Annotated in this window: 50 protein-coding genes, 1 tRNA gene and 2 pseudogenes (2 of these 53 only partly in view); 26 read left to right on the top strand and 27 right to left on the bottom strand. The window is 70.7% G+C overall.

Annotation, left to right across the window (positions count from 1 at the left end):
- Together A3Q37_RS21890 and A3Q37_RS21885 are read left to right on the top strand one after the other, a co-directional pair.
- Positions 1–687 carry the 3' portion of a peptidoglycan-binding protein gene (locus A3Q37_RS21890; RefSeq protein WP_065487271.1) on the top strand. It extends 372 nt beyond the left edge of the window, so the window shows 687 of its 1059 coding nt (coding positions 373–1059); the start codon falls outside the window, past its left edge; its stop codon occupies positions 685–687.
- Positions 688–879: 192 nt separating this feature from the next.
- Positions 880–1542: an HAD-IA family hydrolase gene (locus tag A3Q37_RS21885; protein ID WP_065487269.1), complete on the top strand. Its 663-nt coding sequence runs from the start codon at positions 880–882 to the stop codon at positions 1540–1542.
- Between the two features lie 120 nt (positions 1543–1662).
- On the opposite strand, the gene A3Q37_RS21880 is transcribed toward A3Q37_RS21885, so the two are convergent.
- On the bottom strand, positions 1663–2397 hold the full coding sequence (locus A3Q37_RS21880; RefSeq protein ID WP_065487267.1) for an ABC transporter permease: 735 nt from the start codon (positions 2395–2397) through the stop codon (positions 1663–1665).
- 263 nt (positions 2398–2660) lie between these two features.
- Here A3Q37_RS21880 and A3Q37_RS21875 point away from each other — a divergent pair, with 263 nt between their 5' ends.
- From A3Q37_RS21875 to A3Q37_RS21865, 3 genes are all read left to right on the top strand, one after another.
- Positions 2661–3305: an HNH endonuclease family protein gene (locus A3Q37_RS21875; protein WP_065487265.1), complete on the top strand. Its 645-nt coding sequence runs from the start codon at positions 2661–2663 to the stop codon at positions 3303–3305.
- 106 nt (positions 3306–3411) lie between these two features.
- Positions 3412–5202 (top strand): alkaline phosphatase D family protein, encoded by a 1791-nt coding sequence (locus A3Q37_RS21870; RefSeq protein ID WP_065487263.1) that lies wholly within the window; start codon positions 3412–3414, stop codon positions 5200–5202.
- A gap of 114 nt (positions 5203–5316) precedes the next feature.
- Positions 5317–5766, top strand: a complete 450-nt coding sequence (locus A3Q37_RS21865) for a DoxX family protein (protein WP_065487261.1) — start codon at positions 5317–5319, stop codon at positions 5764–5766.
- Positions 5767–5918: 152 nt separating this feature from the next.
- Here A3Q37_RS21865 and A3Q37_RS21860 read toward each other — a convergent pair whose 3' ends face one another.
- Positions 5919–6776, bottom strand: a complete 858-nt coding sequence (locus tag A3Q37_RS21860) for a superoxide dismutase family protein (protein ID WP_079137916.1) — start codon at positions 6774–6776, stop codon at positions 5919–5921.
- Between the two features lie 198 nt (positions 6777–6974).
- Here A3Q37_RS21860 and A3Q37_RS21855 point away from each other — a divergent pair.
- A pseudogene (locus tag A3Q37_RS21855) lies at positions 6975–7589 on the top strand (DedA family protein); the annotation flags it as partial.
- On the opposite strand, the gene A3Q37_RS21850 reads toward A3Q37_RS21855, so the two are convergent.
- The 4 genes from A3Q37_RS21850 to A3Q37_RS21835 all read right to left on the bottom strand — a co-directional run bounded on the left by A3Q37_RS21850 (position 7576) and on the right by A3Q37_RS21835 (position 9068).
- Positions 7576–7800, bottom strand: coding sequence for a DUF2277 domain-containing protein (locus tag A3Q37_RS21850; protein WP_006124165.1), 225 nt, complete (start codon positions 7798–7800; stop codon positions 7576–7578). The pseudogene A3Q37_RS21855 and the gene A3Q37_RS21850 overlap by 14 nt on opposite strands.
- A 70-nt stretch (positions 7801–7870) precedes the next feature.
- Positions 7871–8338 carry a hypothetical protein gene (locus tag A3Q37_RS21845; RefSeq protein ID WP_065487255.1) on the bottom strand — a complete coding sequence of 156 codons (468 nt, stop codon included), beginning with the start codon at positions 8336–8338 and terminating at the stop codon, positions 7871–7873.
- Between the two features lie 162 nt (positions 8339–8500).
- Positions 8501–8845: a hypothetical protein gene (locus A3Q37_RS21840; RefSeq protein WP_065487253.1), complete on the bottom strand. Its 345-nt coding sequence runs from the start codon at positions 8843–8845 to the stop codon at positions 8501–8503.
- A gap of 4 nt (positions 8846–8849) precedes the next feature.
- Complete coding sequence (locus A3Q37_RS21835) at positions 8850–9068, bottom strand: hypothetical protein (protein WP_030584114.1); 219 nt, start codon at positions 9066–9068, stop codon at positions 8850–8852.
- 173 nt (positions 9069–9241) lie between these two features.
- Here A3Q37_RS21835 and A3Q37_RS21830 point away from each other — a divergent pair, with 173 nt between their 5' ends.
- Entirely contained in the window at positions 9242–9865 is a 624-nt protein-coding gene (locus tag A3Q37_RS21830) for a histidine phosphatase family protein (RefSeq protein WP_065487251.1), read from the top strand.
- A gap of 46 nt (positions 9866–9911) precedes the next feature.
- Here A3Q37_RS21830 and A3Q37_RS21825 read toward each other — a convergent pair whose 3' ends face one another.
- From A3Q37_RS21825 to A3Q37_RS21815, 3 genes are all read right to left on the bottom strand, one after another.
- Entirely contained in the window at positions 9912–10733 is an 822-nt protein-coding gene (locus A3Q37_RS21825) for an inositol monophosphatase family protein (RefSeq protein WP_065487249.1), read from the bottom strand.
- Positions 10734–10848: 115 nt separating this feature from the next.
- Positions 10849–11502 carry an N-acetyltransferase gene (locus A3Q37_RS21820; RefSeq protein ID WP_065487247.1) on the bottom strand — a complete coding sequence of 218 codons (654 nt, stop codon included), beginning with the start codon at positions 11500–11502 and terminating at the stop codon, positions 10849–10851.
- A 289-nt stretch (positions 11503–11791) separates the two neighbouring features.
- Positions 11792–11866 (bottom strand) — tRNA-Val (locus A3Q37_RS21815).
- Between the two features lie 194 nt (positions 11867–12060).
- On the opposite strand from A3Q37_RS21815, the gene A3Q37_RS21810 reads away from it, so the two are divergent.
- The 3 genes from A3Q37_RS21810 (at position 12061) to A3Q37_RS35875 (ending at position 14560) form a co-directional block, all read left to right on the top strand.
- Positions 12061–12870 (top strand): DUF4097 family beta strand repeat-containing protein, encoded by an 810-nt coding sequence (locus tag A3Q37_RS21810; RefSeq protein ID WP_065487244.1) that lies wholly within the window; start codon positions 12061–12063, stop codon positions 12868–12870.
- A gap of 71 nt (positions 12871–12941) precedes the next feature.
- Positions 12942–14321 (top strand): hypothetical protein, encoded by a 1380-nt coding sequence (locus A3Q37_RS21805; protein WP_065487243.1) that lies wholly within the window; start codon positions 12942–12944, stop codon positions 14319–14321.
- A gap of 23 nt (positions 14322–14344) precedes the next feature.
- Positions 14345–14560, top strand: coding sequence for a zinc ribbon domain-containing protein (locus A3Q37_RS35875; protein WP_079137915.1), 216 nt, complete (start codon positions 14345–14347; stop codon positions 14558–14560).
- An 8-nt stretch (positions 14561–14568) separates the two neighbouring features.
- Here the strand turns inward: A3Q37_RS35875 and A3Q37_RS21800 are convergent, their stop codons facing one another.
- Genes A3Q37_RS21800 through A3Q37_RS21785 form a run of 4 tightly spaced genes read right to left on the bottom strand, consistent with a single transcriptional unit; the run spans position 14569 to position 19808 of the window.
- Complete coding sequence (locus A3Q37_RS21800) at positions 14569–15228, bottom strand: O-methyltransferase (protein WP_065487241.1); 660 nt, start codon at positions 15226–15228, stop codon at positions 14569–14571.
- Positions 15229–15269: 41 nt separating this feature from the next.
- Complete coding sequence (locus A3Q37_RS21795; RefSeq protein ID WP_065487239.1) at positions 15270–16094, bottom strand: HAD family hydrolase; 825 nt, start codon at positions 16092–16094, stop codon at positions 15270–15272.
- Positions 16091–18580: a phosphoribosyltransferase gene (locus A3Q37_RS21790; RefSeq protein ID WP_065487237.1), complete on the bottom strand. Its 2490-nt coding sequence runs from the start codon at positions 18578–18580 to the stop codon at positions 16091–16093. The genes A3Q37_RS21795 and A3Q37_RS21790 overlap by 4 nt, the downstream gene beginning before the upstream one ends.
- Before the next feature lie 10 nt (positions 18581–18590).
- A complete protein-coding gene (locus A3Q37_RS21785; RefSeq protein WP_065487235.1) occupies positions 18591–19808 on the bottom strand; it encodes an HpcH/HpaI aldolase/citrate lyase family protein in 1218 nt (405 codons plus the stop codon).
- Positions 19809–20029: 221 nt separating this feature from the next.
- Between A3Q37_RS21785 and A3Q37_RS21780 the strand changes: the two genes are divergently transcribed.
- Positions 20030–20932 (top strand): TerD family protein, encoded by a 903-nt coding sequence (locus A3Q37_RS21780; protein WP_065487233.1) that lies wholly within the window; start codon positions 20030–20032, stop codon positions 20930–20932.
- 38 nt (positions 20933–20970) lie between these two features.
- Here the strand turns inward: A3Q37_RS21780 and A3Q37_RS21775 are convergent, their stop codons facing one another.
- The 6 genes from A3Q37_RS21775 to A3Q37_RS21750 all read right to left on the bottom strand — a co-directional run bounded on the left by A3Q37_RS21775 (position 20971) and on the right by A3Q37_RS21750 (position 25607).
- Positions 20971–21705 carry a Tellurium resistance gene (locus tag A3Q37_RS21775; RefSeq protein WP_065487231.1) on the bottom strand — a complete coding sequence of 245 codons (735 nt, stop codon included), beginning with the start codon at positions 21703–21705 and terminating at the stop codon, positions 20971–20973.
- A 191-nt stretch (positions 21706–21896) separates the two neighbouring features.
- The gene (locus A3Q37_RS21770) at positions 21897–23048 is read right to left on the bottom strand and encodes a DUF475 domain-containing protein (RefSeq protein WP_065487229.1); all 1152 of its coding nucleotides are present in this window, start codon (positions 23046–23048) and stop codon (positions 21897–21899) included.
- A gap of 70 nt (positions 23049–23118) precedes the next feature.
- Positions 23119–23694, bottom strand: coding sequence for a TerD family protein (locus A3Q37_RS21765; protein WP_065487227.1), 576 nt, complete (start codon positions 23692–23694; stop codon positions 23119–23121).
- Between the two features lie 146 nt (positions 23695–23840).
- A complete protein-coding gene (locus A3Q37_RS21760; protein WP_065487225.1) occupies positions 23841–24416 on the bottom strand; it encodes a TerD family protein in 576 nt (191 codons plus the stop codon).
- Between the two features lie 138 nt (positions 24417–24554).
- Positions 24555–25013, bottom strand: coding sequence for a peroxiredoxin (locus tag A3Q37_RS21755; RefSeq protein ID WP_065487223.1), 459 nt, complete (start codon positions 25011–25013; stop codon positions 24555–24557).
- Positions 25014–25169: 156 nt separating this feature from the next.
- Positions 25170–25607: a DUF3052 domain-containing protein gene (locus tag A3Q37_RS21750; RefSeq protein ID WP_065487217.1), complete on the bottom strand. Its 438-nt coding sequence runs from the start codon at positions 25605–25607 to the stop codon at positions 25170–25172.
- A gap of 506 nt (positions 25608–26113) precedes the next feature.
- Between A3Q37_RS21750 and aceE the strand changes: the two genes are divergently transcribed.
- Positions 26114–28846: a pyruvate dehydrogenase (acetyl-transferring), homodimeric type gene (gene aceE, locus A3Q37_RS21745; protein WP_065487215.1), complete on the top strand. Its 2733-nt coding sequence runs from the start codon at positions 26114–26116 to the stop codon at positions 28844–28846.
- A gap of 71 nt (positions 28847–28917) precedes the next feature.
- Here aceE and A3Q37_RS21740 read toward each other — a convergent pair whose 3' ends face one another.
- Complete coding sequence (locus A3Q37_RS21740; protein WP_065487213.1) at positions 28918–29340, bottom strand: peptidase inhibitor family I36 protein; 423 nt, start codon at positions 29338–29340, stop codon at positions 28918–28920.
- Between the two features lie 179 nt (positions 29341–29519).
- On the bottom strand, positions 29520–31139 hold the full coding sequence (locus tag A3Q37_RS21735; protein WP_065487211.1) for an MFS transporter: 1620 nt from the start codon (positions 31137–31139) through the stop codon (positions 29520–29522).
- 128 nt (positions 31140–31267) lie between these two features.
- Here A3Q37_RS21735 and A3Q37_RS21730 point away from each other — a divergent pair, with 128 nt between their 5' ends.
- The 7 genes from A3Q37_RS21730 (at position 31268) to A3Q37_RS21700 (ending at position 39184) form a co-directional block, all read left to right on the top strand.
- Positions 31268–31921 carry a TetR/AcrR family transcriptional regulator gene (locus tag A3Q37_RS21730; RefSeq protein ID WP_065487209.1) on the top strand — a complete coding sequence of 218 codons (654 nt, stop codon included), beginning with the start codon at positions 31268–31270 and terminating at the stop codon, positions 31919–31921.
- A 165-nt stretch (positions 31922–32086) separates the two neighbouring features.
- A complete protein-coding gene (locus A3Q37_RS21725) occupies positions 32087–33295 on the top strand; it encodes an alpha/beta hydrolase (RefSeq protein ID WP_065487206.1) in 1209 nt (402 codons plus the stop codon).
- An 86-nt stretch (positions 33296–33381) separates the two neighbouring features.
- Positions 33382–34350: a DUF4429 domain-containing protein gene (locus A3Q37_RS21720; RefSeq protein WP_065487204.1), complete on the top strand. Its 969-nt coding sequence runs from the start codon at positions 33382–33384 to the stop codon at positions 34348–34350.
- A gap of 223 nt (positions 34351–34573) precedes the next feature.
- Entirely contained in the window at positions 34574–35947 is a 1374-nt protein-coding gene (locus tag A3Q37_RS21715; protein WP_065487202.1) for a sensor histidine kinase, read from the top strand.
- Entirely contained in the window at positions 35944–36633 is a 690-nt protein-coding gene (locus A3Q37_RS21710; protein WP_065487200.1) for a response regulator transcription factor, read from the top strand. Before A3Q37_RS21715 ends, A3Q37_RS21710 begins: the two co-directional genes overlap by 4 nt.
- Positions 36634–36773: 140 nt before the next feature.
- Positions 36774–37955, top strand: coding sequence for an alpha/beta hydrolase (locus tag A3Q37_RS21705; protein ID WP_079137914.1), 1182 nt, complete (start codon positions 36774–36776; stop codon positions 37953–37955).
- Positions 37952–39184: an acyltransferase gene (locus tag A3Q37_RS21700; RefSeq protein WP_065487198.1), complete on the top strand. Its 1233-nt coding sequence runs from the start codon at positions 37952–37954 to the stop codon at positions 39182–39184. Before A3Q37_RS21705 ends, A3Q37_RS21700 begins: the two co-directional genes overlap by 4 nt.
- A 122-nt stretch (positions 39185–39306) precedes the next feature.
- Here A3Q37_RS21700 and A3Q37_RS21695 read toward each other — a convergent pair whose 3' ends face one another.
- The 3 genes from A3Q37_RS21695 to A3Q37_RS38355 form a co-directional block, all read right to left on the bottom strand.
- Positions 39307–40323 (bottom strand): aldo/keto reductase, encoded by a 1017-nt coding sequence (locus tag A3Q37_RS21695; protein ID WP_065487196.1) that lies wholly within the window; start codon positions 40321–40323, stop codon positions 39307–39309.
- Positions 40323–40739: a MerR family transcriptional regulator gene (locus A3Q37_RS21690; protein ID WP_065487194.1), complete on the bottom strand. Its 417-nt coding sequence runs from the start codon at positions 40737–40739 to the stop codon at positions 40323–40325. The genes A3Q37_RS21695 and A3Q37_RS21690 overlap by 1 nt, the downstream gene beginning before the upstream one ends.
- Positions 40740–41128: 389 nt before the next feature.
- Positions 41129–41635: a hypothetical protein gene (locus tag A3Q37_RS38355; RefSeq protein WP_369691464.1), complete on the bottom strand. Its 507-nt coding sequence runs from the start codon at positions 41633–41635 to the stop codon at positions 41129–41131.
- 47 nt (positions 41636–41682) lie between these two features.
- Here A3Q37_RS38355 and A3Q37_RS21680 point away from each other — a divergent pair, with 47 nt between their 5' ends.
- Both A3Q37_RS21680 and A3Q37_RS21675 read left to right on the top strand, forming a co-directional pair.
- Entirely contained in the window at positions 41683–42591 is a 909-nt protein-coding gene (locus A3Q37_RS21680) for an aldo/keto reductase (RefSeq protein ID WP_065487192.1), read from the top strand.
- Positions 42592–42685: 94 nt separating this feature from the next.
- Positions 42686–43498 carry a serine hydrolase gene (locus A3Q37_RS21675; RefSeq protein WP_065487190.1) on the top strand — a complete coding sequence of 271 codons (813 nt, stop codon included), beginning with the start codon at positions 42686–42688 and terminating at the stop codon, positions 43496–43498.
- On the opposite strand, the gene A3Q37_RS21670 is transcribed toward A3Q37_RS21675, so the two are convergent.
- Entirely contained in the window at positions 43467–43940 is a 474-nt protein-coding gene (locus tag A3Q37_RS21670; RefSeq protein WP_065487188.1) for an ATP-binding protein, read from the bottom strand. The two genes, A3Q37_RS21675 and A3Q37_RS21670, sit on opposite strands and share 32 nt — an antisense overlap.
- An 84-nt stretch (positions 43941–44024) precedes the next feature.
- Between A3Q37_RS21670 and A3Q37_RS21665 the strand changes: the two genes are divergently transcribed.
- Positions 44025–44849, top strand: coding sequence for a helix-turn-helix transcriptional regulator (locus tag A3Q37_RS21665; RefSeq protein ID WP_065487187.1), 825 nt, complete (start codon positions 44025–44027; stop codon positions 44847–44849).
- Positions 44833–45102 carry a DUF397 domain-containing protein gene (locus A3Q37_RS21660; protein ID WP_065487185.1) on the top strand — a complete coding sequence of 90 codons (270 nt, stop codon included), beginning with the start codon at positions 44833–44835 and terminating at the stop codon, positions 45100–45102. The genes A3Q37_RS21665 and A3Q37_RS21660 overlap by 17 nt, the downstream gene beginning before the upstream one ends.
- An 89-nt stretch (positions 45103–45191) precedes the next feature.
- Here the strand turns inward: A3Q37_RS21660 and A3Q37_RS21655 are convergent, their stop codons facing one another.
- Positions 45192–45587, bottom strand: coding sequence for an FG-GAP repeat domain-containing protein (locus tag A3Q37_RS21655; RefSeq protein ID WP_369691463.1), 396 nt, complete (start codon positions 45585–45587; stop codon positions 45192–45194).
- Entirely contained in the window at positions 45505–48525 is a 3021-nt protein-coding gene (locus A3Q37_RS21650) for a VCBS repeat-containing protein (RefSeq protein WP_065487181.1), read from the bottom strand. Before A3Q37_RS21650 ends, A3Q37_RS21655 begins: the two co-directional genes overlap by 83 nt.
- Positions 48526–48948: 423 nt before the next feature.
- Between A3Q37_RS21650 and A3Q37_RS21645 the strand changes: the two genes are divergently transcribed.
- The 3 genes and pseudogenes from A3Q37_RS21645 to A3Q37_RS37930 form a co-directional block, all read left to right on the top strand.
- Positions 48949–55266 (top strand): RHS repeat domain-containing protein, encoded by a 6318-nt coding sequence (locus A3Q37_RS21645; RefSeq protein WP_255311894.1) that lies wholly within the window; start codon positions 48949–48951, stop codon positions 55264–55266.
- Between the two features lie 33 nt (positions 55267–55299).
- Positions 55300–55755, top strand: coding sequence for a PH domain-containing protein (locus A3Q37_RS36525; RefSeq protein WP_107471576.1), 456 nt, complete (start codon positions 55300–55302; stop codon positions 55753–55755).
- Positions 55756–55957: 202 nt separating this feature from the next.
- Positions 55958–56406: pseudogene (locus tag A3Q37_RS37930) on the top strand (IS200/IS605 family accessory protein TnpB-related protein) (its annotated part continues 184 nt past the right edge of the window); the annotation flags it as partial.

Here is a 56406-nt window from a genome sequence, read left to right as displayed (position 1 = left end):
GACCGGAACCGCCGGCGGACCGCCGCCGCGAGCCCCGCCTTCGCCCCCGACCCCGTGCAGCCGCGCCGCAGGCGGCCCTTCGGGGCGCTGGCCGTGGGGGCGGCCGTGGCCGCGGTGGTCGGCACGGCGGCCTTCGCCGGAGGACTGTTCGGCGGCGACGACAGCGAGAACGAAGCGCTGCCGGAGGCGACCACGAGCGTCCCGGACCTGGAGGACGAACCGGCCGCGTCGGTGGCCCCGTCCCCCTCCGCGTCGGCCACTCCGCAACGTACGCCCTCCCACTCCGCCACACCGTCGGCCTCGCCGTCCGCGTCCGCCTCGCCGACGAAGAGCCAGGAGCCCTCGCCGACCGCCACCGCGTCCGCGTCGCCGACGGCGAGCGCGTCGCCCACCCCGGAGGACGGCGACGCGCCCACGTCCTCGCCGCCCGCCGCCCCGCCCGCGGAGTTCGCCGGCCCCTCGCTGCGGCCGGGCGACCGCGGCCCGGAGGTCGGGGTGCTCCAGAACCGGCTCAGGGAAGTGTGGCTCTACTCGGGGCCGTCCGACCAGAACTACAACGACCGGGTGGAGAACGCGGTGGCGGTCTACCAGTCGTACAAGGCGATCCAGGGCGACCCGATGGGCGTGTACGGGCCGAACACCCGGCGCGCACTGGAGGCGGAGACGAGGGGAGACGGACGCCGCTGAGACCGGACGCCGGGCGGGGCGGTGCGCGGCGAGCGGCGGGATTGGCGTTCCGGGCCCGGTTTTTGTATCGTGATGGAACAAAGTAGCTCCCGCCCGCACTCCCTGACCGGCGGGCGGGGGTTGCTCTGGTACCGCCCCGCGGCACGCGCGCCCGGGCCGTTCGTACACCTCCCCGCGTTTCTGGAGCAGCCGATGCCGGCCACCGTCCTCACCGCTCACGCCCTCCTGCTCGACATGGACGGCACCCTCGTGAACTCCGACGCGGTGGTGGAGCGCTGCTGGCGGCGCTGGGCGGTCGAGCACGGGCTGGACCCCGAGGCCGCCCTCAAGGTGGTGCACGGCCGGCAGGGGTACGCCACGATGGCCGTCCTGCTCCCGGACCGCCCGATGGAGGAGAACTACGCGGACAACCGCGTGATGCTCGCCGAGGAGACCGCCGACGTCGAGGGCGTCGTGCCGATCGGCGGGGCGCCCGCCTTCATGGCCGCGATCGCCGAGCTGCCGCACGCCCTGGTGACCTCCGCGGACAGCGCGCTCGCGACGGCCCGGATGGGTGCGGCCGCGCTGCCGATGCCCGCCGTCCGCGTCACCGCCGAGCAGGTCGGCGCCAGCAAGCCGGACCCCGAGGGCTTCCTCAAGGGCGCGGCGGAGCTGGGCTTCGACGCGGCGGACTGCATCGTGTTCGAGGACTCCGAGGCGGGCATCGCGGCGGGCCGGGCGGCGGGCATGCGCGTCGTGGGCGTCGGCCCGCGCGCGGCGGCCCTGGCGCCGGACGCGCATGTGGCGGACCTGACGCGGGTGCGGGTGGAGGCGGCCGAGGACGGCTCGATCCGCCTGCACATCGACGAGTCCTGAGGCGCCGTCCGGGAAAACCCGGGGCCCCTGGCCGGGAAACCTCGGGACCCCGGGCCTCAGCCCCGGAGGGAACCCCGGCCCCCGGGCCTCAGCCCCGGAGGGAACCCCGGCCCCCGGGCCTCAGTCCCGGTACAGCAGCCCGCGCGCGACCAGCTCCAGGACCGTCGCGACGGCCACCACCTGAACCGCCATCAGCGCCACCAGGACGAACAGCTGCACGGCGCCCGCCTCCACGGGTGAGGCGCCGCCCAGCAGCATGCCCACGAACGCCCCCGGCAGGGTGACGAGCCCGACCGTCCGGGTCTGATCGAGCCCGGGCAGCAGCGCGTCCGACGCCGCCGGCCGTACGATCTCCAGCCGGGCGTCCCGGTCGAGCAGCCCGAGGGCCATGGCCGCCTCCACCTCCCCGCGCCGGGCGGCGAGTTCGTCCAGGGCCCGCCGCCCGCTGAGTACGGTCGCGGTGAGCGCCCCGCCGATGAGGATGCCCGCGACGGGGATGAGCGCGATGCCCCGGAGCGGTACAAGTCCCGTGAGCAGCAACGCCCCCACGACGGGCAGCACCCCCGCCCCGATCGGCGCGGCCGCCCAGCGCCAGGTGCGGTTGCCGGTGATGCGGCGGCCGGCGGTCCATACGGCCACGGCGAACATCAGCGCCACGAACCCGAGAAGCGGGGCCACCGAGCGGACGACCCAGCCGATGAGCAGGGAGACGGCGGCGAGTTGGGCCGCCGCCCGCACCCCGGCGACGAGGATCTCGCGCGACCGGCCCAGTGAGGCCCACGCGGCGACGGCGGCGGCGAGGACCAGCAGGACGGCGAGGACGACGCCGAGGGTGACGGAGACCGGAAGCAGCACCCGGCAACGATAGATCCGCACCACGCCGCGCCAAACCCCCAGCCCGCACGGCCCGCACGCCCCCCCGTGACGGACCGACGCGCCCCCGCGATCCGTCACTCCCCTCGCACTCCCCTTGCACACCCCTTGATGTGACGTGCACATGTCGCCACTCTGTTACCTGACGCCCACCCCACAGAAACCTGGCGTCGCCACGATGGCCGGGATCCGCCCAAAGCCCGATCGTCGCCCACCCACGCACCCCCCACATCAAGGGAGTTCGCATGTCCGGTGTCTACGCGCGTCGCCTCTCCGTCGTCGCCGCAACCGCAGCGCTCGCCGCCACGTCCGCCCTGTTCAGCGCCCCCAGTGCCCAGGCCGCCATGCCCACCCCGGTGAGCGCGGCGACCGCACGGACCTATCTCGGCCAGCTCACCGTCAGCGCGGAGGGCTCGTCCAGCGGCTACAGCCGTGACAAGTTCCCGCACTGGATCACCCAGTCGGGAACCTGCAACACCCGCGAGGTCGTCCTCAAGCGCGACGGTACGAACGTCCAGCAGGACGCCTCCTGCGCCGCGGTCAGCGGCAGTTGGTACTCGCCCTACGACGGCGCGACCTGGAGCGCCGCCTCCGACGTGGACATCGACCACATGGTCCCGCTGGCCGAGGCCTGGCGCTCCGGCGCGAGCGGCTGGACCACCGCCCAGCGCCAGTCGTTCGCCAACGACCTGACCCGCCCCCAGCTCATCGCGGTCACCGACAACGTGAACCAGTCCAAGGGCGACAAGGACCCGGCCAAGTGGCTGCCGCCGAGCTCCTCGTACAAGTGCACTTACGTCCGCGCCTGGGTCCACGTCAAGAAGCACTACAACCTGAGCGTCGACTCCGCCGAGAAGAGCGCCCTCCAGTCGGCCCTCAACGGCTGCTGACCCCGCCGCGGGTCCGCTGACGCCCCGGCCTGAACCCCGTGCGCCCTCTCCGCGCGTTCTGTACGTTACGGAGCCGATCCGTACCGGCGTCGCGAGGAGGCACCACATGGCCGGGCTGCGCCTGGGACCACTACTGCGGTACGTCGACTGGGAGTCCGGGTCCACCGCGACCGTCTGGGTCGAGGCGAGCCGTCCGTGCACCGTGCAAGTCCGGTGCGCGGACGGCGCTTCGGGGACCTCGCCCACCTTCTCGGTGGCCGGGCACCACTACGCCCTGGTCGTGGTGGAGGGGCTGACGCCCGGCTCCACGACGGCGTACGAGGTACTGATCGGCTCACAGCGCGTCTGGCCGCCCGACGGCAGCCGTCTCCCGCCGAGCACCATCACCACGCCGTCGGTGGCGGCACCGGCAGGCCGGACGGAAGGCGCGGCGGAAGGCACGACGGAGGACGCGGTCGAGGGCGCGACGGGGAGCGTCCGGGTGGCGTCCGACGGCGTGCGGATCTCGTTCGGGTCGTGCCGCTGGGCGGCCGCCCCGGGTGGCGGGCACGATCCCGCGGGGCCGGACGCCCTGGTCACTCTGGCCACGCATCTCGCCGCGGACCCGGCGGCCGAACGGCCCGACGTCCTGCTGCTCCTGGGCGACCAGGTGTACGCGGACGAGACCTCCGCCGCGACCCGGCGCAGGCTCGCCACCCGCCGGGACCTGAAGGAGCCGCCGGGGACGGAGATCGCGGACTACGAGGAGTACACCTGCCTCTACGACGAATCGTGGCGCGATCCGGAGGTCCGCTGGCTGCTCTCCACGGTTCCCAGTTGCATGATCTTCGACGACCACGACGTGATCGACGACTGGAACACCAGCGCCGCCTGGCAGCGGGACCTGCGCGCCACGCCCTGGTGGCACGAACGGATCGTCAGCGGGCTGATGTCGTACTGGGTCTACCAGCACCTGGGCAACCTCTCCCCCGCCGCCCTGGCCGCCGATCCCGCGTACGCGGCGGTCAGGGCCTCGCCCGACGGCACGGAGGCGCTGCGCCGCTTCGCCGCCGAGACCGACGCGGATCCCGCCCGTACCCGGTGGAGCTACCGGCGTGTTTTCGGCCGAGTACGGCTGGTGATGGCCGACACGCGTGCGGCCCGCGTCCTGGCCGAGGACCAGCGGGCGATGCTCGACCCCGGGGAGGCCGACTGGCTGCGGGAAGCGGTCCTGGACGACCCCGCTTCGTATGACCATCTGCTCATCGGCAGCTCTCTGCCGTGGCTGCTGCCCCCGCTCGTCCATGACGCCGAGCGCTGGAACGCCTCCATGTGCGCCGGCGTACGCGGGCCGCGCTGGGCACGCTTCGGCGAGAAGCTGCGCCGCGCCGGTGACCTGGAACATTGGGCCGCCTTCCCCGAATCCTTCGACCGGTTCACGGAGTTGCTGCGGGAGGCGGCGAGCGGTCCGGACGCCCCGGCGACGGTATGCGTCCTCTCGGGCGATGTGCACCACGCCTATATCGCCGAGCCCCGGTGGCCGGACACCCCGCCGGGGACCGGATCCGCTTCCGGTTCCTCCTCCGGCCCCACCCCCGGGCCCGCCCCGGCGTCCCGCGTCCTCCAGCTGACCTGCTCGCCCGTGCACAACTCGATCCCCCGGTGGATCCGGGCGGGGTTCCGTTTCGGCTGGAGCCGGGCGGGCCGGCGGATCGGCCGGTTCCTTGCGCGCCACGGCCGTACCGGAGCGTCGCCGGTCACCTGGGACAGGCAGGGCGGCCCCTGGTTCGGTAACCAGCTCATGACGCTCACTTTGCTTGGCCGGAAGTCTGCGCTGTCATTGGTACAGGCCAGAGCGAGTAAGCGAGGAGACCAGCTCGAAGCGGTTCTTGAGCGTTCACTCACCCCTGAAAGTTAGGCGCTTTTCAGCCACTCAATGAAATGTTGAAGTTGCAAGCACTGGTGAGGTTTCCCTAACCTGATGCGCCCAGTCGGTTCACGTCCCCACCCCGACCGAAGGAGCCCACCCCCCATGCTCATCCGCTTGAACCAGGCGCAGCCCTATGTGCTCAGCCTCTTCCGCTTCGTCGTCGGCCTGCTCTTCGCCTTCCACGGCGTCGCCACCCTCTTCGGAGTGCTCGGCGGCAACGAGGCCGAGACCGGTGCCTGGCCCGGCTGGTACGCCGCGCTGATCCAGCTGGTCTGCGGATCTCTGGTCGCCCTCGGTCTCGGCACCCGTGCCGCGGCGTTCCTCGCCTCGGGCTCGATGGCCTACGCGTACTTCAAGGTGCACCAGCCGGAGGCGTTCCTGCCGATCGAGAACGGCGGCGAGGCGTCGGCGATGTTCTGCTGGGCGTTCCTGCTGCTGGTCTTCACCGGCCCGGGGGCCGTCGCCCTGGACCGCTTCTTCGGTTCGCGCGACACGGCCGCCACGGCCGAGACCACGACGCGCCAGGACAAGGCCCCGGCCGTCTCGGTCTGACCGGCCGCACCTGGGTCCCGGCCCTTCCCGGCCTCCCCGGCCCCCGCGTTCCGGCGCCGACCCGGCGCGCGGTGAGACCGTGACGGTGCCCCGCTCCCCTCCCGAGTCCGCGGAGGGGGCGGGGCACCGTGCCGTACGCGGCGTTACCCGGGTCAGGTCCTGCCGTCGGTGTCATCCGGCCCGAACGGCACCGTGAAGCAGGCTGCCCGCTCCCCCGCACCACCCTGCCGGTCGTGGATGATCACCGACCGGGCCCCGCCCGCCCGGAAGTTCCAGTCGTGCACGGCCTCCGCGCGCCCGTCGCCGTCCTCGTCCGTCCGGAAGTCCAGCCACACCTCGTTGACCGGGTCCGCGGTCGCCGACGGGCGGTGCTGGTAGTGCGGCCCTGCGGCGGCGGGGTCGGCCCCGCAGGGCGAGGTGTGCACATGCATCCCGTACGCCCGGCCGGGCACGAGCCCGTGCAGACGTGCCCCGACCCGGGTGCCGGACGGGCCGGTGAACTGCGTGATCTCGATCCGCGCGCCCGCCGGCACCAGCCGGGTGTCGTACGTCAGCGCGTCGGACTGCACGAACGAACCGGGCGGGGAGAACACCCCCGCGGCCCGCATCCACGAGCCGCCGCCCACGGCGGCGACGTCGTCGGCGCGGCTCGGGTCGGCCGCAGAAGTATCGACGCGGCTCGGGTCGGCCGCAGAAGTGCTGGAGGCACCGGAGCCGCCGTGCCCGCTGTGGCCACCGGAGGCACCGGGAGCGTCGTGCGCGCTGTGGCCACCGGAGGCCCCATGTCCGCCGTGCCCGCTGGGCCCGCCGTGGGCCGGCCCCTGGGCGGCGACGCCGACGCCCGCGCCGTACGCCAGCGTCAGCAGGGCCGCCGCGCCCGCCAGCACGCCCGGGACCCGCGAGGCCCCCCGGCCGCGCACCCTCGTTGCGCCCTCAGGTCCCGCCGTCGGCCGCTGCCCCGAATTCGGGTGCGCCGGACCGTGGCCCGTCCGTACCATCCATGCCGTCATGCGCTGCTCCTCGCTCGTGCCGGTCGTTCTCCCCGCCTAACGGGCACATGGCCGCCAGGTATACGTGACCTGCACAACATCACCCGCCCTGGGCGATCTCGGGAGAGGCCCCACGCGTACGCTGTACAGCTGAACCTGCCGCCCCTGCCGCTCCCCTGCGACCGTCGCGGCGTTGACACGATCGGGGAGTCGTAGACGGTGTTGGAGAGTGTGGCCGAGCTGACCAGCAGCCCATGGATCTACGTGGTGGTCGCGGTCTCCGTTCTCCTGGACGTCTTCCTGCCCCTCCTGCCCAGCGGCGTTCTCGTCATCACGGCGGCCACGGCGGCGGCAGCGGGCTCGACGACCGTCAGCGGTGCCGGTGGAGGCACCGCCGGGGAGGTCCCCTCGCTCGTCGTCCTGATCCTGTGCGCGGCCACCGCCTCGGTGCTCGGCGACCTCGTCGCGTACCGGCTCGCCTGGCGCGGGGGCGACCGGCTGGACCGGGCCATCGCCCGCTCCCGGCGTCTGACCACCGCGCAGGAACGTCTCGGCGCCGCGCTGAGCCGGGGCGGCGGCGCGCTGGTGGTCATCGCCCGGTTCGCTCCGGCGGGCCGCTCCGTGGTCTCGCTCGGCGCGGGCGCGGCACACCGCAGGAAGCGGGACTTCCTCCCCTGGTCCGCGCTGGCGGGCCTGGCCTGGGCCGGTTACAGCGTGGGGCTCGGCTACTTCGGCGGCCGGTGGCTGGGCTCGACGTGGTTCGGCACGGCCGTGTCGGTGCTGGCCCTGTTCGTGGCGGGCGCCCTGGCCGCGTTCGTGGTCAAGCGCCCCGCGACGCGCCCCGTATCTCCAGCCCGTCGAGCAGCTTCATCGTCGCTGCGGTGATCTCGTCGACGGCCCGGTCGAACACCTCCCGGTTGTGCGCGGCGGGCGCGCGGAACCCGGAGACCTTGCGTACGTACTGAAGGGCGGCGGCCCGCATGTCCTCCTCGGTGGCCTCTTCGGGGAGGGCGGGCGGGCGGAGAGTCTTGATGCTGCGGCACATGACTCCAGTGTGGACCGCCCCACTGACAACGGACACCCGTCGCCGCCCGTCGTCCGCCGTCCTGGTCGGTTCAGCTCCGTACCAGGTCGCTCGGGTTCGACCGGTCGGTGCACAGGGCCCAGATGACGAAGACGTCGATCGCGATGGTGACGATGGCCCAGACCGGGGTGTACGGGAGCCACATGAAGTTGGCGATGAGGTTCAGGGAGGCGAGGGCGATACCCGCGACGCGGGCCCAGGTGGCGCCCGAGAGGATGCCCCAGCCGACCAGGATGAGGATCACGCCGAGGACGAGGTGGATCCAGCCCCACGAGGTGACGCTGAACTTGAAGACGTAGTCGTTGATCCGCGTGTAGACGTCGTTCGAGGCGACCCCCGCGATGCCCTTGAGCACTCCGAGGACGCCGTCCACGAAGAGCAGGACACCCGCGAACACCGTTCCTCCGGCCGCCCACGGGCTGCCGGACCCGCCGCCCGGACGGGGATCGGCGGGGCGCGAGGCGCCGGGCTGGGGCGGGGGCGTGCTGGACTGCGACATGAGGACTCCTTAGCCGAAACAGGCGCCGGTTCAGCCGTGACGGATGGCGGATGCCGGGCGTCTGCTGCCCTGACCTGCCCCGGTCGGTGCGGGCGGATCAGCTCCGACGTTCCTCGCGGCTTCCGGGCACAGCCAGCGGGACACACCCGTTCGAGTGAAGGGTCAGGGTGCGCTGACGGTGACGATGCGCCCCTGGGCATCGACGGTCAGGGCCACGCGCTCGACCCGGTTGACGAGGGCGACACCGGCCCACACGACGCCCCACACCAGGCACGAGAAGACGGTGAGAAAGGCGTGCAGCACATGGTTCACCGGCTGCCCGCGCACCAGCACCACCTGGCTCCCGGAGCGGGACTCGACGCGCCAGCCGCTCGCGATGCGCCGGCTCACGACCCAGTCCAGGATCAGCGCGCGCTGCGCCGCGTCGGGAGGCTCGGCCCCGGCCACGTAATACCCGGGCGGCGGTTCGATCGAGGCGCTTTCGCGTACCGCTCGACGACGCTTCACGGGATCACCCCCAGGTGTCGAGATCGCCGCCGCGCCATTCGATCAGCCCGGGCCGGTCCAGCTCGACGATCTTGTCGGGCCCGGGGGCGAACCCCGCGGCCCGCAGCAGCGCGGCCACCTCGCCCCGCCCGTGCGCCAGGCCGACGATCTGCCCGTGCACGGTGACCCGCCGTCCTCCGGTCGCGGAAGGCGGATAGACGATCACGGGCGGGTGCTCGGCCATGCCTCCACGGTGCCCCGAGCACTGCCCCCGCGCATCCCGGGAGGGCGAGCCACCCTCATGGCCCGGACCAGGTCCTTCCCCTCCCTCCTCTCCCTCCCTGGAACCGCCCGGCGCGGCCCGGACGTCCCCACAGATGTTCGAACGATCATGAACCGCGACGGAGGACCCCGCCCATGACGGAAACGGCTGCCCGCTACCTGTACGTGGCCCGGCACGGTCAGGCCTCCGAGGACGAGAGCACGCTGACGGAGGCCGGCCGCCGTCAGGCCGCCCTGCTCGGGGAGCGGCTGCGCGGGGCCCCGATCACGGCGATCCACCACGGCCCGCTCCCCCGCGCCGAACAGACGGCGCGGCTGGTGGGCGAGCAGCTGCCGGGCGTTCCCCTGCTGCGGTCCGAACCGGCCGGTGACTACCTCCCGTACCTGCCGTCACGGGAGGAGCTGCCGGCGGAGTCGGCCGACCGGACGCTCGCACGGCTGGCGGAGTTCCCCGCGGCGGAGCGCGAGCTGGGCCCCGGGCTCGCGGAGGAGGCGCTCGCACGGTTCACGGGAACGGTCGAGGGCGACGAGCCCCGCCATGAACTCCTCGTCACCCACAACTTCCTCGTCGGCTGGCTCGTCCGGGACGCGCTGGACGCCCCGAAATCGCGCTGGCTGGGCCTCAACCACGCCAACGCCGGTCTGACCGTGATCCGTTACGCGCCCGGCCGTCCCGCCGCACTGCTCCTGTTCAACGACACCGGCCATCTGCCCGCCGACCTCCGCTGGACCGACTTCCCGCCCGAACTGCACGTCTGAGGGGATTCCGGACATCTGAGGGGACTCCGAGGGGCGTCTGAGGGATTCAGCCGTTGCCGTCGGTCCGCCCGCGCGTGCCGATCATCGACATGAGCAGCTCGTGCGTCCCGGCGTCCGCGGCCACGACGAGCCCCCGGCCGCCGGGTCCGACCGGGGCGCCGTCGACGCCGGTGACGACGCAGCCGGCGGCCCGGCACAGGGCGATCCCGGCGGCGAAGTGCACGCTGCCGCTGAGGTCGCCGCCGTCCGTGACATAGGCGGCCCGCCTGCCCGCCGCGACCCAGGCCAGCGCCAGCGTCGTGGAGACGACGCGCGGGCGGAAGTGCTCGACGAACCCGGGGTGGGCAAGCAGGTCGACGGCCCGGAATCCAGGCGCGCTCGGGAAGGGCGGGTCCAGGTTCACGTCCACGAGCCGGGTGTCCGCCGTCGGCACCAACGGCCGCTCGTCGCCCTCCGCGCCGGACCGGACCCGGGCGGTCTCGCCGTCGGTGAGGAACACCTCGCCGCTGAACGGATCGGCCACCGCGGCCGGGCCGTCGCGCAACACCACGTTGACGGCGACGAGTTGGGAGCCGACGGCGTAGTTGAGCGTCCCGCACAAGGGATCCACCAGCCACTCCCGCTCCGCGTCGGCCGCTCCCTGCCGGCCGCCCTCCTCGCCGTGCACCGCGTCCCCGGGCCGGGCGTTGCGGATGACGTCGAGGATCGCCTCCTCGGCGGCCAGGTCGGCGTCGGTGGCAAAGTCCCCGGAGCCCTTGTCGATACGGGAGTGGAGCCGCCCGTAACGGGCCCGCGCGACCTCCGCCCCGGCCAGCGCGGCGGCGGCCGCGACCTCGGTGTCCGTCTGGATCGCGGATGATTGGATCATGACAAGCAGAGTAACGGGAGGCCGCGGCAGCCGTACGGGAAACCCGGCGCGGCCGTCACGCGCTCGCCCCCGGCCTCACGCGCTCCTCCCTCGCCGTCACGCACGCTCCCCGGCGTCACGCCACCTCCCGGCGGCCGAGCAGCAGCGCCTCCGAGCCGACCGGCCGGAAACCGGCGGCCTGGAACGCCCGGATGCTGCGCGCGTTGCCCGCGGCCTGCTGCGACCAGAGCGGTTCGCCCGGGGGCACCAGATGCCGTGCGGCAGTGGCGAGGGCACGCCCGAGCCCCCGGTGCCGGGCGTTCTCGTCCAGTTCGACGGCCACCTCCCAACGCCCGGCCACACCGCGCCCGAGCACCAGCACGCCCCCGTCGACCTCCCACATCCGCACCCCGTCCCGGCGCCGACGGGCGCTGATCACCCGCGGGTGCACGGGATCGGTGACCTCCCGCAGCTCCAGGCCGGGTTCACCGGGCAGCGAGGACGCCACGGTCAGGAGGTCGATCGTGTCGGTGGTCCGCCCGGTACGTTCCAGGAAGGCCGACAGGAAGCGCGGATGCATGGTCGCTGCCAGCGCATCGCAGTCCAGGGCGGCCAGCGTCGCACGGACCCACTCGGGGTCCTCGTCGGTGAACACGACCGAGTGCGCGGTGAAGGCGATCACTCCCGTGTCGCGGTCACTGGGCGCGGCGACCACGGTCGTCCGCCCGTCGGGCTCCGGAAACCGCCCGCACGCCGCCCTGTCCAGGATCTCCGCCAGCGTCCGCCCCATGAACTGCCCCCTCGTCCCTCGCCGTGCCTCTCGTCGCGCACCGGCTCAGGGTAGGGCCGCGCCCGGGAGAAGCGCGGATCGGCCTCCAACAGCCCGCGGCAGAGGGGACGATGACCCCATGACCGATCATGAACTGTTCGAGCCCGACCCCTTCGACCGAAGCGAGACCGACGAGGATCACGCCTGATGTGGGAGAGCGCCATCGCCGTCAGCGGATTTCCGGCATGAGAAGGCCCCCCGATCGATCACGACTGGGGGGCCGAAACAGGCTCTCACCTGCTACTACTGCTGGTGGGCGCGGACGGTTTCGAACCGCCGACATCTGCTTTGTAAGAGCAGCGCTCTACCCCTGAGCTACGCACCCGTGGATGAGGCAACAGCGTACATGGACCGGAGCCCTGCTCATAAACCGTTCGGGACCGGGGGATAACCCCACCCCCGAGACGGTGGTGGGCCGGATCCCGCCGGGAGCCGTCGGTGCATACGGTTTGAATGCACCGGCAACGACGCCCGGTGGCACGTACCGCACGCACCGCACGCACTGGGGGACCGATCACCGTGGACATCGTTACGAGCGCACCGACCCGCACCCGTTCCGGGGCGCGCCTCGGGGGCACCGGGCGGGCCCTCGCTCTCGGGGGCGGGGTGGTACTGCTGGCGCTGGCTCTCACCGGGTGCGGGAGCACGGACGTGGACGGCGCTCCCGTCGAGCGCAAGTCGTTCGCCCTGGAGGGGAAGACGCTGACCATCAACGCCGAGAACGGAGTCGTGGACCTCGTGCCGGCCGACGTGAAGCAGGTCGAGGTGGAGCGGCAGTTCGACGGGTGGACCGTGTTCGGCAGCGGGCCCGACGCCGTCTGGAGGATGGAGGACGACACCCTCACGCTCCGGGTGAAGTGCGGAGGCATCGCCAACTGCGACTCCCGGCACCGGGTGAAGGTGCCGCGTGGAGTCGACGTGACGGCCGCGACGGACAACGGGACCATCACCGCCACCGGCTTCGACCGTACGTTGGATCTGACGTCCGACAACGGCGAGATCAAGGTCCGGGACGCGAGCGGGACACTGAAGCTGAAGAGCGACAACGGGGAGGTGCGGGCCGAGCGGATATCCGGCCCGTCCGTGACCGCCCGCGCCGACAACGGGGAGATCCGGCTGGGCTTCGCCTCCGTGCCCGACCTCGTGGACACCGTCAGTGACAACGGGAGCATCACCATCGATCTGCCGCCGGGCGGGCAGAAGTACAAGGTCGATGCCTCCGCGGACAACGGGGAGGTCTCTGTGAACGTGCCGCGCGGCGACGACAGTGCCCATGTGGTGAAGGCCTACAGCGACAACGGGGAAGTCACCGTGCGAAGCGCGAACTAACCGGCCCGTGTGTTCGTCCTTACCTGGTGGGAGAATGTACCGGGCAGGGCGAATCGGCACGGGAGAGGGATGTGACGGCGACCAACGCGCGGCCGGAGGCAGGAGCGGGTGCGAGTTCCGCCGTTCGGGGTGGCCGGGATCTTCTGGCGCTGATGCTGCTGCCCGTGCCCCTTGTGCTGGCCGCGCTGCCCGCCGCCTTCGCCGGTGGCGGTACGCGCCGGTGGTTCGGCGGGCGCGGCGGGGAGAGCCAGCGGGCCGACGCGCAGGCCGCGAAGGACGCCGCCGCCGAGGCCTTCTACGAGCTGGACAGCGCCCAGCGGGATCTGCGGATCTCCATCGAGACCATCAACGCCGTGGACAGCTCCCCGCGCGGTCGCAAGGCGGCCGAGGACTTCGCCGCGCTCGGGCGGCGCATCGACGAGGTCAGCCACGCCTACATCACCGCCGTCGACAGCCATGACCTGGACCGGGACGACCTGGAGCCCGCCGTCGCCTCCCGGGCCCGTACGGAGCTGACCCGGGCCAAGGACGACCTCGTACGGGTCAAGGGCGAGCTGGACCGCTTCGCCCAGGGGCTCGGGCCGCTGCTGGGCAGCGCGGAGACCCAGCTCGCCCGGCTCGCCCCCGCCGTCGAGCGGGCCCGGCAGGCACTCCTCGCGGCGAGCAACGCCCTCGACACCGTGCGGGCCGCGGGGCTGCGGGCCGACGAGCTCGCCGCCCGGCTCGCCGCGCTCGCCCCCGAGCTGACCAAGCTGAACCAGGGCGCGGGACAGCACGGCGTCCCGGAGACGCTCCAGCGCGCCGATGTGGTGCTCCGCGACGCCGAGGCCGTGCGCGCCGAGGCGGAGCGGCTGCCCGAGCGGGCCGCCGAGATCGACCGGCGGCTGGTGTCCCTGCGGACCCGGGCCCAGGCGCTGACGACCCGGGCAGGCTCGGTGGAGCCGGTGCTCAGCGAGTTGCGGCGGCGGTTCTCGGCCGCCTGCTGGCAGGACCTCCAGCCGGTCCCGGAGCAGGCCGCCGTCAACGTACGGCAGGCGGAGGACAAGCTCGCCGAGGCGGCGAAGGCCCGCGAGGAGCAGCGCTGGGCGGACGCCACGTCCCGGCTGTCCACGGTCCGCGCCCTGCTCAACGCGGTGGACGAGGCAGTCTCCGCCGCCGGGGACCGGTTGCAGCGGCTGAACGCCGTGGCGAAGGACCCGCAGCAGGAGATCGAGCGGACCCGGTTCGCGGTGCGGGACGCCCAGCGCCTCGCCATGGCCGGCCGGCACACGCCCGATCCCCGGCACGCGCGGCCGCTCGACGACTCCGTCGCCCGGCTGGATCGGGCCATCGCCGGGCTCGAAGGCCGCCACCCCGACTACTGGCACTTCCTGACCGAGACCGAGGCCGTGCGGCAGACCGCCGCCCGGGTCGTCTCCGAGATCCGCGAGGAACGCGGCGGCGGCGCCTAGGGCCTGTGCTCTAGCCTGAGCCCATGCCCCGTTACGAATTCCGCTGCCGCACCTGCGGAGACTCCTTCGAAGTCAGCCGTCCCATGGCGCAGTCCTCGGACCCCGCCTCCTGCCCCGCGGGCCACGACGACACCGTCAAGCTGTTGTCCGCCGTGGCCGTGGGCGGCGCTGCCGGGTCCGCTCCCGCACCGTCCGCCGGTGGCGGCGGTGGCTGCTGCGGGGGCGGCTGCTGCGGCTGAGCCCCGGCCTACCTCTTGCGGGACAGCGTCAGGCCGTCCGCGACCGTCAGCAGGACGCTGTCCATCCGGACGTCCCCGCTCACATGGTCGTTGAACTCCTTGATCGCCGCCGCCGGGCCCGTCGCCTCCGGGTCCGTCACCCCGCCGTGGAAGAGCACGTTGTCCGTGGCGATGACCCCGCCCTGCCGCATCCTGGGCACCAGCTCCTCCCAGTACGCGATGTAGCCGCCCTTGTCCGCGTCCAGGTAGGCGAGGTCGATGTGCGGTTCGGCGGGCATCGCGCGCAGGGTGTCCAGGGCGGGGGCGATCCGCAGGTCGATCCGGTCCGCGACGCCCGCCTTCTCCCAGGCCGCACGGCCGTACGCCGTCCACTCCGCCGAGATGTCACAGGCGATCAGCGTGCCGTCGGCGGGCAGCGCCTGGGCCATCGCCAGGGCGCTGAACCCGGTGAACGTGCCGACCTCCACCACATGCCGGGCGCCCACCAGCCGGACGAGGAAAGCCAGCAGCGGGGCCTGCTCCTCGGCCGACACCATGCCCGCGTGGTCGGGGAATTGTGCGTACGTGGTGTCCACCAGCTCCCGCTGGACCGGGTCCAGCGGCGGGTTGTGGGCCAGCATGTAGGCGTACAGCTCGTTGGTGATCGTGGTCTCGTTGCCCTTGGTCATGACCCCAGCCTCGCGCAACGGGCGCCCGCGCGCAGCCGAAATCACCCGGCCGCGGCCGCCAGGAAGCGGCGCAGGATCTCCTCCCCCGCCGCCCCGCCCCGCTCCTCCAGGGCCACCACGTGCGGGGCCCGCCAGCCCTCGTCGGCCAGTTCGCCGTGGCCGGGGCGCCAGCCGAGATCGGCGGCGAGCAGCAGGTCGGCGTCGAGGAGGGAGTCCCCGGCGGCGAGCGTGCGCGTGGCTCCCGTGCGGCGGGCGACCTCGTGCATCGCGGCGCTTTTGGTGAGCGGCGCCGGGACCGCGTAGATCTTGCGGCCCTGGAGGGAGACCGTCCAGCCGCGCGGGCGGGCCCAGGCCGCCAGCTCCTTCACCCACTCCTCGGGCAGCAGCGACCGTTCGACGACGAGATAGGCGAAGAGGTCCTCGGCGACCCGTTCCTTCAGCAGCCAGGCCGGGTCGGCGGTGGTCGCGAGGTGGGCGCGGACCTCGGTGAGCGGCGCGCACTCGGCCGCGATCCGGGACTCCACCTGCCGCTGCCAGTCACGGTCGGAGACGCCGTCGACCAGGATGTGGCCGCCGTTGGCGCAGATCGCGTATCGGGGGGCGGGGCCGGGGAGGTGGATGCGCCGGTACTGCTCGCGGGTGCGGGTGGTGGTCGGCACGAAGACCGTGGTGCCCGCCACCTCGGTGAGGAGCGCGGCGGCCGTCTCCGTCATGTACGAGAGGGGCTTGTGGCCGTACACCTCGACGCACAGGAGCCGGGGGGCCTCCGCGTCCGGCATGGCCAGGTCGAGCGAGGCCGCCGAGTAGATCAGCGTACGGTCGAGGTCGCTCGCGACCAGCGTGGTGGCCGAAGAAGTCACGCTCATGCGCCCTTCACCGCCTTGCCGTCCGCGCCCGTCGCGCCGCGCGTGTACCGGGGGTGGATCAGACCGACGCAGCTGTACGGGAGGTCGTCGACCTCCTCCACCGGGACGCCGCGCTGCTGGGCCAGCAGCCGGATGTGCTCCAGGTCCGTGCCCGCGCCGCGCCTGGCGAGGATCTTCCAGGGGACCCGGCGGAGCAGCACCCGGGTGGTCTCGCCGACGCCCGGCTTGACCAGGTTGACGTCGTGGATGCCGTACTCCTCGCTGATCCGCTCGACAGCCGCCCAGCCCTCCCAGGTCGGGGCGCGGTCGGCGGCGAGCAGTTCCTTGGCCTCGTCCTCGACCTGGCCCGCCACCTCGTCGAAGCGGGCGGTCACCGCGGTCAGGAAGTCACCCGAGACGTCGGAGTCCGCCAGCTCCCGGTAGAACTTCCCGCCGTGGAAGTCGTTCGGTCCGACCAGGTCGGCGCGGAGCACCGTACGGGAAATGAGGCCGGAGACCGTGGAGTTGAGGCAGGCCGAGGGGATGAGGAAGTCCTCGCGGGTGCCGTACGTCCGCACGCAGCCGCCCGGGTCCGCGAGCACCGCGATCTCCGGGTCGAAGCCCGCCGGTCCGCCCGATGCCTCGAACTCCTCCATCGCCGCCGCCAGTTCGCGGGTGATCGCGCCCTTCCCCGTCCAGCCGTCGACGAACACCACGTCGGCCGGGTCGTGATGGGCGGCCAGCCAGCGCAGCGCGGTGGCGTCGATGCCCCGGCCCCGGACGATGGAGATGGCGTAGTGCGGCAGGTCCAGGCCGTGCCGGTGCTGGGCCCAGCGGCGCATCAGCACCCCGACCGGGGTTCCGGCCCGGGCGAGGGAGACGAGGACGGGGCGGGGGCCGCGTTCGGCGAGGACCGTCTCGGTGACGGTGCCGACCGCGCGGGCGATGCGCGCGGCGGAGGCGTCCAGGGCGGCGGTGAACAGCGCCTGGTACTCGGCGCTCGGCTGGTACTCCACGGGCAGCGACTCCGCGTAGTGCGCGCCGCCGCTCTGGATCGCCTCCTCGCGCTCCTCGGTGGGCGCCTCCAGCTCGGTGTCCGAGAGGTCCTGGAGCAGCCAGCCGACGTCCTCGGGCGCGTAGCTGGAGAAGTCGGGGCCTCGGAGGGGCTCGGGCAGCACGGCGGGCTCCGATACGGGTGTGGGGGTGTACGAGGGGACGACCGCGAGGAGCACCTGGCCGGTGTGGGCCGCCAGGCGGGCCAACAGCCCTTCGGGCGCGTGCAGTTCGGGGGTATCGGCGGTGGAGTCGACGACGGCGACCACGGCGTCGAAGCCGGCGCCCGCCACGTTGTACGCGTACCGGTCGCCGGGGCCGTCCGCCGGGGCGTCGTGGGCCGGGAAGACGAGGCGGGTGCGTATCGCGTAGCCGGGGTCGTCGACGGCGAGGACGGGCGAGCGGGTGGTGGTGGAGTACCGGATCTCGGCCTCGGGCCCGAGGGCCGCTTCCAGGGCGGTGCCCAGGCGCAGGGGCGCGTACATCAGCTCCTCGAAGCCGAGGACGAGCACCCGGCCCCGGCGGGCGCCGTCGGCCAGCGCGCCCGCGATCCGCTCCGCCATGCCCGGCAGCGCCGCTTCGAGCGCCGCCCGGTGAGCCGGGGTGAAGCCGTGTCGGCCGCCGTCGGGAACGCCCGCGGGCCAGTCGAGGCCGACGCGGGTGACCGGGGCGGGATGCGCGGCGGCCTCATGGACCGGGCCCGTCTCCTCCGCCTCCTGGGCCGCGACGAGGGCCTGGCCGCGTTCCAGTACGCCGTCCGGGAGCGTGACCGTGCCCGTGGAGCGGGTCACCAGGTCGACGCGGGCGCCGATCTCGGCGGCGAAGGCGGTCAGCCGGTCGCGGTCCGCCGGGGAGCGCATGTCGACCAGCGCGACGATGACGTACCGGTCGCGCGGGTGCAGCTCGTGCAGCGCGCGGATGGTGTTGAGCACCGTGTTGCCGGTGGAGAACTCGTCGTCGACCAGGACCAGGGCGGACGCCTCCGCTCCACCCGCCAGCAGCTCGGGGTCCTCCGGCAGCAGCAGGTGCGAGGTGGCATGCGAGTGGGCCTCCTCGAAGCCGCCCGCCTGCGCCACGCCCGCCACCGGGCGCCGGGTGGAGTGCAGATACGGGGCGTCCCGCAGGCCGTCCGCGACGGCGTGGCCGAGACCGGTGGCCGTCTCCGCGTATCCGAGGACCACCGCGCGGCGGGCCTCCTCCTCGCCGAGCAGCGCCCGGACCCGCTCACCGAGCCTGTACCCCGCCCCGTACACGACGGAGGGCTTCTGGGGCACATGCTTGCCCAGCACGTTGGAGACGAGCAGATGGGCCCGCTTGGGGTTGCGGCGCAGGGCCAGGCCCAGCAGCTCCCGCAGTTCTCCGTCGCCTTCGAGGGCGACTCCGAGCCGTTCGGCCACCCAGTCGCCCGACCACACCACGTCCACGTTCTCTTCTCTCGTCGCGCGCTCGCTCATCGACGCGCGCTCAGTTCGTCAGGCCGGCGGCCAGCAGGTCCACGAAGCCGACGTCCTGCCTCGCCACCCCGAAGGCCTCGGCCCGCAGCAGCGTGCGCTCGGCCCAGGCCCGGTGGGGCTTCACTTCATTCATCTTGTTCGTGTACGCCGAGCGCAGCACCCCGCCGCCCCCGCGCTCGGGGCTCAGGATGTCCTGGGCGTCGGTGAACTCCTCGTGGCTGACCACGGACAGCGCGTGCACGGGCGCCACGTGCGACGGGTGGATGCAGGTCTTGCCGAGCAGGCCGTTGGCCCGGTCGAGCTCGATCTCGCGGAGCAGTCCGTCCATGTCGTGCTCGATGAGGGCCGTGCGCAGTTCCTCGGCCCGGCCCTCCAGGAAGGGGCTGCGGCGCAGCTGGGGCTTGAACATGCGTTCCTGGCGGCGGAAGTACTCCCAGACCGGGCCGGTGATCGTGAAGCCGGTGCCGTCGGCCCGGCCGAGCACGTTGACCACGTCGGCGATGACGGAGGCGACGATGTGGACGTCGTACGCCGTCATGTCGGGCGCGCGGCGCAGTCCGTAGGCCGAGCAGAAGTCGGTGACGCCGAGCCGCAGGGCGAGGACCCGGTCCCGGTACTTGTCGACGCTGCGGGCGATGCCCCGGAGAATCTCACCGCGCGTCTCCAGGTGGAGCAGCTCGGGGGATTCGAGGACGGGCATGGCGAAGAGCCGTCGGCCGCATTCCGTCTCGGCCTCGGCGAGCGCCTCCAGGAAGTGTCTGCCCCGCTCTTCGGTGAATTTGGGAAGTACGAAACCGGACAACATCCGGACCGATGCGCCGAGGCGGCGCACCAGGTCGGTGATCTGGGCCGGTTCCCGTACGCGGATGAAGAGGAGCGGGACGTCCGCGCCGGCCGAGGCCGGTGCGTCGCTCTCGTGCCGGGGTGCGGGCCCGGGCTCCTCGTCGCGGGCGGCCAGCACGGCGAACTGCCTGATCAGGTTGGCTTCGGCGTCGATCACCTCGGCGTCGTCGATCGAGTCCTCCAGGCACAGCACCATGGAGACGACTCCGCGCGCGGCCTGCTTCAGCACGTCGTCGGCGAGCGACGGACGGGTGGCCGGGGAGTAGAGCGTGGCCCCGAGGGCGACGGAGAGCATCCTCGCCGGGGACTCCGCGGTGAAGGTGCTGGGCTCCTTGTAGAACAGGCCCTCGCGGGCAGCGGGCGATATGTGCCCGAAGTGACGCATGATTTTCCCCCGAACTGCCTGACCGGCCGAACAACGCATGGCCGGTAATAGTACGTACGGACGGGTGTCGCCAGTTCCCCATGTACATGAATTTCCGGTTACTCGCCCCTTGTCCGGCCCCCTCTCGCGGTACTCTCCCGCTCGGCCCGTGCCGCCGCCGGGCACGGCCGTGCCGCCCCCCGCGTTGTCCGCACGGGTCCCCAGCAGGCAGGATGACCGTCATGACGCACACGATGCTGAAGGGCTCGAACGTCCCTGTCGATGCCGCGGCCGTCCGGGCCGTGCTGCGCTGGACCCCGGGCGCCGGGGTTCCCGACGTGGACGCCTCCGCCCTGCTCCTCGGTGCGTCCGGGCGGGTGCGGTCGGACGAGGACTTCGTCTTCTACAACCAGCCCCGGCACCCCTCCGGCCTGGTCCGGCGGCTGCCGAAGCGCAGTGTCCCCGAAGGGCTGACGGATACGATCGAGGCGGACCTCGGGGCGCTCGACGCCTCGGTGGACCAGGTCGTCATCGCGGCCTCCTCCGACGGGGCCGCCTTCGAACAGGTCCCGGACCTGCGGATACTCCTGTTCGACACCGCCTTCGCCGACGGCGAGCCGCTGGCGGTGTTCGATGTGCGGCCGGAGACCGGGGAAGAGACCGCGATCATCTGCGGCGAGCTGTACCGGCGCGGTGAGGGCTGGAAGTTCCGTGCGGTCGGCCAGGGCTATCCCACCGGCCTGATCGGCCTGGCCACCGCCTTCGGCATCTCGGTGGACGATTCGGAGTCGGCGGACGAGAACCGGGCGGCCGACGGGGCGCAGGAACCGGCCGCCGCGGGGCCCCTCCCGGCCGCCGTGCCGCCGCCTCCGAACGCGCCGCCGGGACCCGTCCCGGCCGGGGCCACCGGAACCGGGCCCGACTCCCAGGCCACGGTGCAGCATCAGCAGCCCTCCTACGGCTATCCGCCCCCGGCCGCGCCGCCCGCTGCCGCCGCCGGGGCCCAGCAGCCGGCGTACGGCTATCCGCAGCCCGCCGCCGCACCGCCCGCCTACGGCTATCCGCAGCCCGCGGCAGCCGCCGCGCACGCGCCCGACCCCCATTTCGTGCTGCCTCCGCAAGGTCCGCAGTTCGTCCGGTCCTGAGCCGTGCCCTGAGCCGTGCTTCGGGAGCGGCCCCGGCATCAGGTCCGGGACTTGTAGCCGCGCCCCCATTGCATGCCGTAGCCGTACAGCCGGTCCAGCTCCGACTGGAACCCGTACACGAACTTCACCTCGCGGCGCACGATCAGCTCGTCCTTGATGTTCTCCACGGTGAACACCGCGCAGGAGCGGGCCTGCGGCGCGCGTTCGTCCAGCTCGATCTCGATGCGCGGGCCGTGGCCCGGGTAGAGCGTGATCTTGGCGTGCGTACGGTCGAACGCCGGCGTCCGGTCGTAGATGTAGACGAAGAACAGCAGCCGTTTGATCTTGTCGCGCTGGTCGAGGTTGACGTAGACCGTCTCGCCCGAGGGGGCGCCGAACCGGTCGTCGCCGCTGAGCCGGATGTAGGGCGGGCCGTTGAGGTCGCCGATCAGGCTGCCCAGGGGCTGTACGACGCCCTTGGTGCCGTCCATCAGCTCGTACATGCAGCCGAGGTCCAGGTCGACGTTGACGACGCCCTGGGTGTGCGCCTGGACGACCTCGGGCTTGAAGAGCTGGAGGGGGCGCCGCAGCCTGCCGCTCTGGCGGGAGCGGCCCTCGATGTCCGAGGTCCGCATCCGCCAGGAGAGGTTGACCCGGAGGTTGCCCGACAGGGCGCCCTGCTTGTTGAGCGAGATCGTGGCGTTCCGTTTGGACAGCACGACGGCGCTCGACGCCGCGTTGCCCGAGTCGAACTGTGCCGCGCGCCCCGGCCACAGGCCGTCGAAGAATCCCATCCCTGCCCCCACCTGTTCCCGTCGTCGCCTGTTCGCGTCGCCTGCTCGCGCTGTTCGCGTCGCCTGTTCGCGTCGCCTGTTCGCACCCCGGACATCACTGCGGGGCGGCCCTCGGGCCGGGTCCGGGAGTTCCCGGAGAGCCGTCGCCGTGTGGGCCGCCCCGCAGAGAGCGTTCCTCAATCCCTACCGCGTCACACCCCGGAGGACACTTCCGCCTTGGTGCCCGAGGCGTCGTCCCCGTCGGATTCCGCGCCGAGCGCGCGGTTGCGCTTGACCGAGGACCAGAAGGAGAAGGCGATCAGGATCACGCCGACCGAGCCGGTGATGAGCTCGTTGATCTCGTGCTGGATGGTGATCAGCAGGATGACGGAGAGCGCGCCGATCGCGTAGTGCGCGCCGTGCTCCAGGTAGACGTAGTCGTCGAGCGTGCCCTCGCGCACCAGGTAGACGGTGAGCGAACGGACGTACATGGCGCCGATGCCGAGGCCGAGGGCCATCAGCACGATCTCGTTGGTGATGGCGAAGGCGCCGATGACCCCATCGAAGGAGAACGAGGCGTCCAGGACTTCCAGGTAGAGGAAGAGGAAGAACGCGGCCTTGCCCGCGAGGGCGACCCCGGTGACGGGCTTGCCCTTCTTCTTGGCCTCTTCCTCGGCCTCGTGCTCACGCTCCTCCTCCTCTTCGAGCTTGTTCTCGAAGAATCCGGAGAGCCCGCCGACGATCAGGTAGGTGATCAGACCGGCGATGCCGGAGAGCATGACCGTCGCCGACTTGTCCACGTGCCCGCCGCCGTGCTGGTGGGCCTGGGTCGCGAAGGTCATCGCGGTGATCATGAGGATGATCAGGGCGACGCAGACCGACAGCATGTCGACCTTGCCGAGCTTGGCGAGCGGACGCTCGATCCAGCGCAGCCAGTGGATGTCCCGTTCCTCGTCGAAGATGAAGTCGAGGAAGATCATCAGCAGGAACATGCCACCGAAGGCGGCGATCGACGGATGGGCGTCCGTCACCAGTTCCTTGTACTTGTCGGGGTCGTTGAAGGACAGGTCGATGGCCTCGATCGGTCCGAGCTTGGCGCTCACGGCCACGATCACGACGGGGAACACCAGTCGCATACCGAAGACGGCGATGAGGATGCCGACGGTGAGGAAGATCTTCTGCCAGAAGGCATTCATCTTCTTCAGGATTCCGGCGTTGATCACCGCGTTGTCGAAGGACAGCGAGATCTCCAGGACGGACAGGATCGCGACGATGCCGAAAGCCTGCCACCCCCCGTAGAAAATCGCCGCGACCAGGCCGAGCGCGGTGACCGCGAACGACCAGCCGAAGGTTTTCAGTACCACTGGCTACCCCATCGTGTTATGTAAAGGGTCTCCCCCGGTGTGTCGGGGCCCCCCGCGCCCGTGCGCGGCGTTATGAAACGTTGACGCCGAAGTCTAGAGCGATGCCTCGCAGGCCCGATGCGTACCCCTGGCCGACTGCACGGAATTTCCACTCGCCGTTGTACCGGTAGAGCTCGCCGAAGATCATCGCGGTCTCCGTCGAGGCGTCCTCGCTGAGGTCGTAGCGGGCGAGTTCCTGGCCGTCGGCCTGGTTGACCACGCGGATGAACGCATTGCTGACCTGGCCGAACGCCTGGCCCCGGCTGTCCGCCTCATGGATCGAGACCGGAAAGACGATCTTGTCGCAGTGGGCCGGGACCTGGTCGAGGCGGACGATGACGGACTCGTCGTCGCCCTCGCCCTCACCGGTGAGGTTGTCGCCGGTGTGCTCGACGGAGCCGTCCGGGCTCGTGAGGTTGTTGTAGAAGACGAACCACTCGTCACCGAGCACCCGCCCCGACTGGCACAGCAGGGCGCTGGCGTCGAGGTCGAAATCGGCTCCGGTGGTGGAGCGTGCGTCCCAGCCGAGCCCGACCAGCACCTGGGTGAGGTTGGGTGCGACCTTGGAGAGGGAGACATTGCCTCCCTTGGCGAGCGTGACGCCCATGTGTGTCCTCCCCGAGTCGTGAAAAAACGCTGCGTCGCGAAAAACGCTGCCGGGCGCTTCCGACGCCCGGGGTCGGGCGTCGAAAGCGCCCGGTCGGGGGTGCCCGCCGGATCGGACCGGTCGGACACCCCCCTGGCGCCAGAACGTCAGACGTTGACGCCGAAGTCCTGGGCGATGCCGCGCAGGCCGGAGGCGTACCCCTGGCCGATGGCGCGGAACTTCCACTCGGCCCCGTTGCGGTAGAGCTCGCCGAAGACCATCGCGGTCTCCGTCGAGGCGTCCTCGCTCAGGTCGTAGCGGGCGAGCTCGGAGTTGTCGGCCTGGTTGACCACGCGGATGTACGCGTTACGGACCTGGCCGAAGCTCTGCTGGCGGGTCTCGGCCTCGTAGATCGAGACCGGGAAGACGATCTTGTCGACGTCGGCCGGGACACCGGCGAGGTTCACCTTGATGACCTCGTCGTCGCCCTCGCCCTCACCGGTGGTGTTGTCACCGGTGTGCTCGACGGAACCGTCCGGGCTCTTCAGGTTGTTGAAGAAGACGAAATTGCCGTCGGTGGCGACCTTGCCCTCGGGGTTCGTCAGCAGAGCGCTGGCGTCGAGGTCGAAGTCACCCCCGGTGGTGGTGCGGGCGTCCCAGCCCAGACCGACGATGACCGCGGTCAGGTTGGGCGCGGCCTTGGTCAGCGAGACGTTGCCGCCCTTGCTGAGGCTGACTCCCACGAGTCCTCCAGTAGTTTTCTCAGGGGCCGGCAGACACCAGCGTCCCCGTCGTTCGTTGGCATCGGATCAACGATTGGATCCTAGTGACCGGTTCCCGGCCAAAACAGGCTTTTGGCCGGGCGTCGCCAGGAGATCGTCTCAGAGCGCTTCGAGCGCCTTGACGTAGTCGTTCAGGTCGCGGGCGTCCGGGAGGCCGTTGACGACGCTCCAGCGGACGACGCCCTCCTTGTCGATGACGAAGGTGCCGCGCACCGCGCAGCCCTTGTCCTCGTCGAAGACGCCGTACGCCCGCGAGGTCTCCCCGTGCGGCCAGAAGTCGGACAGCAGCGGGTACTCCAGGCCCTCCTGCTCGGCGAAGACGCGCAGGGTGTGGATGGAGTCGTTGGATACGGCGAGGAGCTGGGTGCCCTCGTTCTCGAAGCGGGGCAGCTCGTCGCGGAGCGCGCACAGCTCGCCGGTGCAGACGCCGGTGAAGGCGAACGGGTAGAACACCAGCACCACGTTCTTCTCACCGCGGAACTCCGCCAGGCTCACGGTCCTGCCGTGGTTGTCCTTGAGCTGGAAGTCCGGGGCCTGGCTGCCGACCTCGATCGTCATGAACACGTATCCCTTCGCCGCTTCTCCGCTTACCCGGGACCCGGGGCGGGTCCGTCCGGGTGACTCCCACCCTACGCAGCCCGGTCGCGGGCGTACGAAGGCCCTCACGGGTGCGGTGCGCGCCCGTGAGGGCCTCGGGGTGGTGCGAAGAGCGGTTCAGCGCTTGGCCTTGGCCCCCTTGGGGGTGGCCAGACGGCTGCCCGTCCAGTCCTTGCCCGCGCTGATGCTCTTGGTCTGGGCGAGCCCGGCCGTCTGGGCGGCCTCATTGATGTCGCTCGGTTCGACGTAGCCGTCACGGCCGGTCTTCGGCGTCATCAGCCAGACCATCCCGCCCTCCTCGATCAGACCAATGGCATCCACCAGCGCGTCCGTAAGGTCGCCGTCCTCGTCGCGGAACCAGAGCAGGACGACGTCTGCGACGTCGTCGTAGTCCTCGTCGACGAGTTCCTGGCCGGTAGTGGCCTCAATGCCCTCACGGAGCTCCAGCTCGACGTCGTCGTCGTAGCCGATCTCCTGGACCACTTGTCCGGGCTCGAACCCCAGGCGTGCTGCCGGGTTGGTCCGCTCCTCCGCGTGGTCCGCGGTCGCGCTCACGGGTTGCCTCCTGATCATGTCTTCGGAAAATGCTCCAGCCCACGCGCGTGCGCGGGGCGTAGGCCGTAGTCCACACGGGCCCGGCGAATCGCGCAAGTACCCAGCGTGCGAGACCGCCTATACGGTGACGTTCCCTGCCACGTCGCCGCAAGTTCCGGCATGTCTCTCCGGCGGCTTCCCGGGGTCTGTCCCGGGTCGCTCCATCCGTTTACGTCCTTCCTCAGCTTATGCGGTTTCGCTCCGCCAATAGGAGTCGAACAGCCTTTGGGAACGCTTGGACGCCTTGGGCGTAAGGTTGCGGTTTGCCCGTACCCAGCCGTGTACCGCCCACACGCGTGCCCCGCGGACGAGTTTTGCGAACCGCGGGGTTACCCCTCGGTAGAGATGACGTTCGGGCCCTCGCGGTAGCACGATGGAGGCGGCGCGCACAGAGTTGGCAGAGCTGTCCGGGGGCACGTTCCCCGCGAACAGCCCCGTAGAGCACCACCGAACAGCGAAGGAACAGTGTGGCTTCCGGATCCGATCGCAACCCGATCATCATTGGCGGCCTTCCCAGCCAGGTCCCGGATTTCGATCCCGAAGAGACCAAGGAATGGCTGGACTCCCTCGACGCCGCCGTCGACGAGCGCGGCCGTGAGCGGGCCCGCTATCTGATGCTCCGGCTCATCGAGCGCGCACGTGAGAAGCGCGTGGCGGTGCCGGAGATGCGCAGCACGGACTACGTGAACACGATCGCCACGAAGGACGAGCCGTTCTTCCCCGGCGACGAGGAGATCGAGCGCAAGGTCCTCAACGCGACCCGCTGGAACGCCGCGGTGATGGTCTCGCGGGCCCAGCGTCCCGGGATCGGCGTCGGCGGCCACATCGCGACCTTCGCCTCCTCCGCCTCGCTGTACGACGTGGGCTTCAACCACTTCTTCCGGGGCAAGGACCAGGGCGACGGCGGCGACCAGATCTTCTTCCAGGGGCACGCGTCCCCGGGGATCTACGCCCGCGCGTTCCTGCTGGACCGGCTGAGCGAGGCGCAGCTCGACGCGTTCCGCCAGGAGAAGTCGAAGGCCCCGAACGGGCTGTCCAGCTACCCGCACCCGCGGCTGATGCCGGACTTCTGGGAGTTCCCGACCGTCTCGATGGGCCTCGGTCCGCTCGGCGCGATCTACCAGGCGCGGATGAACCGCTACATGGAGGCGCGCGGGATCGCCGACACTTCCAAGTCGCACGTCTGGGCCTATCTGGGCGACGGCGAGATGGACGAGCCGGAGTCGCTGGGCCAGCTGTCCATCGCGGCCCGTGAGGGCCTGGACAACCTGACCTTCGTCGTCAACTGCAACCTCCAGCGGCTCGACGGCCCGGTGCGCGGCAACGGCAAGATCATCCAGGAGCTGGAGTCGCAGTTCCGGGGCGCCGGCTGGAACGTCATCAAGCTGGTCTGGGACCGTTCCTGGGACCCGCTGCTGGCGCAGGACCGTACGGGCATCCTGGTCAACAAGCTGAACACCACGCCGGACGGGCAGTTCCAGACGTACGCCACCGAGACCGGCGCGTACATCCGCGAGCACTTCTTCGGTGACGACCCGCGGCTGCGGGACATGGTCAAGGACATGACCGACCAGCAGATCCTGCACCTGGGGCGCGGCGGTCACGACCACCGCAAGGTGTACGCGGCCTACGCGGCGGCCAAGGCGCACAAGGGCCAGCCGACGGTCATCCTGGCGCAGACGGTCAAGGGCTGGACGCTGGGGCCGAACTTCGAGGGCCGCAACGCGACCCACCAGATGAAGAAGCTCACGGTCGAGGACCTCAAGCGCTTCCGGGACCGCCTGCACATCCCGATCACGGACAAGCAGCTGGACGAGGGCTACCCGCCCTACTACCACCCGGGCCGCGACTCGGAGGAGATCCAGTACATGCACGACCGCCGGCAGAGTCTGGGCGGTTACGTCCCGACCCGGGTGGTCCGTGCGAAGCCGCTGCCGCAGCCCGCGGACAAGACGTACGCGGCCGCGAAGAAGGGTTCGGGTTCGCAGTCGATCGCCACCACCATGGCGTTCGTCCGCATCCTGAAGGACCTCATGCGGGACAAGGAGATCGGCAAGCGGTTCGTATTGATCGCGCCCGATGAGTACCGCACCTTCGGCATGGACGCGTTCTTCCCGAGTGCGAAGATCTACAACCCGCTGGGCCAGCAGTACGAGGCGGTCGACCGGGAGCTGCTGCTCGCGTACAAGGAGTCCCCCACGGGTCAGATGCTGCACGACGGCATCTCCGAGGCGGGCTGCACGGCCTCGCTGATCGCGGCCGGTTCGGCGTACGCCACGCACGGCGAGCCGCTGATCCCGGTGTACGTCTTCTACTCGATGTTCGGGTTCCAGCGGACCGGTGACCAGTTCTGGCAGATGGCCGACCAGCTCTCGCGCGGTTTCGTGCTGGGCGCGACCGCCGGGCGTACGACGCTGACCGGTGAGGGTCTCCAGCACGCGGACGGCCACTCGCAGCTGCTCGCCTCGACGAACCCGGGCTGTGTCGCGTACGACCCGGCCTTCGGGTTCGAGATCGCGCACATCATGCAGGACGGGCTCCGCCGGATGTACGGCGAGGCGAACGAGGACGTCTTCTACTACCTCACCGTCTACAACGAGCCGATCCAGCACCCGGCCGAGCCGGAAAACGTCGACGTCGACGGCATCCTCAAGGGCATCTACCGCTTCTCCACCGGCGAGAAGGGCGAGATCCCGGCCCAGATCATGGCGTCGGGCGTGGCGGTCCCCTGGGCCCTGGAGGCGCAGAAGATCCTCGCGGACGAGTGGAACGTCAAGGCGGACGTCTGGTCGGCGACCTCCTGGAACGAGCTGCGCCGTGAGGCGGTGGACGTGGAGCGCCACAACCTCCTGCACCCGGAGGAGGAGCAGCGCGTCCCGTACGTGACCAGGAAGCTCGAAGGGGCCCAGGGCCCGTTCGTGGCGGTCTCGGACTGGATGCGTTCGGTGCCGGACCAGATCGCGCGCTGGGTGCCGGGCGCGTACCAGTCGCTGGGCGCGGACGGCTTCGGCTTCGCGGACACCCGGGGTGCGGCCCGCCGGTTCTTCCACATCGACGCGCAGTCGATCGTGCTGGCGGTGCTGACGGAACTGGCCAAGGAGGGCAAGGTCGACCGGTCGGCCCTGAAGAAGGCCGTCGACCGCTACGAGCTCCTGGACGTGGCCGCAGCCGATCCGGGCGCGGCGGGCGGCGACGCGTAGGCAGGAACGACCGGGAGGGGCGGTGGCGCCGGAGCGCCGCCGCCCCTCCCGCGTGTCCGGGGCAGGTGGGCTCAGTTCTCCCAGATCTTGAAGGCCCGTACCTGGTACGGGGACCGGGGCGTCCAGGTGCCCCCGCCCGGGTACGTCTCGAACTCCCCGGTCTCCGCGCACTCGGCGGACTGGTAGGTGGTGACGGGCCGCCCGGTGCGGTTGGCGAGGGACTGGGCGTCGCTTCCCTTCGGCAGCGGGACGCAGCTGTCGATGTCGGTGTCGGAGAGCTCGAAGGTCTGGCGGGCCCCGGTGAAGTCGGGCTTCTTCCAGAGGCAGAGCCTGCCCGCCTCACAGGTGCCGAGAGCGACGCCCGGGGATCGCTCGGGAGCGGCGCCGGCCACCCGGTCGTGGGCCAGGGCCTGGGGTACGAGCGCGGAGACGGCGAGGACGGCCCCGAGAACGGCCGTACGCGTGAGGTTCGTACGCGTGAGGTTCGTACGCATAGTGGATCAACCCCCGTGGTTGGTCGGTGACGTGCTTCCGTCGCTCACTCTGAGTCACCGGGCGAGCAGTACGGAAGAGGGGCCGGGGCACACCACCCTGATAGGTCACAGCCCCGCCGAAAGGATTCGGCGGGGCTGTGACCTGCGCTGTGTTGACGACCCGCGCGGGGTCCGGGGCGTCAGATGTGACCGACCCCGGCGCCCGCCTCGGCGTTCTCACCGCGCTTGGTGAGAGTGGCGACGAAGGCGGCGACCACCGCGACGACGCCCGCGACCGTGAAGGCCAGGCCCATGCCGGACATGAAGGTGTCGTGGATGACCCCGCCGATGCGGTCGACGATGTCCGGCGTCATACCGGGAGCCTTGGAGAGCTCGTCGGCCGGGACCATGCCGAACTCGGCGGCCGCCTCCAGCTTCGGGTCGGGCGCGCCGGGCAGGCCCGCGCCCGCCCAGTTGCCCGCGAAGTCGGCGCTGACCTTGGCGGACATGACCGCGCCGAGGACGGCGGTGCCGAGCGCGCCGCCGACCTGCATGGCGGCCTGCTGGAGCCCGCCGGCCACGCCGGACAGCTCCATGGGCGCGTTGCCGACGATGACCTCGGTGGCGCCGACCATGACCGGGGCGAGCCCGCAGCCGAGCAGGGCGAACCAGAGGGACATCGCGAGGGTGCCGGTGGACTCGGTGAGCGTGGTCATGCCGAACATCGCGGTGGCCGTGCAGACCATGCCGCCGACCAGCGGGACGCGCGGGCCGAACTTGGTGATCAGCAGACCGGCGACCGGCGAGGAGACGATCATCATCGCGGTGAGCGGCAGCAGATGCAGACCGCTGTCGACCGGGCTGAGGCCGTGGACGCCCTGGAGGAAGAAGGTCACGAAGAAGAGGCCGCCCATGAAGGCGAAGGCCATCAGCATCATGAGGACGACACCGGCCGTCAACGGGATGGAACGGAACATCCCCAGCGGGACCAGCGGCTCGCGGACCCTGGTCTCCCAGAGGCCGAAGGTGAGGAAGAGCGCGACGGCGATCGCCAGCCACGTCCACGTACGGCCGTCGCCCCAGCCCCAGGACTCACCGGCCTTGATGATGCCCCAGATGAGGGCGAACATCGCGCCCGAGAGCAGCACGATGCCGGGGATGTCGAAGGAGCGCGGCGCGTTGGCGGCGCGGTGGTCCTTGAGGATCACCAGACCGAAGACGAGCGCCACGATGCCGACCGGCACGTTGATGAAGAAGACCGACTGCCAGTTGACGTGCTCGACGAGCAGACCGCCGGCGATCGGGCCGCCCGCGGTGGAGGCTCCGATGACCATGCCCCAGATGCCGATCGCCATGTTCAGCTTCTCGGCGGGGAAGGTGGCGCGCAGCAGGCCGAGCGCCGCCGGCATCAGCAGGGCGCCGAAGAGGCCCTGGAGCACACGGAAGAGGATGACCAGCGAGATCTCGCTGGAGAGACCGATCGCACCGGAGGCGAGGGCGAAGCCCGCGATGCCGATGAGGAAGGTCTGACGGTGGCCGAAGCGGTCGCCCAGCTTGCCCGCGGTGATCAGGGCGACGGCGAGGGCGAGCAGATAGCCGTTGGTGATCCACTGGACGTCGGCGAGCGAGGCGCCGAGGTCCTTCTGGATCGCGGGGTTCGCGATGGCGACGATGGTGCCGTCGAGGGCGACCATCATCACGCCGATGGCGACGGCGAAGAGGGTCAGCCAGGGGTGGCCGCGAAGCCCCTTGGCCGGGGCGGTTCCCGCGTTGTCCTCGGGCTCCCGCGGCGCCTTCTCGACGGTGGTCTGACTAGTCATGACGGGGAGACTAGTGACAGCCTCTGACAGTTGACAAACCAATTCACAAGTCAGTAACTGTCACGTAGCTCACACGAAGCTCACAGGTATGCTGAGCTGGACAAACACGGGAAAAGAGGGACCGGTACGTGACCGACGGGCAGACAGTCGAGCCCCGACCCGGACTGCGTGAACGCAAGAAACAGCGCACCCGCGACGCCTTGTTGCGCGCCGCCCTCGAACTGTTCACCACTCAGGGGTACGAACGCACCACCGTCGACGAGATCGTCGACGCCGTGGAGGTCTCCCAGCGCACCTTCTTCCGCTATTTCGCGAACAAGGAGGACGCCACCTTCGCCGTGCAGGAGATCGTCGAGTCCCGTTTCATCGAGGAGCTGCGCCGGCGCCCCGCGCACGAAGCGCCCTTCGAGGCGATGCGCCGGGCGGTGCTGTGCGCGTGGAACAGCATCGGCGAGGCGATCGAGGAGGTCATCACCGTCGACCTCCATATGCGGACCTACCAGATGATCGAGTCGACCCCCTCCCTGCTCGCCGCCCATATGCGGCGCGGCATCGCCCTGGAGAACCAGGTCGCCCGGCTGATCGCGGAGCGCGAGGGGCTGGACGTGGAGCGGGACCCCCGGCCGCGGGTGGCCGTCGCCGCGTTCTCCGGGGTGATGCGGGTGACCGGCCAGCTGTGGGGGCAGGGGGTCGATCCGAGCGTGGAGGCGCTGCGCGATCTGACGGAGGAGTACCTCGACCAGCTCGTCCCGGCCCTCGCCCGCGACTGGCGTGAGAAGTAGCGCGGTCCCGGCGTCCCGGCCCTCCACCGCGACTGGCGTGAGAGGTAGCGCCACTACAGGACGCGGTGACCCTCCGTGAGAAATCCTGGGTGAATCCTTCGCGGACGGGTGATGTACCTCACCCGAATCACGGTCGTCGGCGCGCGTCTCCTAGGGTGTGGCGCAGTGACTTCCTTCGACACCTCCCCCACCTTGACCGCATGGCGCGCGCTGCTCGCCGTGGCGGTGGTGTTCGTGATGCTGGCGACGACGGGCTGGAGCGCCGTACGCGATCAGCAGGCCGACGGCCCGCGCGAGCTGGCGCTCGCCGCCTGGGCGCGGGACCGGATAGCGGGCCACGCACTGCCGGAGGTCGACGCCCCCGCCTACCGGCTGGCGCACTTCTTCGCCACCCTCACCTCCGGGCAGCGGTTCGCGCTCGCGGACAAGTACCCCTCGGTGGTGGGAAACCTGAACGGCGCGCCGGTCACCCTGCGCTACCGGGCGAACCGGGTGGCCCTCGGGCAGGCGGCGGCCGTGGAGAAGGTGCGGGCGCACGACGAGAAGCTGTCGCCGGGCGGGCGCGACGAGGCCCGGGCCCGCCTCGACCGGTTCCGGTCGCTGCTCAAGGGCAAGCGGCAGATCCTGGCCTTCGACCCGTCCGGGAAGGGCCGGGCGGCCGAGGTGTTCGGCGATCTCGACCGGGCGGCCCGGGTCTCCGTCGTCGTCCCGGGCGTCGACACCCATCTGCTGACCCTGGAGCGCAGCAAGCGCCGGTACGCGGCCCCGGTCGGCATGGCCAAGTCCCTGTACGGGGCGGAGCGCTCGGCCGCCCCGGGCACCCGTACGGCGGTCATCGCGTGGGCCGACTACACCGCCCCGGCCGGTCTCGGCATGGACGCGGCGCTGGGCGGCCTCGCCGCGGACGGCGCGGTCCGGCTGAACGAGATGGTCGGCGCACTGCCCGGCACCTCGAAGGTCTCGCTGTTCTGCCACAGCTACGGCTCCGTGGTGTGCGGGGTGGCCGCGCACCGGGCCCCCGGCCGGGTGGCCGACATCGCGGTCGCGGGCAGCCCCGGCATGCGGGCCGCCAGCGCCGGGCAGTTGGAGACCGACGCCCGGATCTGGGCGACCCGGGACGGGGACGACTGGATCGGGGACGTACCGCACATGGAGTTCGGCGGGATCGGTCACGGGGCCGACCCGGTCGACCCGGCGTTCGGGGCGCGGATCGTCTCGGCGGCCGGGGCCGCCGGGCACAGCGGCTACTTCGAACCGGGCACCGAGAGCCTCGACAACTTCGCCGCGATCGGCGTCGGAGCGTACGGGTCGGTCAGCTGCGCGAGCGCCGACAGCACATGCCACAGCGGTATTTCCGGCGAGCGGGACGGCTGACGCGCGTAGAGGACCGTGGCGGGCCGAAAAATTGGGACGTACTTCGAGGGGGGACGTGCGGGACTGTGCCGCATACGATGAGGCACATGGGTGATGTGCTGGCCGGAATTCATGCCACCTGGGAGTTCGACACCGACTCCGTGCTCATCCGCTTCGAACGGGGCATCCGCACACCGAAGCTCTTCCAGAGCCTGCGGGAACGCCGCATCCCGTATGCGGCACTGTCGTCGGTGACGCTGACCCCCGGCAAGCGGGGCACGGTGGTTCTGCGTGCCGTGCCGAGGGCGGGTGCCGATCCTCTGGTGGAGGCTGCCTCCGGGCAGCTCAAGGAGGGGTGCGACCCCTATCGCCTGGTGCTTCCGGCGGAGCGGGAGGTGCTCGCCGAGTACTACGCGGACGAGCTGCGGGCCCTGCTGGACCCGGCGTCCGACGAGCCCGCCGACCGCTTCCTGGTGGCGGCCCCCGAGGCCCCGCTGAACTTCAAGGCGTACGACGGCCGAGCCGGCTTCGACGGCGAGCGGGTCTCCTTCCGGTGGTCCTGGACCGGGGCGTCCAGCGCCAAGTGGAAGGCCGGCGACCAGACCTTCAAGGTGAGCGAGTTGGCCGGAATCGTATGGCGCTCGCCCGAGGCGCTCGACGGCTATCTCCGGCTGCTGCCCCGCGCGGCGGCCCCGGTCGGCCACGGCACCGGCGGCAGCCTGGGCGAACTGCACGGCGCGGCCGACCGCGGGAGCGCGGACGGCGGGGCGGCCGACGGTGTGCCCGTGGCGCCTCAGGTCACTCAGGCCGCGGACCAGGACCCGGCGGCCGTGCTGTTCGGCCTGGGCTACGGGCCGGTGCACGAGTCGCTGCCCTTCGCCGCCGCCGTCCTGGAATCCGTACGCCGGACCCAGCCCGCGCCGGCGGCCTCGGCCCCGGCGATGGTGAACGCCAGGCGGCGCGATCCCGCGGACATCGCCGAGCGGATACATCACCTCGGCGAGCTGCACCGGGCCGGACTGGTGACGGACGCCGAGTACACCGCGAAGAAGGCCCAGCTGCTCGCGGAGCTGTGACCGGGTGCGGGGCCTGCCCCCGCGTACGTCGTGCCCTCGCCGGGCCGTGACCGTACGCCGCGTCTCCGCCGGGCCGTGACCGTATGCCGCGTCTCCGCGGGGCCGTGACCGTACGCCGGGCCGTGGCTCCGCACACCCTGTACCGGAGTATGAGGCGGTCCGGACGGGTCGGGACCCCGGTATGACGCCCGAGGGGACTTCGCCTGCCTAGGCTGACCGGGCCATGGCCACTTCTCCTTCCTCCTCCCCCGCCGGGCCCCCGCCGCCCGCCGACGGCCTGCTGAGCGCCGCCCGCCGCAATCTGCGCGAGCTGGGCCACGGGCTGTCCCACACGTCCCATCCGTCCACCCCGCTGCTGGCCGACGCGCCGAAGCTGTGGCAGCGGCTGCTGCCGTACGTCGTGGTGCTCGCCCTGGCCGCGACCTTCATCCCGGTCACCATCACCGTCCTGACCTCGCAGTACGGCATGCCGGGCGCGCTGGCCGGGGCGCTCGGGGTGGCCCAGGCGGCCCCGTTGCTGATGCTCGCCCACCGGCCCCTCCAGGCGTGGTGGATCGTCTTCCCGGCCGACATCGCGGGCGCGCTGGTGCTGCTGGCCCGCGATCCCGGGCGGCACGACATCTGGCCATGGCCTCCGCCGACCCTGGTCGCCTACCTCTTCCTGCTGCTGGCCCTCGGCCTGCGCGAGACCCGGCGCACCGTCGTCGCCGTGTGGGCGGCGACGGCCGCGGCCGGGGCGGTCCTGCATCTGGTCGCGCCCTCGGACCGCAGCACCGGCAGCGCCCTGCTGCTGCCGATCCTCGGCGCGGTGGTCCTGGTGATCGGCGGGGCGGTACGGGAGCGGGGCGAGGCGACCCGGCGGCTGGCCGAGCAGGAGACGATCAGCGAGGCGGAGCGGGCGCAGCGCACGCTGCTGGAGGAGCGGACCCGGATCGCCCGCGAGCTGCACGACGTGGTCGCGCACCACATGTCGGTGATCACCGTGCAGGCGGACTCCGCGCCGTACCGGATCTCCGGTCTCTCGGAGCCCGCGCGGGAGGAGTTCGCCTCCATCGCGGCGGCGGCGCGGGAGTCGCTCGGCGAGATGCGGCGGCTGCTGTCGGTGCTGCGCAGCGACGGCACCGAGGGCGACCGGGCGCCGCAGCCGGGCCTGGACCGGCTCCAGCAGCTGGTGGAGGCGACGGTACGGGCCGGGCTGCCGGTGGAGCTGTCGCGCGCCGCGGATCTGGGCGAGGTGCCGTCGGCGGTGGACCTGTCGGCGTACCGGATCGTGCAGGAGGCACTGGCCAATGTGGTGCGGCACGCGCCGGGTGCGCGCACCCAGGTCTCGGTCCGGGCGTCCGCGGGCCATCTCAACGTGCTGGTGGTCAACGGGCCCGCGCCGAAGCCCGCTTCGCCGCTGGAGAGCGCCGGGACCGGGCACGGGCTGGTGGGGATGCGCGAGCGCGTACGGTTGACCGGCGGCACGCTGGACACCGGGCCGCTGCCCGACGGCGGGTTCCGGGTGGCCGCCCGGATGCCACTGCCGCCACCCGGGTCCCCGCCCGACTCGCCGCCCGACTCCCCTTCCGTACAAGCTTCTTCGGAGGATCTGTGACCATCCGCGTGATCATCGTCGACGACCAGGCCATGGTGCGGGCCGGGTTCGCGGCGCTGCTGGCGGCGCAGAGCGACATCGACGTGGTGGGCGAGGCGGCGGACGGCCGCCAGGGCGTGGACGTCAGCCGCCACCAGCATCCCGACGTGGTCCTGATGGACGTGCGGATGCCGGAGATGGACGGACTGGCCGCCGCGCGCGAGCTGTTGAACCCGCCGCCGGGGGTGGTGCACCGGCCGAAGGTCCTGATGCTGACGACGTTCGACGTGGACGACTACGTGTACGAGGCGCTGCGCGCCGGGGCGTCCGGGTTCCTGCTGAAGGACGCGCCGCCCGCCGATCTGATCGCGGCGGTACGAGTGGTGGCGGCCGGGGACGCGCTGCTCGCGCCGTCGGTGACCCGGCGGCTGATCGCGGACTTCGCGGCGCAGCGGCCCGCCGGGGCGACGCGCACCGGGCAGGCGCTCCGGCTGAACGGGCTGACGCCGCGCGAGAGCGAGGTGCTGGAGCTGATCGCCCGGGGTCTTTCGAACCAGGAGATCGCGGGGCGGCTGGTGCTGGCCGAGCAGACCGTCAAGACGCACATCGGGCGGGTGCTGGCCAAGCTGGATCTGCGGGACCGGGCGCAGGCGGTCATCTTCGCGTACGAGTCGGGGCTGGTGACGCCGGGGGACGCGGGACCGTAGCCCGCCGTTCCGGGCTCCTCCACCCCCTACCCCGGTATCACCCCTCAGTTGGCTCCCCGGTGTGACGTCGCGTCACCCGTCCTCTTCCTACCTTCCTCCCGGTCGCACCGGTCGGTGCGGATCCGGAGAGGGAGGGCACGATGCGCCGATACGCGAGAACCCTGGTCGCGTTGGCACTGGCCACCAGCGTGGCGGCGGGAACCACCGGCTGGGTTTCGGGGGATGCGCAGCAGGCGCTGACCGGGCCGCCGCCGGGCAGTGCGCAGTGGCGGGCGGACCGGGCGCTGGGCACGGAGCTGCCCGACCCTGAGCACACCACGCCCGCCGAAGTGGCCCGGTTCTTCGCGGGGTTGAGCACCGCAGAGCGTCAACTGCTGCTGGTGCGGCATCCGTCCGTCGTCGGGAATCTCGACGGGGCGCCGCTGGAGCTGCGTTACCGCGCCAACTCCCTGGCGCTGGCCGCCGAGGACGACCCCCGCTACCGTTCGCTCGCCGCCCCCGGCCGGCAGATCCTCGCGTTCGATCCGCGCGGCCGCGGCCAGGTCGCCGAGGTCTTCGGGGACCTGCGCGCCGCGCGGCGCGTCTCCGTGGTGGTGCCCGGGTCGGACAACGACGCCGGGACCTTCGACCGGAAGGTCGCCGCGCACGGGGCCCCGCCCGGGATGGCCAGGACCCTGCACACGGCGGCCGGTCCGGGGACGGCCGTCGTCGCGTGGGTCGGGTACACCACCCCGGTGGGCGTCGGCATCGACGCGGCCACCGGCAGCCTCGCGGAGGCGGGCGCCGGGCGGCTGACCCGGTTCGCGGAGGGCCTGACGGCGGACGGGCTGCCCGAGCCCGCCGTGTTCTGCCACAGCTACGGCTCGGTCGTCTGCGGGCTCGCCGCACACCGCCTCCCCGCCACCGACCTGGTGGCCCTCGGCTCCCCCGGCATGCGGGCGGACGACGCCGCGGGGCTGCGGACGAAGGCGCGGGTGTGGGCGGCGAAGGACCCGACCGACTGGATCGACAACGTACCGAACGTGCGCTTCGCGGGCCTCGGCCACGGCACGGACCCGACCGACCCGGCGTTCGGCGCCCGCCGCGTACCGGCGAACGAGGCCCGAGGCCATGCCGGTTACTTCGCGCCGGGTACGGATTCTCTGCGGGCCTTCGCCGCGATCGCGCGGGGCACGGCCGCGCAGGGAGGGGCGGAAACCCCGACGGACGTACAGGCGCTGACGGACGCGCAGGCTCCGGCGGCCGCGCGGGAAGCGGCACCGCCCCCGGCGGACACCCGGCTTCCGGCGAACGCGCCGGTCCTGGAAGGGGCCGCCCGATGAACGCCGTACGGGAGAACGCGCGGCGGCTCTCCGCCCGTATCGACGCCTCGACCCCCGCCCACCGCGACCGCGCCATTGACGGCCTGCGGGCCCTGGCTCTGCTCGCCGTGCCGCTCGGGCACTGGATGCTCGGCGGGTTCCGGCTGGACGCCGACGGGCTGCACAACGCGAGCCCGCTGGCCACGTTCGGCGCGTTCGCCCCCGTGAGCTGGGTGCTCCAGATGCTGGGGATCTTCTTCCTGGTCGGCGGGTACGCCTCGGTCCTCTCCTACCACCGCCGGTCCTCGACGACGGCCGCCTGGCTGGGCGGCCGGCTGGCCCGCCTCGGCCGGCCCGTGCTCGGGGTGAGCGCCGTGTGGGCGGTGCTGCTCGCGGTGCTCTCCGCGCTGGGCGTGCCGGGCGACACCCTGCGTACGGGGTCGACGCTGGTGATCCAGCCGCTCTGGTTCGTCGGGGTGTACACCGTGGTCACGGCCCTCACCCCGGTCTGCGTCACGCTGGCGCGGAAGCTCGGCGGCTGGGCGGCGCTCCCGCTGCTGGTCTCCGTCGCGGTCGTGGACTTTCTGCGCTACGGGCCGTACGCGGACGCGATGCCGTCCTGGCTGAGCGTGCTCAATATCCTGCCCGGCTGGCTGTTCGCGTATCAGCTCGGTGTGTCCTGGGGCGAGGGCCGGATCGGGAAGCGCGGGGCCCGGCTGCTGCTGGTCGGTGGCGGGGTGCTGTTCGCCGTGCTGCTGCTGGTCTTCCACTACCCGGCGTCGATGGTCGGGGTGCCGGGTGAGGCCCGGACGAACTCGCATCCGCCGTCGCTGCTGGTGGTGGCGTTGGCGGCGGCGCAGAGCGGGGCGGCGATCCTGCTGCGCGACCGGCTCGGGCGGCTGCTGCGCAGGCCGCTGCTGTGGGCGCCGGTCGTGGTGGTCAACCTGTCCGCGATGACGATCCTGTGCTGGCACCAGACCGCGATGCTGGCCGCCGCCGTACCGGCCTCGCTCGCGGGGGCTGGGAGCACGGCGGTGGCGGGTCTGACGACGGCTCCGGACACGGTGGGCTGGATCCTCGCCCGCATCGCGTGGCTGCCGGTGTTCGCCGGACTGCTGGTGCTGATCGCCCGGTACGCGCGCCGCTTCGAGGCCCCGTGGCGGTCGGGCACCCGCGCCGCGAACGCCCGCCGCGCGCTGGCGGGGCTGCTCGCGGCGGGGTTCGCGGTGTTCGCGCTGGGGCTGGCGTGAGGGCCCGAGGGGTGGCGCCCGGGTGTGACCCTGCGGGGGCGGGCCTTCGGCCCGGGGCGTCGCTGGTCGTCATGAACTTCATGAGCCTCATGAACCAGGCGATCACCCCGTACGCCTCCGGGCTACTCCTCCCGCGCCGCCGACGTACTGCTCATGTCCGGGTAGCGGTCCCCCGCCACCCGCCCCGCGATCGGCTCCAGCGCGGCCAGTTCGTCCGCCGTCAGGGTCAGCCGGGTCGCCGCGACGTTCTCCAGGAGGCGGCCGCGCTTGCGGGTGCCGGGGATCGGGACCACGTTCAGGCCGTGGACGTCGGCGCGCTGCTGGACCCAGGCGAGGGCCACCTGCGCGGCCGTCGCCCCGTGCGCGGCGGCGATCTTGTGGACGGGCTCCAGCAGGGCCGCGTTCGTCCGGGCGTTGTCGCCGGTGAACCGGGGCTGGTGCTTGCGGAAGTCGCCCTCGGTCAGGTCCTTGCCCGCGTCGGTGAAGGCCCCGGTGAGGAAGCCCCGGCCGAGCGGGGAGTACGGGACGAGCGTGACGCCGAGTTCGGCCGCCGCGCCGACGGCGCTCCGCTCGACGTCCCGGCTGAAGAGGGACCACTCCGACTGGAGGGCGGCGATCGGGTGCACGGCGTGCGCCTCGCGCAGTTCGGGGCCGGTGACCTCGCTCAGCCCGAGCTGCTTGACCTTGCCCTGCCGGACCAGCTCCGCCAGCGCGCCGATCGATTCGGCGAGCGGGACGGCCGGGTCGCGGCGGTGCATGTAGTAGAGGTCGATGACGTCGGTGTTCAGCCGGCGCAGGCTCGCCTCGACGGCGGTACGGATGTACGCGGGGTCGTTGCTGATGCCCCGGTAGTGGGGGTCGTCGGTGCGGACGAGGGCGAACTTGGTGGCGAGGGTGATCTCGTCCCGGTGGGCCCCGACGAACGGGGCGAGGAACTCCTCGTTGGCCCCGCGCCCGTAGGCGTCGGCGGTGTCGAGGAGCGTGACGCCCGCCTCCAGGGCCGCGTCCAGGGTGTCGCGGGCGGCGCGTTCGTCGGTGTCGCCGTAGAACTCGCTCATGCCCATGCAGCCGAGGCCCTGGACACCGACCCGCGGTCCGCCCGCTCCCAGCTCCACGGTGGCGATCTTGTCAACAGTCATCAGGCACTGTGCCTTTCCGGCGCCCGGCAGGCGCCCGCATAGAACTCGATCTTGTGGTCGAGGACGGCGAGGGTGTCGTGGAGCTCCGCGATCCGCGAGATCACATCGCGGCGGGTCGCCTCCAGCAGTTCCCGCCGTGCCTCGAAGGTGGACTCCCCCTCGCGCAGCAGCTCCGCGTACCGCACCATGTCGGCGACGGGCATCCCGGTCAGCCGCAGCTTGCCGACGAAGGCCAGCCAGTCGAGATCGCGGTTGCTGAAGCGGCGCTGGCCGGTGTGCGAGCGGTCGACGTGGGGCATGAGCCCGATCCGCTCGTACCAGCGCAGGGTGTGCGCGGTGAGCCCGGTGAGGGCGACGACCTCGCTGATGCTGTAACTGCCCTTGTCCGTGCCTGTACCTGTGCCCGTGCCCTTCATGCCCCCACGCTAGATCCTTGGAGTGCACTCGAAGCAAGCGGATGCGGCGGCGAGGAGGGTCTCGGCCGCGGCGGTGCGGGCGTAGAGGACGGAGCGGCCGGCTCGGTGGGCGCTGACCAGGCCCGCGTCGCGCAGCGCGGTGAGCTGTCGGGAGTCCCCGGCCGGTGAGAGCCCGGTGCGGTGGGCCAGGTGTGTGGTGGAGGCGGGGGCGTCCAGCTCGGTCAGGAGCAGGGTTCGCGAACGTCCGAGTACGGCGGCGAGGGCGTCGGCCCGGGGAGTGCGCCGCTGCTGCCACAGGGTGCCGACGCCGCGTGCGGGATAGGCGATCTGCGGTGGGTCCGGCGGTGTCGTCCGGGTGCGCAGCCCCGGCCCGGTGAAGACCGAGGGGATCAGGAGCAGCCCCGCGCCCGGTACGGGGCGAGCGCCACCTCCCCATAGGCTTCGAGCTCGCCCGTGAGCTTCCCCAGGCGGGCGTCCGGGTCGGCGTGCAGCGTCCGCAGCCGCGGGCCGAGGGTGCCCCGGTGGCGGGCCAGGTGGTCGAGGTCCTGGCGCACCCGGCCGGTGGCCGAGGCCCGGATGGCCCGCCACTCCGCCTGAGGTGCGGGGGCCGGTCCGGCGGGGGCCGGGTTGAGGAAGTCGGGGACGTAACCGGAGGGCGGGATCAGCTCGGAGAGCCGGCCGCGGTCCAGTCCGGCGGCCGTCGGCCGAGGCCGCACCTGGTCCGTCCAGGCCCGGTGGACCGGATGCACCGCGCGGGCCCGCAGCAGCCGGAAGCTGGGCGCCACCTCCCACATCGACGAGACGGCGAACCGTACCTGCGCCGGATCACTCGCCGAGAACGACAGCTCCGCCAGGACGACCACCCCCGATGGATTCGCGTCGATGGATTCGCGCATACGTGAATCAATGGCGGGCCGGCCTACCGTTCGGAGATCATCCCGCCATGACCTCACAGATGATCAACGCGGCGGCATCGGGCACCTGGAAGCTCGGCGACCGGACCGTGAACCGGATCGGTTTCGGCGCGATGCGGCTGCCCCAGACGGGCGCGGCGCTCTCGGCCGATGCCGTGCCGCGCGACCGCGACCAGGCGATCGGTGTACTGCGCCGCGCGGTCGAGCTGGGCGTGAACCACATCGACACCGCCGCGTTCTACTTCTCGGCACTGCGGAGCGCGAACGAGCTGATCAACCGGGCTCTGGCGCCCTACCCGGACGACCTCGTCATCGCCACCAAGGTCGGCCCCGGCCGGGACCCTTCGGGCCGGTGGATGGAGCATGCAGGCCCCGGGCAGCTGCGCGGCCAGGTCGAGGAGAACCTGCGCCAGCTCGGCCGCGACCACCTCGACGTGGTGAACCTGCGCATCGTCGGCACCGACGCGATCGCCGAACGCTTCGGCGCGCTCGCCGAACTGCGGGAGGCGGGCCTCATCCGCCACCTGGGCCTGTCCAACATCCGCCCGCACCACCTGGCGGAGGCCCAGGCCATCGCGCCCGTGGTGTGCGTGCAGAACATGTACGGCATCGGCGCGTCACGCGAACACGCGGAGTTCCTGGACCTCTGCGGTGAACAGGGCATCGCGTTCGTGCCGTTCTACTCGATCGCCGGCACCGGACGCGAGACCGGGGCGACGGCCGGCGACAGCCCCGAGGTGCGTGCTGTCGCCCGCGCCCACGGGGTCGGCGAGGCCCAGATCCGGCTGGCCTGGACCCTGCACCAGGGCGCCCACGTCCTGCCCATCCCCGGCACCGGCGACCTGGACCACCTCGCCCAGAACGTGGCGGCCGGCTCCTTGCGGCTGTCGGAGGACGAACTCGCCACGCTGGACTCCGTAACCCACGAAACAGCGTGATCGCACCTCGCGGGTGAGCGGGTGAGCGGCAGCCCCGGGCCCCGGGGCGGGGTGCCGGGGCGGGGTGTCCGGGGCGGCCGTTAGGCTCGGAGGCATGGAGAGCCTGCGCATCATCGACACCTGGCCGGTCACGACCGCGGCGGCCGCCGTCGTACGGGCGGACGGCACGGTCCTCGGCACGCACGGGCCGACCGGCCACCGCTTCCCCCTCGCCTCGGTCACCAAGCCGCTCGCGGCCTACGCGGCGCTGGTGGCGTACGAGGAGGGGGCTGTCGAGCTGGACGAGCCGGCCGGGCCCGAGGGCTCCACGGTCCGCCATCTCCTCGCCCACACCAGTGGCCTCGCCTTCGACGAGCACCGGGTGACGGCCCCGCCCGGCAACCGCCGCCTGTACTCCAACGCGGGCTTCGAGGTGCTGGGCGACCACATCTCGAAGGCGTCCGGCATCCCGTTCGCGGAGTACCTGCGCCAGGCGGTCCTGGAACCCCTGTCCATGACCTCCACGACCCTGGACGGCTCCCCCGCCCGCGACGGCGTCTCGACGGTCGACGACCTGGTCCGCTTCGCCGCCGAGGTGCAGGCCCCACGCCTGCTCGACCCGCGTACGGTCCTGGAGGCCCAGAGCGTCGTCCATCCGGGCCTCAAGGGCGTCCTGCCGGGCTACGGCCACCAGAGCCCGAACGACTGGGGCCTCGGCTTCGAGATCCGCGACTCCAAGTCCCCGCACTGGACGGGGACTTCCTCCTCCCCCTCCACTTTCGGGCACTTCGGCCAGTCGGGCACGTTCCTGTGGATCGACCCGGTCGTGGGCGCGGCCTGCGTCGCCCTGACGGACCGCGCCTTCGGCCCGTGGGCGGCGGAGGCCTGGACCCCGTTCACGGACGCGGTTCTGGCCGAGCTGTCCTGAACCGGCTGCCGCCCCGTTCGGGCGGCGTCAGGCACTCGAACCAGACGGTCTTCCCGCCGCCGTCCCACCGCTTGATGACGCCCCACTCGTCGGTGACGGCATCGACCAGAACGAGCCCGCGGCCCCCGTCGTCCAGCGGATCGCCCGTGATGGCGAGGGGCGCGACGGGGCTGCTGTCCGCGACTTCGACGCGCACACCCTCGCCGCGCGGCAGCCGGAAGATGAGGGTCTGGCCGCGCCGGTCGGGTACGTGCCGCACGACGTTGGCGATCAGCTCGGTGAGTGCCAGCTCCGCTGCATCGGCGAGGAACGGCAGCTCCCAGGCCTTGAGGTAGAGCCGCAGGACGCGGCGCAGATGCTGGGCGGAGTGCTCGCCGAGGGCGAAGTCGGCGCGATAGATGGGCTCCCCGGGATTCCTCCGGGGGACAACTACGTGATTCATGTCACCAGGCTGCGACGGACTGGCTACGCTCGGCTACGTACCGAAACGAACGCCGCGAGGCGTTGCACCCGGAGGTCCGTCGCCGTGGCCAACATCCAGAAACTCGATCCCGACGCTTCACCACTCGCCTACTACGGCTCGGAGTTGCGCCGTCAACGTGAGGCACACGGCCTGACGCAGCCGCAGTTGGGTACGAGCATCTTCTGCACGGGCTCGCTGATCGGCCAGATCGAGACGACGAAGAAGATCCCCACCCGCGACTTCTCGGAGCGCGTGGACGCGGCCCTGGGCACGGACGGGACGTTCTCCCGCCTGGTGGGCCTGGTACTGCGAAGCCAACTGCCGACGTGGTTCCAGCCGTTCGCGGACATGGAGGCGAGGGCCGCGTACATCTCCACGTACCAGGCGCAGTTGGTGTACGGGCTGTTGCAGACGGAGGAGTACGCGCGGGCGGTCCTGGCCACCGGTATGCCGAAGGACCTGGATGCACTGGTGGCGGCCCGCATGGAGCGCCAGCGCATCCTGGAGCGGGAGAAGCCGCCGCTGGCGTGGGCGATCCTGGACGAGTCCGTGCTGTACCGGCCGATCGGCGGCAACGAGGTGATGCGGGCCCAACTCCAGAAGTTGTTGGATTTCGCGACGCACCGCTGGATGCGGATCCAGGTACTGCCGTTCGAGGCGGGCGAACACGCGAGCTTGGCCGGCTCATTCACCGGGATGCGCTTCGACGACGACCCGGACATCATCTACACCGAGGACCTGATCTCCGGCCATATGACGGCCAACCCCGAGACGGTCAGGGAGGGCTCGCTCCGATACGCTCACCTCCAGGCCACCGCACTCTCCGTCGAGGAATCGGTGGCGCGGATCAGCCGCGTGATGGAGGAGCGTTATGGAGCACGGCCCTGACCTGACGAACGCGGACTGGCGCAAGTCGAGCTACAGCGGCAACACCGGCGGCGAGTGCGTCGAGTGCACCGTGACCGGCGGCGCGGCCTGGCGGACGTCCTCGTACAGCGGCAACACCGGCGGCGATTGCGTAGAGGTCGCCGCCACCCCCCCCTGCGGCTCCGTCCCCGTCCGCGACAGCAAGAACCCCACCGGCCCCGCCATCGTCCTCGGGGCCCCCGCCTGGCAGGCGTTCGTGGACGGGCTGCGCTGACGCGACCCACGCGATGAGGCGGCGGCCGGGGCCTTGTCGGGCTCCGTCCGCCGCCTCCGGGGTCAGCCGGTCATCGGCCCGGCAACCTGTCAGCCGATGGACTGGTAGTCGAGGAACGCGTCCGAAACGCCGGACACGGTGGTGTGTCCGCTAGCGGTGTAGTCGGCGAAGAAGCGCAGGCGTCCGCTGCCGGGAGTGGTGGCCCAGAGGTCGAACTTCCCGTTGTTGTTGGCATCGGGTGCCGCCGTGAAGCGGGGCACGGTGTTGACGCTCCAGTTGCTGCCGATGGCGGTCCGGTCGGTGAGGCTGATGTCGAAGCCCTCGTCCGTCTCCCTTCCGTGGAACACGTAGAGACCTCCGACGTCCGGACGGTCGTAGCGCACGAGCAGGTCCTCCCGCCCGTCACCGTTGTAGTCGCCAGGGGCCGCCAGGGTCANTGCCGGGAGTGGTGGCCCAGAGGTCGAACTTCCCGTTGTTGTTGGCATCGGGTGCCGCCGTGAAGCGGGGCACGGTGTTGACGCTCCAGTTGCTGCCGATGGCGGTCCGGTCGGTGAGGCTGATGTCGAAGCCCTCGTCCGTCTCCCTTCCGTGGAACACGTAGAGACCTCCGACGTCCGGACGGTCGTAGCGCACGAGCAGGTCCTCCCGCCCGTCACCGTTGTAGTCGCCAGGGGCCGCCAGGGTCACCTCGTTCAACGTGGAGGCGCTTTCGGCGATCGGGTCGTCGGGCCCGGCCAGAAGGACGGGGTCCCGGTCGCTGTCCAGCCGGTAGTCGGGATTGCCGTAGTAGAGCCAGAGGAACTCGCCGTCGTTGACGAGCAGGTCCGGGTGGCCCGCGACGTCCTCGACTCCGTCGCCGTCCACGTCCAGGCCGCCGTCGACGTCGCCGATGGCGAGGATCTGCTTGACCCCGTCCTTCCAGTGGTTGTTGGCGGGATCGTAGACGGTCAGCTCCTGCCGCACCAGGTCCGTGCAGTCGGTGCAGGCGAACCCATAACCGCTGTTGGGGTACATCCACAGCCGGTGGGTGCCGCCCGTCCCGTCCGGCCTGAGTGCGATGAGGTCCTCGTACGCGTCGTTGTTCCAGTCGCCGCGGTGGGTGATGGCGGTCGCGTTCCACGTGAAGTCACTCGCGGGAGCGGACGCCTCGGCGACCGAGCCGGTGCCATTGCCGTAGAAGCGGCGAAGGGTACCGTCCTTGTCGATGGCCCACAGGTCGGCGTTGCCGTCGCCGTTGATGTCTCCGGCCTTGTCCCGGGTGGTGGGACCGTTGGCATAGAAGAGGTAGGTGGCGGTGTCGGAGGAGTTGCCGACCTTGTCACGGCTGATGACGTACAGCTGGTTGGCCCCCGTGGCGGTCGGGGTGAGCTTGATGTTCACGGAGCCGCCCGCGCTGCCCGGGGTGGCCGTCCGGCGCGTGCCATCCGTGTCGGTCCAGTACTGATACGAGGCGACGTCCGCCACTCCGCCGCTGGAGAGGGTGAAAGTCCCCTCCGTGCGCACCTTTCCGGTGACCGCGGGCCAGCCGTCACTGCCGTCGGGGAACTGCGTGGAGGTGACCCCAGGAGGCGAGCTGGGCCGGTTGGGGTCGAAGACGAAACGGCACCCGGGCGCGCCCTGTGTGGGGTTCCAGTCGGAGAAGAGGGAGCCGTCGTTGGCCTGCGCCTTCCAGGAGAAGTTGCCATTCGCCTTGGCTATGTGGGGGGTCAACTTGGCCTTGGTGACCTTGAGTTTGGCTACCGTGCCGGAGGTTACGGTGACGGTTTCGTCGACGACGATGACTCCCTTGGGGTCGTCGTTGGGGTGGTGACCGGTGGGCCAGAGGTGGAATTTCACCTTCACGGTGCCGCCGTCGCCGTCACTGCCCTTGGCGGTGAGGTAGACGTCCGTGTTCCCGATGAGGCCGTAGGGCGCCACGTTGCCGCAGCCCTTGCTGTTCTTGGTGCTGGGAATGGTGTCCAGCGCCGAGGGCACGGCGGGGCGGGTGTTGTAAGTGGTCGACATGACTGCAGTCTTGGCGTCGAACTTCTTCCAGCCGTACACATCCGTCTCGCTCGAGGCCGCCAGCGCGAGCGTCAGAGTGTTCCAAGTGCCGGCCTGGGAGTCCTTCGCCGCGCGCGTGGTGTCGAAGGCGAGGTTCCCCGCAGGGCAACTGCTGCTGCTGTATCCCTTGGAGTCATTGACGGTGTCCAGGGTGTAGAGCTTGCCGGGCTGCTTGTTCCACGTGTGGCTGGACTGGAGGTACTGGGTGTGCCACAGCTGAATGCCGCGGTTCTCGCACGACCAGGACCAGGTGTTCCTGATCTGGAAGCGGGAGGAACTGATGACCCGGTTCTTGTCCTGGAGGTTCTTGGTGTTCATGCGGAAGTACGAGCGCGCCAGGCCGTTGGTGACGTTCTCGTATCCGGCGCGGGCAGTGGTGGTGCCGCCGTTGAAGCCTGCCCCGTTGAAGAAGGACGTGTTCGGGTGCTTTTTGTACATGATGCCCCAGGAATGCCGTGATCCCTGGACGGCCGGGTCGATGTAGACGGGGTACCGCGTGTTCTCGCCGTTCAGCAGCTCCATGTCCGGGAGGATCGTCAGACTGTCGTCCGCCACCTTGACCTCCATGGCGGCGTCGCGGGCCCCGAATGCGGGCTCGAACGCATCCGGGGTGGGCGGGGGCGGCGGGGTCGACGCCCGGCCGGAGGTACGGGCCGCCGGCGCCTGGGCAGGCGGGTCGCCACTGTCCCACATGCGCGGCGTGGGGGCAGTGAACACCTCCTGCCCGGCGGGGTCCAGGGCCCGGACATTGCCGTGCTCGTCCACTTCGACCTTCAGCCCCTTGGTTTCCAGGCCGAAGTCGAGCTCGGTCAGCTCCGGGTTCTTCGCAGCCTCGGCGTTCTTGACGGCCAGGACCTGGTTGTAGCCGCCGTTGTGCGCCTTGAGCTTCAGGTCCACGCCGTCAAGGACCTCCGGGTACGTGACGGAATCCGCCTCGACCACCGGCTTCGGGAGTGGCCGGGGCCAACCCACGGACATCGAGCGGCCGTTCCGCACGACGGTGGCGAGCGGTCCGTCGCCGCCGCCGGAGAAGCGGATGCCGACCTCTGTCGCCCCGGGCGAGAGTGTCCCGTCCTCGTTCTTCACCAGGGCGGTGTCGATCTCCACCAGCTTGTTGTCCTGACGGACCCACTGCGGCATCGCGTAGGTGTTCTCGGTGAACTGGCCGTCGGGATTGGCGAAGGTCTGCGAGACCTCGGTGCGCTGGGACAGCACCTCAACCGGTTCGCCGGTGTCGGCCGCCGTCGCGAGCGCCCGGGTCTCTTCCGGGGCGTACTCCTGGAAGGAGGGCTCGGCAGGCTTTTCGTCGGCGGCCGCCGACTGGGTTCCGGCTAGTGGCGCGATCAGGAGCAGAGCCAGGGAAAGAGCCGTGGGCAGCACCCAGGGAACAGACCCCCTGAATTTACACGGGCGCATTTTCGTCACATTTTCTCCTCAAGGCAATGGGGTGACTGATGGGCTGACACTTGAGATGAGGCACCGGTTGTACAGCTTCAGGAAGTTTCCGCAACATCCATGAGTGGGAGATTGATACCTGCTAATCCGTTTTACCCTGATTTTCCATATGTGCAGGTCATGGCACCCTCCTCGAAAAGGCGGCAGGGTAACGCGGGTCTAATAGCAGGTCGAATCCGACCAATGACGATATCCACACCTTGGACTAATAACGGAATGGTCAACTCCCCTGCCGGGCAGACCCCGCCGCCACTTTCCGGTGTTACGTTCACGGCCGCTGCTTCATGATGTGTGGATTCTGTGGGGGGATCGTTGTCCGGGATACGCCGTCCATCGTTTCGTCATCCAGTGGGAACACTGGGCCGACGTACGCGGGTTGTCGCTCTGCTCCTCGTGGCCTATCTGCTGGCCGGCCTGCTGGGCGGCCCGATTGCCGCGGCGGCGGAGTTGGAGCTGCGCAAGCTCCAGCAACCGGACCCGGTGCCTGTCTCCGAGGTCAAGGGCACGAAGCTGGACAAGCCCGACGAGACTGCGAAGCGCCCCTTCACGCCGGCCAAGAAGGCGAGTTGGCCTACCGCCGGCGCCGTCACCGTGCCGGTCACCGAACACGGAGACAAGCGCAGCCGGTCCAAGGCCGGGTCCCTTCCGGTCGAGGTCAGGCACGGCAAGGCCCCACGAAAGGCAGCAGCCGACCCGGAGCAGGCACAGGTCCAGGTTCTCGACCGAAGCGCTGCCCACACAGCGGGCGTTGACGGCATCCTCGTCGCGGTGCAGGGGCACGGCACTGACGAGGGCAAGGGCACGGTCGGCCTCACCCTTGACTACTCCTCCTTCGCCGGAATCTACGGCGGTGACTGGGCTTCACGTCTGGTGCTGCGCGAGGTCCCCGTCTGCGCGCTGACCACACCGGGCGACAAGGGCTGCATGCCTGGCAAGACCCTCCCCTCGCACAATGACCCCAAGAACAAGACCCTGTCGGCCGACCTCACCACCGGGATCAGCGACGAGTCCGCAGCTGAGACCGGTCAGCCGGTGCAGCAGGCCTCCCCGGTCAGCCGTATCCGCACCTCCACCGTGGCCGAAGGCGCCACGCTGCTCGCCGTTACCGCCGCCCCCTCCGGCGCGAACGGCGACTTCACCGCCACCTCACTGTCCCCGTCGGGGAAGTGGGATTCCGGCGGTTCCTCGGGCGGGTTCTCCTGGACCTATGAGATGGAGACCCCCACGGCCCCGGGCGGCCTTACGCCCGACCTCGGACTCTCGTACTCCTCGCAGGCCGTCGACGGCCGTACGGCGGCGACGAACAACCAGGCCAACTGGATCGGTGACGGCTGGTCGCTGTCCCCCGGATCCATCGAGCGCCGATACACCTCCTGCCAGGACGACAAGACCGGCGGGAACAACCCGTCGCACAAGGTCGGTGACCAGTGCTGGAAGAAGGACAACGCCACGCTGTCGCTCGGCGGTTCGTCCAGTGAGCTCGTCAAGGACGACGTCACCGGTGTGTGGAGGAAGAAGGCCGATGACGGTACGCGGGTGGAGCTTCTGAAGAACTCCGCGCGGGCCAACGGGGACAACGACAACGAGTACTGGAAGGTGACCGCCCCGGACGGCACCGCCTACTACTTCGGCTACAACCGGCCCAACGGCTGGGCAGCGGGCAAGGAGGAGACCGACTCGGTCTGGACCGTACCGGTGTTCGGCAACCAGTCCGGCGAGCCCTGCCACGCGAGTGCGTTCAAGGACTCCTGGTGCCAGCAGGCCTGGCGCTGGAACCTCGACGCGGTGATCGACACGCATGGCAACGCCATGACGTACTACTGGGCCAAGGAATCCAACTCCTACCAGCGCGCGATCGACGCCAACTACAAGGGCACCCTCACCCCGTATACCCGCGGTGGCTACCTGAAGCGCATCGAGTACGGGCTGCGCAGTTCCAATTTCTACGGCCGGCCGGCCGCGAAGGTGGACTTCACGGTCGCCGAACGGTGCCTGGCCACCGACTCGTTCGACTGCGCGGCGGACAAGCTCACCGAGGCAAACGCCAAGAAGTGGCCGGACGTGCCGTTCGACCAAGTATGCAAGTCGGGTGCCACGTGCGAGTCGGGTTCGTCGCCCTCGTACTTCACGCGGAAGCGCCTGAAGGGTGTGGTCACCTCCGTGTGGAATGCCGGCGCCTATCAGAAGGTCGACTCCTGGGGGCTGGAGCACAGCTTCCCCTCCACCGGGGACGGCACCGATCCTCCGCTGTGGCTGTCCTCGATCACCCGGACCGGGCACAGCGCCGGGACCACGATCACACTGCCGAAGACCACGTTCCACGGCGTCCAGCTTCCCAACCGGGTCGCGGGCGCGGTGGACGCGGTACCCGCGTACAACCGCTACCGCGTCCATAAGGTCGCCACCGAGTCGGGCGGCTCGATCGGAGTCACCTACTCGGCTCAGGAATGCTCGAAGACCAGTCTGCCCAGCGCGGCTTCGAACACGAAGCGCTGCTATCCGGTGATGTGGTCGCCGCCGGACGCACCGGTGGAGGGCTACGAGCCGTATCAGGACTGGTTCCACTCGTATGTGGTCACGCAGGTCCTGGAGTCGGACGACACCTCCGGCGCACCGGTCAAGCGGACCGACTACTCCTATCTGGGCGGGCTTGCCTGGACCAAGGAGGACGACGAGTTCACCAAGGCCAAGCACCGTACGTATGGCTCCCGCAAGGGGTACGAACGGGTCCAGGTGCGGACGGGCGATCCTGCCGAGGGCACGCAGACGCTGAACGAGTCCCGCTACTTCCGAGGCATCGACGGGGCGAAGGTCGCCGACGGCGAGGGCAACGAGGCCACCGACCGCGAGGCCTTCGGCGGAATGACCCGCGAGGAAGCCACATACAACGGCTCCGGCGGACCACTCATCTCCGCCACCACCTACACCCCGTGGCGCTCGGCGGCCACCGCGACGCACTCCCGCTCGGCGGACAGCCTGCCGACCGTGTACGCGTACCGGACCGGCACACAGAAGGACCAGACACGCACCACGATCACAGGCGGCAGCCTCCGCCGCACCGAACTGTCACGGCAGTTCGACTCCTACGGCATGGTCACCTCCGAGTCCGAGACGGGCGATACGGCCAAGACCGGCGACGAGAAGTGCACCACCATCTCGTACGCCCGTAACACCGGCGTCAACATCCTCCATGCGGTTGCCGAGACGAAGACGGTCGCCAAGACGTGCGGGACGACGACCTCTCTGCCGGCCGACCTAATCTCGACCCAACGCACGTACTACGACGGCTCAACCACTCTGGGAGCCGCCCCCACGAAGGGGGATATGACCCGCAGCGACGAGAACGACGGCGCGGGCACCGGCTTCCTCACGGTCAGCAAGGCAGCGTACGACAGCTACGGCCGTGAGACCGAAGTGACGGACGCGGCCGGAGCGAAGAAGACAGTCACGTACAACCCGGCCACCGGCCAGGCACCGACGGAGACGGTCTCCACGAACGCCCTCGGCCACACCACGAAGGTGGTCACCGACCCGCGCCGCGGGCTGACCACGGCGACGGTGGACGCGAACGGCAAGCGCATGGACCTGGAGTACGACGCGCTCGGCCGGACCACCAAGGGCTGGGGCCCGGCCTGGCCCAAGGGCGACCATCCGACGCAGCCCTCAGCCGAGTTCGCCTACCGCGTCTCCGCCACCCAGCCGAACGTGGTCACCAGCAAGGTCCTCAACTACCTCGGCCAATACGACACTTCGTACGCCTTCTATGACGGCCTGCTGCGCCCGCGGCAGACCCAGACCGCGGCAATCGGCTCAGCGGGCAACCGGGTCGTCTCCGAGACCCGCTACGACACCCGCGGGCAGGTCTGGAAGACCTACGACTCCTACTTCGCGAACGGTGCGGCCTCGACCACCCTCGTCGGCGGAGACGACTCCAAGGTACCGGCGGGCACCGAGACGAAGTACGACGGTGCGGACCGTGCCACAGAGGTCATCTCGCTGAAGTTCGGTGACGAGACCAAGCGCACGCTGACCCAGTACGCGGGCGACCGCACCACGGTCATCCCGCCGAAGGGAGGCACCGCCACGACGACGATCGTGGACGCACTCGGCCGCAAAACCGAGTCACACGACTACACGGACGCGGCGCGGACCAAGTTCCTGGTCACCTCCTACGAGTACGACAAGCACGGTCGGCTGGCGAAGATGACCGACCCGGCCAAAATCGCCTGGACCTGGAAGTTCGACGCGCGTGGCCGCCAGATCGAGGCGAACGACCCGGACAAGGGGACCGCCAAGACCACGTACGACAACGCCGACCGTCCAGTGAAGACCACGGACGCCCGGGGCGTCGAGCTCACCACGGTCTACGACGAGCTGAGTCGGCAGAAGGAGCTGAAGCAGGGCTCGACGGTGCGTGCGGCCTGGTCCTACGACACGGTGGCCAAAGGGCTGCCCTCGTCGGATACTCGCTACGTGGACGGCAAGGCATACACCACGACGGTCGACGGCTACACCGACCTCGGGCAGCCCACGTCCTCCACTACGACAGTGCCGGATGGGGCGGCTGCCGGGACCTATACGTGGAAGTTCGGATACAACCAGTACACCGGAGCCCAGGAATGGGTGATGCACCCCGCCCTGGCGGGACTGCCCTCCGAACGCCAGACCACGGTCTTCGGCCAGGGGAACCTGCCACTCAAGACCACGTCGGGCGGAGTGGTCCTGGTCAATGACACCCGCTACGACGTGTACGGCCGTCAGGTCCGTGCCGAGTACGGGCACCTTGGCCAGAAGGTGTACCGCACCCAGGAGTTCGACGAGCACACCGGCCGGCTCACCCGGTCCACGGTCGACGGCGACGTCGCGCTCCGCGTGGAGGACACCCGCTACGGCTACGACCTGGCGGGCAACACCACCCGGATCTCCAGCACGTCCGGGCAGGACGAATCGGCGGTCACCGACACCCAGTGCTTCGCCCTGGACGCACTGCGTCGGATGACCGAGGCATGGACGGCCAAGGCACCCGCGGACAACTGCGCGGGGGCACCTTCGGCAGGCACCGTCGGCGGCCCGGACTCGTACTGGCACTCCTACACCTACGATGACGCCAGCAACCGTACGAAGGAGGTCCAGCACGCCACCGGCGGCGACACGGACATCACCCGCACCCACACCGCGGGCAAGGCCACAGACACCCGCCCGCACGCACTGCGCTCGGTCACCACGACCGGTGGGGCGGAAGACGGCACGACGGAGTCCTTCACCTACGACGACGCCGGCAACATCACCAAGCGCACCGGTGGCGCACGCGACCAGGATCTGACCTGGGACGTGGAGGGCCACCTCGCCAAGATCGTCGAGGACGGCAAGACCACCGAATACGTCTACGACTCGGCCGGCAACCGCATGCTCGCGAAGAACGCCGACGGCTCCACGACCGCGTACCTGCCCGGCGGCAACGAACTGAACGTCACCTCGACCGGCGCGAAGACCGCCACCCGCTACTACACGCACGGCGGCGAAACGGTCGCGGTCCGCACCAGCGGCGGGTTCTCGTTCCTCTTCGGCGACCATCAGGGCACTGCGATGATCGCCATCACCATGGGCGCGACCCAGGCCGTCACCCGACGCAAACAACTCCCCTTCGGCGGCCAGCGCTCCACCACCGGCAGCACCTCCTGGCCCGGTGACCGAGGCTTCGTCGGCGGCACCACCGACCCCACCGGCTACACCCACCTCGGTGCCCGCGAATACGACCCGTCCCTGGGCCGCTTCCTGTCGGTGGACCCGCTCTTGATCAAGGACGACCCGACGCAGCTCAACCCATATGTCTACGGCAACAACAACCCCGTCACGTTCTCCGACCCTTCGGGTGAGGCGTTGGAGGAGTGCGGGAAGTCGATCACCTGCGGCAAGGGCGGAGTCCCGAACAAGCCCAAGAAGATCAACTCGGCGGTCTCGGGCGGCAACCCGGGCAGTCCCGGCAACTCGGGCTCCTACGTCCCCTGGACACCGGGAAGCAAGAAGCGCATCAAGGCAGACCCCTCCAGGGGTCGCTACAACTCCTATGGGCACCTCGGCCACAACTCGTACGGCCAGACCACTTATGCCGCTCAGGAAGAATATGCGCGAGCTGCCGCAGCAGAGGAAATGCGGAAGGGAAGAGCGGCTTCCAAAGCCCAGCAAAAGCGCAACCAGAAAGACGAGGGCTTCTGGAGGAGCGCCTGGAACTCCACCGGAGGAAAGGTGGTCTCGGCGGCCCATAACTTCATCCAGGAAAACAGCACGGCACTGGGCTGGGTCGGAGTCGGGCTCGGAGTAGTCGCCATGCTCAGTCCGGTGGGCTGGGTGGCCACAGCGGCGATGGTCGCGGGATTCGCCATAGCGGGTGCCACAACAGTGGATGCGTGCGTGTCGAAACAGTGGGGAAGCTGCGCCTTGGGCGCACTGAGCCTCGTAGGGGCAGGCACCGCCGTCGGGGCCGCCAGGGCCGCCAAGTCAGCTTTCCAGGCCTCAAATACACCAGGAATGCCTTTTCGTGAGCAATTGGTATACGCGGCAATATCGGGCGCCCACACAGGAATTTCCCGGCTTAGCGATGGGGGGTCGATCGTAATGACTGGCATTGCCACCATTGGTGGAAACAGTTTGAATCGTCGACAGTGAATCCCGGATATCCCACTCGCCGAGGAGTCAACTATGAATGAAGCCTGGATTTCCCTGGATGCGGCAGAGCGGCGCAAGAACTGGAGGGCGGGCAGCTACCTGACGGCCGTTTGTGCTGGCGTCGCGCTCGCAGTGACTCTTTCCACGGATTCCAGCCCGTTCTGGTGGGTCTTTTCGATCCTCTGCGCGTGGATTATCTCGATGGCCTACGTCATCAACAGGGGATATGGTCGATCCTTGCTCACTCGTGATGGCATCGTCGTATTCAATGGATTCCTTGGGAAAAGATCGATCCCATGGGGCGATGTCACCAACATCGAGAAGCGTCACCATACGGCTCGAAGCAGTTCATGGTGGGATCTACGCCTCACGCGTATGAGCGGGCGACCCCTGACCATTCCAGGCGCATTCACGAGCAGTCGCTATGATCCCAAATTCGAAGCAAAGTATGTCTTGCTGTGTCAGTACTGGCGGCAGTCCACAGGGTGATGCGTGAAGCGCGGGTGGCAGCACGAAAGGCGTGCACGAGATTCGAGAGGGTCCCTGACCGGTCGGTGGACGACCGCGCGAAGCGCTCCTGAGCTTCGCCCAGTAACCCAGCAGCCCCAACTGAGACGTCGAGGTTAGTACGGTTGCCCGGGATCATCCCGTCCCTGGTGGGGCCGCCGGTCGGCCCACGACCTGTCCGCGCAGCGCTGAACACTGCGATGCCCAGATCCTGCACGCCCTCACCCGGCTCCTGCACTGGACCAAGCAGACCGGCGCGAGGGCGATCGGCATCGAGAACCTGGACTTCACCGCGGAGAAGACCCGCGAGAAGCGCTTCCGCCGGCTCATCTCCGGCATGCCCACAAGCAAGCTCAAGGCCCGCATCGTCTCCATGGGCGCCGAACACGGCCTCGCGATCGTCGCGGTGGATCCGGCATACACAGCGATGTGGGGCGACCAGCACTGGCGCAAGCCTCTCACCAGCAAAAACCGTCACATGACTCGCCATGACGCCGCTTCGGTCGCCATCGGCAGACGCACTCTCGGACACCCGATCAGGCGACGGACGACACCGCCCCAGCATCACCGGAGCGATGATGCCGGGCATCGGACCGTCCAGGCCGGAACGGGCGCCCGGGGGCGTGAGGAACC

Source organism: Streptomyces sp. PTY087I2 (assembly GCF_001687325.1).
Taxonomy (GTDB): Bacteria; Actinomycetota; Actinomycetes; order Streptomycetales; family Streptomycetaceae; genus Streptomyces.
This window is presented reverse-complemented; position numbering and strand designations above follow the sequence as displayed.

What these genes read in the sequence shown, in the direction of transcription:
- A3Q37_RS21885 (WP_065487269.1), top strand. Translation starts at nt 880, where the DNA reads ATGCCGGCCACCGTCCTCACCGCTCACGCCCTCCTGCTCGACATGGAC.
- A3Q37_RS21875 (WP_065487265.1), top strand. Translation starts at nt 2,661, where the DNA reads ATGTCCGGTGTCTACGCGCGTCGCCTCTCCGTCGTCGCCGCAACCGCA.
- A3Q37_RS21870 (WP_065487263.1), top strand. Translation starts at nt 3,412, where the DNA reads ATGGCCGGGCTGCGCCTGGGACCACTACTGCGGTACGTCGACTGGGAG.
- A3Q37_RS21865 (WP_065487261.1), top strand. Translation starts at nt 5,317, where the DNA reads ATGCTCATCCGCTTGAACCAGGCGCAGCCCTATGTGCTCAGCCTCTTC.
- A3Q37_RS21860 (WP_079137916.1), bottom strand. Translation starts at nt 6,776, where the DNA reads ATGACGGCATGGATGGTACGGACGGGCCACGGTCCGGCGCACCCGAAT.
- A3Q37_RS21850 (WP_006124165.1), bottom strand. Translation starts at nt 7,800, where the DNA reads ATGTGCCGCAGCATCAAGACTCTCCGCCCGCCCGCCCTCCCCGAAGAG.
- A3Q37_RS21845 (WP_065487255.1), bottom strand. Translation starts at nt 8,338, where the DNA reads ATGTCGCAGTCCAGCACGCCCCCGCCCCAGCCCGGCGCCTCGCGCCCC.
- A3Q37_RS21835 (WP_030584114.1), bottom strand. Translation starts at nt 9,068, where the DNA reads ATGGCCGAGCACCCGCCCGTGATCGTCTATCCGCCTTCCGCGACCGGA.
- A3Q37_RS21830 (WP_065487251.1), top strand. Translation starts at nt 9,242, where the DNA reads ATGACGGAAACGGCTGCCCGCTACCTGTACGTGGCCCGGCACGGTCAG.
- A3Q37_RS21825 (WP_065487249.1), bottom strand. Translation starts at nt 10,733, where the DNA reads ATGATCCAATCATCCGCGATCCAGACGGACACCGAGGTCGCGGCCGCC.
- A3Q37_RS21820 (WP_065487247.1), bottom strand. Translation starts at nt 11,502, where the DNA reads ATGGGGCGGACGCTGGCGGAGATCCTGGACAGGGCGGCGTGCGGGCGG.
- A3Q37_RS35875 (WP_079137915.1), top strand. Translation starts at nt 14,345, where the DNA reads ATGCCCCGTTACGAATTCCGCTGCCGCACCTGCGGAGACTCCTTCGAA.
- A3Q37_RS21800 (WP_065487241.1), bottom strand. Translation starts at nt 15,228, where the DNA reads ATGACCAAGGGCAACGAGACCACGATCACCAACGAGCTGTACGCCTAC.
- A3Q37_RS21795 (WP_065487239.1), bottom strand. Translation starts at nt 16,094, where the DNA reads ATGAGCGTGACTTCTTCGGCCACCACGCTGGTCGCGAGCGACCTCGAC.
- A3Q37_RS21790 (WP_065487237.1), bottom strand. Translation starts at nt 18,580, where the DNA reads ATGAGCGAGCGCGCGACGAGAGAAGAGAACGTGGACGTGGTGTGGTCG.
- A3Q37_RS21785 (WP_065487235.1), bottom strand. Translation starts at nt 19,808, where the DNA reads ATGCGTCACTTCGGGCACATATCGCCCGCTGCCCGCGAGGGCCTGTTC.
- A3Q37_RS21780 (WP_065487233.1), top strand. Translation starts at nt 20,030, where the DNA reads ATGACGCACACGATGCTGAAGGGCTCGAACGTCCCTGTCGATGCCGCG.
- A3Q37_RS21775 (WP_065487231.1), bottom strand. Translation starts at nt 21,705, where the DNA reads ATGGGATTCTTCGACGGCCTGTGGCCGGGGCGCGCGGCACAGTTCGAC.
- A3Q37_RS21765 (WP_065487227.1), bottom strand. Translation starts at nt 23,694, where the DNA reads ATGGGCGTCACGCTCGCCAAGGGAGGCAATGTCTCCCTCTCCAAGGTC.
- A3Q37_RS21755 (WP_065487223.1), bottom strand. Translation starts at nt 25,013, where the DNA reads ATGACGATCGAGGTCGGCAGCCAGGCCCCGGACTTCCAGCTCAAGGAC.
- A3Q37_RS21740 (WP_065487213.1), bottom strand. Translation starts at nt 29,340, where the DNA reads ATGCGTACGAACCTCACGCGTACGAACCTCACGCGTACGGCCGTTCTC.
- A3Q37_RS21735 (WP_065487211.1), bottom strand. Translation starts at nt 31,139, where the DNA reads ATGACTAGTCAGACCACCGTCGAGAAGGCGCCGCGGGAGCCCGAGGAC.
- A3Q37_RS21720 (WP_065487204.1), top strand. Translation starts at nt 33,382, where the DNA reads ATGGGTGATGTGCTGGCCGGAATTCATGCCACCTGGGAGTTCGACACC.
- A3Q37_RS21715 (WP_065487202.1), top strand. Translation starts at nt 34,574, where the DNA reads ATGGCCACTTCTCCTTCCTCCTCCCCCGCCGGGCCCCCGCCGCCCGCC.
- A3Q37_RS21705 (WP_079137914.1), top strand. Translation starts at nt 36,774, where the DNA reads ATGCGCCGATACGCGAGAACCCTGGTCGCGTTGGCACTGGCCACCAGC.
- A3Q37_RS21700 (WP_065487198.1), top strand. Translation starts at nt 37,952, where the DNA reads ATGAACGCCGTACGGGAGAACGCGCGGCGGCTCTCCGCCCGTATCGAC.
- A3Q37_RS21695 (WP_065487196.1), bottom strand. Translation starts at nt 40,323, where the DNA reads ATGACTGTTGACAAGATCGCCACCGTGGAGCTGGGAGCGGGCGGACCG.
- A3Q37_RS21690 (WP_065487194.1), bottom strand. Translation starts at nt 40,739, where the DNA reads ATGAAGGGCACGGGCACAGGTACAGGCACGGACAAGGGCAGTTACAGC.
- A3Q37_RS38355 (WP_369691464.1), bottom strand. Translation starts at nt 41,635, where the DNA reads ATGCGCGAATCCATCGACGCGAATCCATCGGGGGTGGTCGTCCTGGCG.
- A3Q37_RS21680 (WP_065487192.1), top strand. Translation starts at nt 41,683, where the DNA reads ATGACCTCACAGATGATCAACGCGGCGGCATCGGGCACCTGGAAGCTC.
- A3Q37_RS21675 (WP_065487190.1), top strand. Translation starts at nt 42,686, where the DNA reads ATGGAGAGCCTGCGCATCATCGACACCTGGCCGGTCACGACCGCGGCG.
- A3Q37_RS21670 (WP_065487188.1), bottom strand. Translation starts at nt 43,940, where the DNA reads ATGAATCACGTAGTTGTCCCCCGGAGGAATCCCGGGGAGCCCATCTAT.
- A3Q37_RS21660 (WP_065487185.1), top strand. Translation starts at nt 44,833, where the DNA reads ATGGAGCACGGCCCTGACCTGACGAACGCGGACTGGCGCAAGTCGAGC.
- A3Q37_RS36525 (WP_107471576.1), top strand. Translation starts at nt 55,300, where the DNA reads ATGAATGAAGCCTGGATTTCCCTGGATGCGGCAGAGCGGCGCAAGAAC.